Source organism: Desulfogranum mediterraneum DSM 13871 (genome assembly GCF_000429965.1).
Classification (GTDB): Bacteria; Desulfobacterota; Desulfobulbia; order Desulfobulbales; family Desulfobulbaceae; genus Desulfogranum; species Desulfogranum mediterraneum.
Window position 1 is genome coordinate 57,672 of record NZ_KE387007.1, and the last position, 56,492, is coordinate 114,163.

Below are 56,492 nucleotides of genomic sequence, written 5' to 3' on the forward strand. Positions count from 1 at the left end.
CCATGAATCTGCATTTACCCAGCTCTTCCAGCTGTAAACGGAGGGGCAGGGTGTTGAAATAGTTGTTGGCCATGGTTCAATCTCCTTGTGGTTACGGATAAAATCAAGCTGCTGTCGATGGTGTCACTATAGCAGTTTTTTTTGTTGCGAAAAGTGAATTGATTGCAATTATGTGTTGCAAATAGTGCAACAGTTGCTCAGGGGGAGAGATGATGTTTGTGGGGCATGTGAACAGGAGGAGACCATGGATATCCGGATGATCAAGATCTTTAACCATCTTGCCGCCAGCCTCCACTTCGGCAAGACCAGTCGGGCCTTCAACATGACGCCCTCCACCCTGAGTCGGACGATTCAGCGCTTGGAGCGCGATGTGGGCAGACCCCTGTTTGACCGGGATAACCGTTCGGTCTCCCTGACCAGGGCCGGAGTGATCTTTCGGGACTATGCCGAAGATGCCGAGCTGCGCTGGCACAGCCTGCAGCAGCAGTTGAGTGTGGGGGAGCAGCTCTCCGGTCACCTCTCCCTCTACTGTTCCGTGACCGCGGCCCACAGCATCCTGCCCGACATCCTGAGCACCTTCAGGGGGGAATACCCCGGGATTCAACTCCATCTCCAGACCGGAGATGCGGCCATGGCCCTGGCCAAGTTGCAGAACCGTGAGGCCGATATCACCGTCGCCGCCCTGCCGGAAACCCTGCCCCTTTGGATCGAGTCCATTGCCGTCACCCGGACCCCCCTGGTCTTTATCGCTCCGGCCGCTCATCAGGAAATCATGGTCGCTACCCCGGAGGGGAGCATCGACTGGCAGGCCACCCCGATTATCCTGCCGGAACAGGGGCTCAGTCGAGACCGGCTGGATGCCTGGTTTAAAGCCCACCACATTCAGGCCAACGTCTATGCCCAGGTGGCCGGCAATGAGGCCCTGCTGACCATGGTGAGCCTGGGGTGCGGCATCGGGGTGGTGCCCCAGCTGGTGCTGGAGAAGAGCCTCATCCGTCACGAGGTGGTTGCCCTGGAGAACGTCCCAGAGCTGACCCCCTTCACCATCGGGGTCTGTACCGCCCAAAAACATCTGGAGAATCCCCTGATCCAGGCCTTCTGGAAGATTGTGCGGAGGCGTGCGCCGGCTGCAGCCTGAAAGAGGGGAGGGGCAGGGAGCGCTGCCTCTTTACCAGGGTGTCTGGGCTGTAACTCGCCATAATCCATTGACTTAAGTGATGTCGTTTTGTATGAGTTGAAGGAGGAGGTCGATGCCTGCCAGGAGCAGCAGGTTTGCTCTGAGAGCACCCTGGAGGGCTGATGGCTCTTGCCGCCGCCCTGTTGACCTCTACCCAACAATGTTTGCCTCCGGAGAGCGCCTATGAATACCTGGTTTCGATTATTGTCCCTACCTGCAACCCTTGTCTGGCTGTCCTCTCCGGCCCTGGCGCGTCAGAACACGGTGATTGGCGAGGTCTCCCTTGGCTATGATTTTCAGGAACGGCAGTACGATGAGGGTGATGTCAACGAAGGGGAGCAGGAGGAGGTTGTTGCCGAAGAGACCGCCACGACCCCGGAGGTGATCGTCATCGAGGATCGACGCGGGGATCGACGCCGCTGGTTTGTCAGCCCCAGGGTGCGCTTTGGCTCCCAGGGGCTCCAGGACCTGTTTGAGTTTACCTATGCCCCCTTGCTCAGTTATGATGATCTCTACGATGAGAACGAGGTGGATCACAGCCTTAATCTCTTGTTTCAAAAAGATTTCAGCCGTAACTGGTCGATCAAGACCAGCAACAGCTTCTACTACGGAGAGGATCCGGTCCTGGACAAGGCCCTGCGCACCGAGACCATCATCCCGGGTCAGGAAGCGGTGGAGGAAACTCCGGTCGTGGGCTCGGAGCCCGAGGAAGAGAGCGATCAGGAGTTGAGCGAGACCTTTGGTCGCCGCCGTTTCTGGCGTAACGACCTCTCCCTCTCCACCGACTATACCTATGGTCAGGATTCCTTTGCCGGCCTGGGCTACAACTTTGGCCTGTTGCGCAACATCGATGGTAATCCGGGCGGCTACTCCGACTATGACCGCCACGAGGGCAGCCTCCGCTTCGGCCATCGCTTTTCCAAGCAATGGCAAACCGAGATCACCGCCAGGTATGTCAAGGGGATCTATGATGAACAGCAGGTTGTTGTGGTACGTCCCGGCGAAGAAACGGGCAGTGATGCAAGCGCTGCTGAAGGAGATGGCGAATCAGCGGCTGTCGCCGAGCCGACGCCGGAGAGGGAACGGCTGGATGATCTGGATGAAGATCTCCAGGAGTACCACGGGGTGTTGCGGCTCAACTATGACTGGCAGGCCAGTGACCAGTTTTTCGGCAAGTACCGCTACAGCAGCACCGACTATGAGGCGCTCCTGCGCGAAGACAGTACCATCCATGAGTTCTCCCTGGGCTGGAACCATGATTTTAGCCGCCAACTCCGGATGACCCTCTCCGGCGGTCCCTCCCTGGTGAGCTACAGTAATAGTGATCGTGCCAATGAGACCGATGTTAACGGCCTGGCATCCCTGACCTGGGAGACCCTGCATGGGGCGTTGAATCTTTCTGCCGAAGGGGGACTGGACTACGAGAATTTTGACGGCCGGCGCAGCGGCCTTACCCAGTTCTGGCGTAGCGGGGCCAGCTATTCCTACCAGTTTACTCCTGCCCTGAGCACGGTCCTCTCAGCCGGCTATCGCAACAACCGGCGTAATCAGTCGCCCTCCACAGGCACCGTGGAGATCGTCGATGACGGTACCCTGCCGGAGCCTGGTTCTGCTGAGGCGGCCGAGTTGGAAGAAAAGGCCAGGCAGGCCCTTGACCGGGAGTATACCGAAGATATCTACGATGCCGGCATCACCCTCAGCTACACCTTCATGCGCTGGTACACCCTCTCCAGTTCCTATCGCTACTACAACAACCGTTCCGGTGGGGCCCAGGACTATGACGAGCACCGGGTGTTGATCACCCTCTCCGCCTCCAAGGATCTGTTCCGCTGGTAAACTCCCAGGTTCCTGTTTCCTCTCCTTGCTCCGGGATGGTTTTTCGGAGCAAGGGGTGCACTGCAGCGCTTTGGGCCCGGGGAGCGGCCTCTCTTCCGCTTCAGCCCAGCTGCTGTTCCGTCCGCTTGATGATCTCTTCCTGATGGTCGGCGTCCAGGTCGACAAAGTAATCACTGTAGCCGGCAACCCGGACCAGGAGGTTACGGTAGTCGTCCGGGCTCTGCTGGGCCAGTCGCAGAGTGGCGGTGTCCACCACGTTGAACTGGATATGGTGGCCGCCCAGGCGGAAGTAGGTGCGGACCAGGGCGCAGAGCTTGTCCAGATCCTGTTCTGTCTTCAGTACGCTGGGCAGGAAGCGCTGGTTGAGCAGGGTGCCTCCGGACTTGGACTGGTCCATCTTGCTCAGGGATTTGATCACCGCCGTGGGCCCCTGGCGATCCGCACCATGGGAGGGTGAGGTTCCGTCCGAGGCCGGTTGCCAGGCCAGGCGGCCGTTGGGGGTGGCGCCCAGTTTCTTGCCAAAGTAGACATGACAGGTGGTGGAGAGCATGTTGAGGTGATAGACCGTGCCCTTGGTGTTGGCGCGGCCGTCAATGGCGGCAAAGAGGCTCTCGTAGACCAGCTGCATGATGGTGTCGGCCCGGTCATCGTCGTTGCCGAAGAAGGGGGTCTTGTTCCACAACTTCAGGCGCAGGGCTTCGTGGCCCTGAAAGTTGTCGGCCAGTGCCTGGAGCAGTTCATCCCAGGAAACGGTCTTCTGTTCAAAGAGGTGGGTCTGGATGGCCGAGAGACTGTCGGTGATGGTGCCGATGCCGCAGCACTGGATGTAGTTGGTGTTGTAGCGGGGGCCACCGTCATAATAGTCCCGACCCTTTTCAATACAGTCGCTGATGACCACCGAGAGCAGCGGAGCCGGCGAGTACTTGGCGTACATCCGTTCGATATAGTTGTTGACCCTTATCTTCAGGTCGATGATATGGGTCAGCTGGCGGCTGAAGGCGGTGTAGAGGGCCTCAAAGGAGTTGAATCCCCTGGGGTCTCCGGTTTCCAGGCCGACCTGTTTGCCGCTTAAGGGGTCATGGCCGTTGTTGAGGGTGATCTCCAGGATCTTGGGCACGTTGAGGTAGCCGGTCAGGATATAGGCCTCCTTGCCAAAGGCTCCGGTCTCGATACAGCCGCTGGTCCCGCCTTCCCGGGCATCTTCCACCGTCTTCCCCACCCGAACCTGTTCCATGACCACGGCATCGCTGTTAAAGACCGCAGGGTAGCCGTAGCCCTTGCGGATCACCCGGCTGGCTGCCTTGAGCAGGCGGTCCGGGCTCTTGGCGCTGATATGCACCGAAGGCTGGGGTTGGAGCAGGTGGAGCTCATCCGCTACCTCCAGGGCCAGGTAGGAGATCTCGTTGGCCCCGTCCTGACCGTCACAGAGCAGCCCGCCCAGGTTGATCTGGGTGAAATCGTTATAGGTGCCGCTCTCCAGGGCCGTGACCCCGACCTTGGGAGGGGCCGGGTGGTTGTTGATCTTGATCCAGAGACAGGAGAGGAGCTCCTTGGCCTGCTCGCGGCTCAGGCTGCCCCGGGCCTGTTCCCGCCGGTAAAAGGGAGAGAGATGCTGGTCCAGGTGGCCCGGGGACATGGCATCCCAGCCATTGAGCTCGGTGATGGTGCCCAGGTGGACGAACCAGTACATCTGCAGGGCCTCGTGAAAGGTTCGGGGGGCATGTTCCGGCACCCGCCGGCAGACCCTGGCGATGAGCTCCAGCTCCTGCCTGCGCGTACCATCAGCCTCCTCTGTTGCCAACTCCTCGGCCAGGTCCGCGTGGCGATGGGCAAAGAGGATCATGGCATCACAGGCAATGGCCATGGCACTGAGCTGTTCGTAGCGGTCCGAGGCCAGGGGGTCATGGTGGTAATCGAGCCTGCTGATCCGCTCATCGATCCGCTCCTTGAAATCCCGCATCCCCTGACGATAGATAGTGTTGTCCAGGGCGGTGTGACCCGGGGCACGTTGCTCCATAAACTCGGTGAACAGGCCGCACTCATAGGCATCCTGCCACTCCGGAGGTACCTCGTTGAAGATACGGTCACGCATGGAGCGGCCCTGCCAGTAGGGAATGACCTCCTGCTGGTAGCGCTCAATATCCTCCTCGCTGATCCGGTAACGGGTCATGGCCCGGCTGTTGAGCACCTGCAGATCGGCAACAGAGTGACAGGTCAGCTCGGGAAAGGTGGGCACCACCTTGGGGGCCGGACCCCGTTCTCCCACCAGCAGCTCCTTGGCGCCGATGTGGATGGTCTTCTCTACACAGAGGTAATGGAAGAGCCTGGCACGGAGCACGGGTTGGGAGTATTTACCGTTATGTTCCCGGTAAAACTCGGTTTCCAGCAGGGCCCGTTCGATGGAGATGGCGGGCTCTGCCTCAAAACTTTCCTGTCGTAACTGGCTGATACGGGTATTCATCTTAACCACCTATGCGAACTGAGAGATCGAACTGCCGGAGCCGTTCAACAAGAGCGTCAATCCGGGTATCATCAGGCCGCAGCTGCTCCTGGGGATACGGGATGTTGAGTTTCCGGTACTTGGCCGTTGCCGAGTGATGATACGGCAAGAGGTCGATGGCGTCAACTCCCGGGAGTGCGGCCACCAGCTCCCCCAGGCGACGGATATGGTCCGGATCATCGTTGATCCCCGGGATCAGGGGTACCCGGATCCGCAGCGGGTAGCGGTGGCTGGCCAGAAAGTGCAGGTTCTCCAGGATCCCACCGTTGTCCACCCCGGTGTGACGGCGGTGGGCTGCCGGGTCCAGGTGCTTGAGGTCAAAGAGAAAGAGGTCGGTATGGGGGGCGATTCGTGCCAGGACCTCCCGGGGGGCATAGCCCGAGGTGTCCACCACCCGGTGAATCTCCTCTTCACCTGCGGCCTCGAGCAGGGCCAGGAGAAAGCGGGGCTGCAGCAGGGGTTCCCCCCCGGAAAAGGTAACCCCGCCCCCGGACTGGTCAAAGAAGGGGCGATCCTTTTCCACCTCTGCCATGACCTCCTCCACCGTGCTCTGCCAGCCGGCCATCTCATGGGCCCGGGCCGGGCAGATGCGGGCACACTCTCCGCAGCCATCACATTGGTCCGGATCGCGCCGGATGCTCCCTGCCTGGAACTGCAGGGCCTGCCTGGGGCAGGCCCTGATACAGCTGTGGCAGCCGAGACAACGATCGCCGGACCAGAGGGGGTGAGGCTGGGGGGCAAGACCTTCCGGGTTATGGCACCAGCTGCAGGCGAGGGGGCAGCCCTTGAGAAAGACCGTGGTGCGAATGTTGGGGCCATCATGGAGGGCGTAGCGTTTAATGGCAAAGATGGTTCCGCGGATCATTGGCTGCTGGCTGTTGATAGTAATACCTGTTCCTGTTAAGGTGGCTCGATACTACCCTGTCAGGGCAGCTGTGTAAACGGGAACAGCCCCCAGTGAGGAAAAAAGAAGGGCCGGATCTGGTTCCCGTGATTCAGGCCCCTGGGGGGGCCACCGGAGCCTGCGGCCCCTGGCTCTGCTTGAGGGTGGACATGGCGGTGGCCACCATGGAGGCAACATCGGTGAGGTTGCCGGGCAGGATCATGGTGTTGTTTTCCTTGGCAAGTTTCCCGAATTCATCCAGATATTTCTTGGCTACCTCCAGGTTGGCGGCCTCATGGCCACCGGGCATGCTCAAGGCCTCGGCCACCCGGCTCAGTCCCTCGGCCGTGGCCTCGGCAACCTTGAGGATCTCCTGGGCCCGTCCTTCGGCCTCGTTGATCCGGCGCATCTTTTCCCCCTCAGACAGGGCAATGGCCTCGGCCCGTTCCCCTTCGGAACGGTTGATCAGGGCCTGACGCGCCCCTTCGGAGCGGGCAATCTCGGCCCGTTTTTCCCGTTCCGCCTTCATCTGTTTTTCCATGGCCTCCAGTACCGACCTGGGGGGCTGGATATCCTTGATCTCATAGCGCAGGACCTTGACCCCCCAGTTCTGGGCGGCCTCGTCCAGGGCGTCCACCACCTGCTGATTGAGGACCTCTCTGGCCTCAAAGGTGTTGTCCAGGTTGATCTTGCCGATGGCTGAACGCAGGCTGGTCTGGGCCAGCTGGGCTGCGGCAAAGTGGTAGTTTTCGATCCCGTAGGCGGACTGACGGCTGTTGACCACCTGGAGATAGAGGACTCCGTCCACCTCCATGGTGACGTTATCCGAGGTGATGCAGGTCTGGGCCGGGATATCGATGGGCTCCTCCTTGAGGTTGCGCTTATAGGCGACCTTGTCCAGGAAGGGGACCAGGATATGGAAGCCGGCGTCCAGGGAGACCCGATACTTGCCCAGTCGTTCCACCACGTATTCGCTGCGCTGGGGAACCACCACCGCGGTCTTGACCAGGACGACAATGACAAAGGCGACCAGGGCGCCAACACCGATGAGCATTTCCATTACTGTTCTCCTTGTGTTTTCAGGGGGCGGACCCGGACGAGCAGGTCCTGTTGATCGACGATTTCCACGGTGGTGCCGGGGCTGATCTCCTCATCTGCCGCGGCCCGCCAGAAGGAACCGGCATACTTGATCTTGCCCTCTGCCGGCGGTCTGATGGCCTCGGTGACCGTGCCGGTGGCAGGGGCTGGGTCCAGGGTGACGGAGTCGCTCTCCTCCTTGCTTCTGCCCATGAAGACGGTGCGCAGGCTGGAGCGGAGGCTGAACAGGGCGACCAGGCTGGCCAGGAGGAAGCAACTGAGCTGAGCGGAGAGTGAGAGCTCAAAGAGGGCCAGGGCCAGGGCGGTGCACCAGGCTCCGATCCCGAAGAAGAAGACCACAAAGGCCGGCAGGGCCAGCTCCAGGAGATAGAAGAGGATGCCGAGAATGAACCAGGCAAGGATCGGTGAGAAGGGCAGGTCAATCATCAGAGAGGTGCTCCAAGGTCGTTGATTTTCTCCAGGATACCATAGATGTCGGCTGGAGAGCAAAGTCCAATTCCATCCGGCTGGAGATAACAGCCGGTCCGGGCTGAGCCCTCTCGGGTTGCCTGGAACCCTGTAAGGGAGAGGTTGCTTGAAAAGCGGTGCTGTGGGTCAGAGGGCACCTTATCCTGACAATGGCTGTGCCGCCCGAAACAGGCCCCCTTGCAGAGCCTGGTCGGCAGGTATTCCCTCTAGAGTATCCAGCGAGTATCCAGCGAGTACCCGGCGATGGGCACAGACGCTACAGGGCCCTGTCCGTCTAGTCCGGACAGGGCCCTGGTGGTTGTCAGGTGGGGTGAGGGGGGCCGTTATCGACAGGGACGATAGCCCCGGGGGCGATATCGGGCAGCTTGATAGTGTTTATGGTTGTGATGGCGACGCCAGTGGTGTCGATGGTGATGGTTGCCCCTGCGGAACTGATGGTTGCCTCGTCTATAGGCCCGTTTATGGGTGTTTGTTGAGGGCGACAGATAAGGGTGTCCCTGTCTGTATCGTTGATGGTGGAGCCGGCCAGGGCCTCGCTCCGGCCGAGAACCCTGCCAGCCGTTGCTGCTCACCAGGATGCCGATATTCCACTGGGGTATACGGACCTGGAGATGCTCCCCATGGCCGGCTGAGGCGGTCTGTGCATTCATTATCCAGCAGCCGAGCAGCAGGGTGGCGACGGTCAGCATCCTCTTGAAGCTCTTGTTCATGATCGTACCTGCCTTCCCAGGTCCGATGGACCAGGGGGATGAGCGGGGATTAGCAGCCTTCAATGGCCTTTTTCGCAGCGGTTTTGACCTTGACCTTGGTCCCGGGCACCAGGTCTTTGAGTTTGCTGCACTCCAGGGTGACCCGATCTCCTTCCACCTCAACCACTACGCAGGAAGAGCTTTTCGCCAGGGCCATGCCGGTTCCCAGGGTGAGTGCCAGGCCGAGAATAAGGGCAGTGAGTGTCTTTTGCATGGAGTACCTCCTGTAGGATGATTGCTTGATTGCCGCTTTCCATGCCTACACCATAAGTGAGCCCCGCTCTCCTGTCAGTCGACATAGCCGGACATCCGCCCCCACATCGGGCGATGTCGAGTCGACATCGCGATAATTCCAAGACGTATTTACCGGGAAATGGTATGTTGAACCACTGGGAAGAGGAGTCTTCCCGGGCGGTCCGGTCGAGCTCTCCTCTCTCTGAGCCAGGGGGGCTCTGTTTGTAGCGCTAAACCAGTGATCTATGCTTGAGGTCGGATGAGCAACCACCATGAGTAGTGTGCATATCAACGGCAACGCCATTCGTGCCCTCCGTGAGCGCAGGGAGTTGACCCAACTTTACCTTGCCACCGTGGTTGGGGTGACCACCGATACCATCTCCCGTTGGGAGAATAACAAGTACCCCTCCATCAAGTTGGAGAACGCCGAGAAGCTGGCCCAGGCCCTGGAAGTCTCTCTGGAGGAACTCTTGGAGCCCCCTCTTGGAGAGGGGGAGGGAGAGGCGCCAGGGGCACCGGAACCTGCAGCAGCTGCTATAGGTTCGGCAGAGCGGCGACGGGCCGTTGGATGGCAGGGATGGAGGCTTCCCCTGCTGGGGGCCATTCTGATCGTTTTCCTGGCTGCTGCCGCCTATCTCTGGTGGAAGAGTACTGGCCAGCCGACCATCAGTGCGGTGCGGACCCTGCCCCGACACAGTGCGCCGGGGCACTCTTTTCCGGTGTTGATCAGGCTGCAGGCCGATAGCCCGGTGAATGTACCGATTATTCTTCGGGAGAGGATTGCAGCCAGGGTAACGGCCAGCGGAGTGGGACGGGAAGGGGGCAGCCATGATTTTGGCGATCACCCCCGCTGGATCGGTCGCCTGGTTGAGGGGGAAGCCGTGTTTCTCTACCTGGTGCAGCCCCACGACTCGGTGAGAGTGGGCCAGGAGATACACTTTAGCGGTGACTGTGTTTCCGGTTCGATCAAGAAGCGGGATACTGTCACGGGCGGGGCGCAGAGCGTCACCATAGCCCCGTACCACTGGGCTGATCAGGATCAGGACCTGCAGATAACGGACAGCGAAATCCTGGATGCCTATGAGCGTTTCTCTTCGCCGGGCAAAGAGAATATTGATTTTAGTGAAATCGAGCAGCTCTGGTTGGCCGGGGGCTATCGCTGGGACAGCGAGCTGCAAGGCTTCTTTGCTGTCCAACCCCAGCAATCCCAATGAGGAGAGGACCTATGAACCGACAGCTCCTTATCATCATCACCCTCTGGCTGAGCCTGCTGGTACCGGGGTGGGCAGTTGCCGAAACCGATGTGAGCGGCGTCTATCAGGCGGTGGGGGGCGATCAGGTTCGGATCAGGATCCAGGTATCCGAGCCGGCACCCATGGCCTTCATCGTTCGTCAATATTTACCCCCGGGGGTACAGCTGCTCTCGGCAAGTCCAAAACCCATGGCCTATAAAAAAGGCAAGGGGATGGTCAAGTGGTTGTTCACCCATGCCCGTGCAGGAGGATTGACCCTGAGCATGCGCCTGTCGCAACCCGTACCGACCAAACGACTCAGGGGGGAAATAAGTTTTCGCCACCCCGCCAGCGGAGCTATGATAACCAAACACATTCGCTGAGCCCTGGGCAGCCGTCAGGGCCCCCAGGCTGAAGGTGAGCTGGGAAAAGTGCTTTTTCAGCTCAGCTGAAGTCAAGGTGATGGCGGTGCCCTCTGATTACTCTGGAACCATTAACGACCTGAACAGCATGGAGGAGAAATGTATATTGGCAGAATAATGCACAGCGAACTGGTGACCGTGGCCCCGACCACCACCCTGGTGGAGGCGCGGGACCTGATCGCGGACAAGGGCATTGACCACCTGCTGGTGGTGGATAAAGAGGGGCAGTTGGTCGGTTTACTCTCGGATCGGGACCTGAAACAGAACTGGGCCTCTCCGGCCACCACCCTCTCCACCCATGAGTTGACCTACCTGCTCCAGAAGGTGGAGGTGGGGCAGATCATGGTCAAGACCGTGATCACGGTCGAGCCTGATACCACCATCGAACGGGCCGCCTACATCATGCAGACCAACAACATCAGCTCCCTGCCGGTGATGGAGTCCGGAGCGCTGGTGGGAATTATCACCTCCACCGATGTCATGGCTGTCCTGCTCCAGGCCATCGGCATGGGAGAGGACAGTGTCCGTCTGGGGGTCTTTGTGGATGACTCCATCGGCAAGTTGGCCGATGTGGCCATGGTTCTGAAGCAGGAACAGATCAATATCCAGAGCCTGTTCTGCTGGCCCACCAAAGATTATCCCGGCATCACCCACCTGGTGATGCGAATCGGCGGTGATGAGGGCGCCAAGGCCGTCCTGGCCCTGGAGGCAGCCGGTTTCAGGGTCCTGACCAACTATGAAAAGGATCTGAGCCCCTATCTGCCGTCCTCTGCAGGCTGATAGGGCCATGACCGTTTTCCGGCCACAGCCGAGGGCCGCAGCTGGGCCGGTACCCTTCGTTTGCCGCTCAGGCGGGAGGAATCGATGAGCCGTAACTGGGATAGAGCCGAGCTGTTGCGTACCTCCAGTGCCTACTGGCGGGGTTGCACCCTCCAGGCCGGGGTTCGCCTGGATATCTTTACCCTGCTGGGCAGAGCCGTACGCTCCCTGGAGGAGATCGCCCAGACGGCCGGCAGCGAGCGGCGGGGGACGGAGTATCTCCTCAACGGGCTCGCAGCCATGGGCTTGCTGGAGAAGAAGGATGATGGCTACGCCAATACCGCCAGTTCCCTGCGGCTGTTGAGCAGGGACTCCCCCGACTATATGGGCCAGATCATCCTCCATCACCATCACCTGCTGGATGGCTGGGCCCAGCTCGATCAGGCCGTGCTCACCGGCAAACCCGTGGAGATGCGTTCCTACGGGGATGCTCGTGAGCGGGAGAGCTTTTTGATGGGGATGTTCAACCTGGCCATGACCACTGCTCCCCGGATCGCCGAAGCTGTCGATCTGGGGGGACGAGCTTCGCTCTTGGATCTGGGCGGCGGCCCAGGTACCTATGCCGTTCACTTCTGTCTGGCCAATCCCAAGCTCAGGGCTGCGGTCTTCGATCTCCCCACCAGCCGGCCCTTTGCCGAGCAGACCATCCGCCGCTTTGGTCTGGAAAGTCGGGTCTCCTTTCATGGAGGCGACTTTCACCAGGATCCCCTGCCCCCTGGGCCCTATGGGGTGGTCTGGCTTTCCCATATCCTCCACAGCTACGGGCCTGAGGCCTGCCAACAGTTGATCGCCAAGGCGGTCCAGGCCCTGGAACCAGGGGGCCTGCTGCTGATCCATGACTTCTTTCTCAACGAGGCCAAGGATGGTCCCGAGTTTCCGGCCCTGTTTGCCCTGAACATGCTGATCAACAATCCAACAGGACGCAGCTATGCCGAGTCCGAGGTCCGGGCCATGCTCCAGGCTGCAGGTTGCAGCGGCATCGAGCGCCTGGACTTTCTCGGCCCCAACGACGCCTCGATCCTTGCCGCCGTGGCATGAACACCCTCTTTACCTCTTGGGCGCTGGTTGCCCTCCTGGTGGCGCTCTACACTCTGGTGCTGACCATGGTAGCCCGGGTCCGGCTCCGCACCCTTGAAAGCGTTCCGCCCATGGCCGGTGATGTCCTTCCCCTGGTTTCGGTGATCATCCCGGCCTGCAACGAGGCCCAGGGGCTCGGCCAGACCGTCAGCGCCCTGCTGGCCCAGGAGTATCCCTGCCTGGAAATCATCCTGGTCAACGATCGTTCCACCGATGGTACCGGGGCCCTGGTCGACGCCCTGGTGCGCTCCTCTCCGCAGGTCAGGGGGGTGCATCTCCAGGCTCTGCCCCAGGGATGGCTGGGCAAGAACCATGCCCTCCAGGTCGGCGCCGACCTGGCCGCAGGCGAGTATCTGCTCTTCAGCGATGCCGATGTCCTGCTGGAGCCAAGCACGATCTCCCGGGCCATGCGCTGGCTGGCGGCGGAGCGGCTGGACCACCTGACCCTCCTGTTTCGCAACATTGCCCCCGGCGGCCTGCTCAACGCCACCATTGTCGAGGCCATGATCGGCCTGCTGGTCCTGTTGCAGCCCTGGAAGGTCAGGCGGGCGGAGTCCAAATACTTCATCGGCATCGGTGCCTTTAACCTGGTCAGCGCCGCTGCCTATGCCCGTATCGGCAGCCATCGGGCCATTGCCATGCACCCCATAGATGACCTCATCCTGGGAAAGCGGATCCACCGGGCGGGCCTGGCCCAGGACTGTCTGCGGGGGGAAGGCTTTGTGCGGGTGGCCTGGTATGAGAGTGTGGCAGCGATGAGTGAGGGCTTGCTGAAGAATGTCTTTGCCTTCTACAACTTTCACCTGCCCACGGCCTCTGCAGCCGGAGCGGTCATCTTTGCCTGCAGCATCGCCCCGCTGGTTGGCCTGTTCCTGCTGGAGGGGGCACCCCGCTGGCTCTGCCTGGCCACCCTGTTCTGCAAGGCCGGGGCCTTTACCATCAACGCTGCGGCCATGAAGGTGCCGCTCCGCACCGTGCTCTGGTTGCCCCTGGCTCCCTGGGTGCTGCTCTTTATCTCCATCAAGGCCGTGGTCGTGGTCAGCAGAAACCAGGGAATCCCCTGGCGGGGCACCTGGTATCCGCTCTCCCAGCTCAAGGATATCGAGCCCCTGGTGACCCTGAAGTGGCTGCTGCGTCGCTGAGGCCGCTTCAGTCGCTCCTCCTGCGCAACCCCTTGGTCAACTCCTGCAGCTCCTCTTCCATCAGGGTCTCTTTTGTCAACAGCGCCCGGGCACAGCGTTCCAGGATATCCTGATTTTCCTCCAGGATCTTGAGGGTGGAGGCAAAGGTGTCGTCCAGGATGGTCCGGACAGCCCGATCGATCTGTTCTGCCGTGGTATTACTGTAGTTTGCCGTAGCGGGCGGCATCCCGGGCTGGTTGAGAAAGGTCGGCGGCGGTTCCTCATGCACCACGTGGCCGATGGTCTCATCCATGCCGTAGCGGGTGACCATGTTGCGGGCGATATCCGTCACCCGCTGGAGGTCATCGGCTGCACCGGTGGAGAGGTGATTGAAGATCAACTTCTCCGCTGCCCGGCCGCCCAGGAGGACCGCAATCTTGCGTTTCAGCTCTTCCCTGGTCATCAGGAAGCGGTCCTCGGTGGGCCGTTGCAGGGTGTAGCCCAGGGCGCCGATGCCCCTGGGAATGATGGAGATCTTGTGGACCGGATCGGTCCCGGGCAGGGCCAGGGCGGTCAGGGCGTGACCCACCTCATGGTAGGCGACGATTTCCCGTTCCCTGGGGTTGAGCAGCCGGTTTTTCTTTTCCAGGCCGGCCACGATCCGTTCGATGGCCTGGGTGAAATCGGCCATGGTGACCTGCTCGGCCTTAGCCCGGGTGGCCAGCAGGGCCGCCTCGTTGACCAGGTTGGCCAGGTCTGCCCCGGAAAAGCCGGTGGTGAGATCTGCCACCTGGGCAGGGTCCACATCCTCCCCCTGCTCGATTTTTTGGAGGTGGATCTGGAGGATGGCGATCCGGCCCAGCTTGTCCGGCCGGTCCACCAGTACCTGGCGATCAAAGCGGCCGGCCCTGAGCAGTGCCTGGTCCAGGATCTCGGGGCGGTTGGTGGCCGCCAGCAGGACCACGCCGCCGCTGGGGTCAAAGCCGTCCAACTCGACCAGGAGTTGATTCAAGGTCTGCTCCCGCTCATCGTTGCCGCTCAGGCCTGGGGCGCTCCGGGATCGCCCCAGGGCGTCCAGCTCGTCGATGAAGATGATGGCCGGGGCCGATTTCCTGGCCTGTTCAAAGAGGTCGCGCACCCTTGCCGCGCCTACACCCACAAACATCTCCACAAATTCGGAGCCGCTGATGGAAAAAAAGGGCACACTGGCCTCACCGGCAACGGCCCGGGCCATCAGGGTCTTACCGGTTCCCGGCGGCCCCACCAGGAGGATCCCCTTGGGCATTCTGGCCCCCAGCTTGCCGTAATCCTTGGGGGCCTTGAGGAAGTTAATGATCTCTTCCAGCTCGGCCTTGCTCTCATCCACCCCGGCCACATCATCAAAGGTCACCCCGGTTTCATGTTCCACATAGATCTTGGCCTTGGATTTGCCGATGTTCATGAAGCCGCCGCCCATGCCTCCCTGTTTTTCGACAAACTTGCGGATGATCAACATCCAGATGCCCAGGAAGACCAGGGCCGGCACCACCCAGGAGAGCAGGGTGATCAGGAATTTACTCTCATGGACCTGGGTAAAGGGGACCTGGAAGCGGGAGAGCTGTTCCGCCAGCCGCGGCTCCACCCGATTGGCTACAACGATTTTTTTGCCATGCTCGTCGGGCGTATTGAGCTCACCGCTGATGTAGCGCTCGTGGATGGTGAGTTGAGCTATCTTTCCCTGTTCCAGCAGGGTCTCCAGCTGGCTGTAGGGGATGGGTTGAATGACCTGCTGCTGGGTCCAGATTTCATGGAGGAGCATGATGCTGAAGACCGCAATGATAGTATAAACAAGGTTGATTTTATTGGTATTGTTCATGGCGGGAGTCTCCTGGATAAGAAAGGGGAGTAACCGCGCTCTCCCTGTACAGTCCCTGGCTTGGAGGGAAGGAGGATGGGAGCACCGGAAAATCGCACGTCATCACTGGGGTTCTATCTCTATGGTAGCACATCTCTGTGAGCCGGCAAAAAGATGTTCGCTTCACCTGCTCGGAGGCTGTGCATCCTCTGGCTGAGTTGGCTCATCCTCATCCCGATCGCTGCTTGTTTCAACCTTGCAAGGAGATGGCAAGGGCTCGTGGGAAGGGGGGTGACTCTTTACGAAAAAGAGGTGCGTTCCAGCAATATATTGGATATAGGAGAGCTGTCTGTCACGTCGCCGCTCTTTGTCGAGAGAGTTCTTTTCACTGTACTTTCAAGGAACCCTGTATGGATCAGTTTACCCTGTTCATGGAAAATATAAACAGATACATTGAAAATCCCTTTGGCTTACTGGCGGTCTGCACCGCGCCCATCATTGGCTACTATCTGTTCAAGATCTACATCAGACCCCTATGGGAGAAGAAGGAGGATCAGCAAGGTGAGCAGCAGGCAGAGAGCAGCAGGGAAAAGCGGAGGCAGGGCAAAAAGAAGCGCTGAGGGCAGGTGGGGGAACTCAGGGCGAGCTGGGAGAACCTGGGGGCAGTATGGGCCTGACCGTCGAGGATGGCTCCGGCCTTCTGTCGAGGGCTGCTGCCATGCCCATGGGCACGGCAGCCGTCTCGGGATAGAGAGCCCCTCACAGGGCTGGTTCTCTGCCGGGGCCCGGTTGCGGCAAGCCCCCTGACAGGGATTCGAAAAAAGGATCCGAAAAGGAATCCTGGAGGGCGTGCCTAAAGGGAAGTGTTACCGTGGAGGCGCTGGCCCGGCCGGGGGCGAGCACCAGTCAGCTGTTGCGGTGGGTCTCGTCCAGCTCCCGGTACAGGGCCAGGATGCCGGAGCGGGTGAGCTTTTTTATCCCCAGGGGGCGGAGGATGTCGATCATGGCGTTCACCTTTTTTTCCGTTCCCGTCACCTCGATGATGTAGGAGTCGGTGACTGCGCTGACCACCTTGGCATTGAAGATATCAACGGTCTGGATCAGTTCGCTCCTGTTTTCCGGGGTCACCTCCACGCTGATCAGGGCCATCTCGCGTTTGACCGCCTCGTCGTGGGTCATGTCACGCAGCTTGATGACATCGATCAGCCGGTTGAGTTGCTTGACGATTTCATCCAGCTGCTTGGGGGTGGCATGGGTCTTGAGGGTGATCCTGGAGAGTTCCGGATCATGGGTGGGGGCGCCACAGATGGATTGGATGTTGTAGCCTCTTCCTGAGAAGAGACCAGTGATGCGGGCGGTCACCGAAGGCTTGTTGGCCACCAGCATGGTCAGGATATATGATTGTTCTTCCATAACAACCTCGTCTGCCGTTCAAGATGATAAGGGGAGCCTGCCGACCTCTCCGGTCGGGCCCTGCTCTGTTGTTTCTGCCGCGGAGTCCTGGTTGCGCCTCGGGCTGTGCCCGGCTGAGACCACGACCGGGACTCCGGGGGTGGGGGCTGTCCCGCTCTGGAACAGCCCGACCGTTCTACTGTTCTTCCTGCTTCTCCATATAGGGCCCCAGGACCATATTCTGGTAGCCCTTGCCGGCCGGGATCCGCGGATAGAGGATCTCCTGGCGGTCGCAGACGATCTCCAGAAATGAGGGGCCGTCGGCGGCCATGAACGCGGCCAGGCCGCTCTGCAGCTGGCTGCGTTCCTCCACCCTGCGGTGAAAGGGAAATCCAAGTTCTTTGGCCACGTTGGCAAAGTTGACCCGGGAGTCCTTCTTGGTGGCCACATGGTCACCCTGGTAGAGGAAATCCTGGATATTGCGGACCATGCCGTCCCCATGGTTGTTGAGGAGCAGCACCTTGATGGGGAGCTGGTAGCGGCCGATGGAAAAGAGTTCGCCCAGGTTCATCAACAGGGAACCGTCACCATCGATGGAGATGATGGTGGCATCAGGGGCAGCATGGTAGGCGCCGATGGCCGCCGGCAGGGCATAGCCCATGGGGCCGAAGCCGCCGGCGGTGAGAAAGGACTTGGGCTTGAACATGGTCAGGTGCTGGGCGGCCAGCATCTGATGGTTCCCCACCCCGGTGGTGACCTTGGTGTTGGCGGTGATCAGGCCGGCCAGCTGCTCCATCACCTCGGCCTGCTGAATTTCTTCAGCTTTACGGTTGTAGTCGAGGGGGTGGCCCTGTTTGAGTTGCTTGGCCTGTGCCTGCCAGGCGCCGATATCCAGCTGGATATCATGCTTTTCGGCATAGTTGAGCAGATCGTCCAGGGCGGTCTCGGCCTTGCCGATAAAGGAGAATTTTGGGTCCCGGGTAAAGCGGACCTCCTGAACCTTCAGCGGGTTGATGTCAAAGTAGGCGATATCCGCGGCTAGGCTGGAGTCACCCACCTTCTCGCTGACCCGGTCGTCCCAGCGCACCCCGAAGGCCACAAAGAGATCGGTCTCCTGAATGGCCTTGTTGGCGGCCGGTACCCCGAACATCCCCAGCATGCCCATGGCCCAGACAGCGGTCTCATCCAGGACGCCCTTGCCCATCAGGCTGTTGATGGAGGGGACCGCAAAACGGCGGTTAAAAGCCCGGATCTTTTCACTTCCTGCCCGGGAGTTGAGGCCGCCGCCGATATAGAGCAGAGGTTTCTTGGCGTTTTGGAGGAGCTCAAAAAACTGCTGGCACTGATTCTCCCCCAGGTGACGCTCCTCGTCATACTTGCGCCGGAACTTGTCGATGCTGATACCCTGGTACTCACCCTCGGCCATCTGGATGTCATAGGGAAAGTCGATGACCACAGGGCCTGGTTTGCCGGACTTGGCATAGAAGTAGGCATCCTTGACCACCTCTTCGATCCGCTGCATCTCGTTGACCAGGACCACCTTCTTGGCGGCATCGGCAAAGACGCTCTTCACATTGATGTGCTGGAACTCGTCGGTATCCATCTTGGTCTGGGCCACCTGACCGGCAAAAACCAACATCGGGACAGAGTCTGCATGGGCATCGGCCACGGCGGTCAGGGTGTTGGTGATGGCCGGGCCCGAGGTGACCACGGTGATGCCGATTTTTTCTGCGGCCCTGGAGTAACCAGAGGCGGCAAAGGCACAGGCCTGCTCATTTGCACAGACTGTGAGTTCGATCTCGGTGGCACCGAGGGCATGAAAGACCGGCAGGATGGTTGCACCGGAGAAACCGAAGATGCGGTCAACGCCGAGGTCAAGGAGGCTTTTGGCCAGAATTTCTGCATTGTTCATAAATCTATCCTCTGGTGATGGGAGCGTGTTTCTTGAGGAAACTCTGAAAAGTATATGGTCTTTCCCGCCAGCCTTGCAACTGAAGGCTCAGGTGCGTAGAGCGGAGTCTGGGGAAGTCCTTGATCTGTGGTAGCGGTGCGGTCGACTGGGGTGGCACCGCCACTAATTCATCAGCAAGAGAGCATCGTGCCATGGGCAGCAACTCCACAGGGGAAAAGGGCGGCAGCTGGTGCCGGTTGTTCCCGGAAACAGAGCCAACGGCAATGCTGGTTACAGATAACATGTTCTGCGCTCATTGGCCAGCCTGGAACGCACAGGGGGCTATTTGAAGGGGTTTTCTCCCTGCTGCCACTGCAGCGGCTTGCCAAAGACATAGACCTGGCCGGACTGCTGGAGGGTGGTCAGGATAAAGACCTGTTCACGGGCCACCGGCGTATGCTCGGCAAAGGAGTCGGCAATGGCGGCCATGGTCTCCTGGATGGCGGATTCCGCAAAGAAACCGGCCAGGAACAGCTCGACCACCACCGGGTGGCTGCGGTTGTCATAGTGGTCGGCAAGTTTGCCGCCGGTGATCATCTGCTGGGCAGGGATCACGTTCCAGATAACGGTGATGCCGGACTCCGGCACCCCGGAGGCAGCGGAGATGTCCCTGCTCAAGAGGGGCAGGAACTGCTGGGGCTTGATGGTTGAAGGCAGGATGGAGACCCGGACCAGGGGGTCCCGGTAGCCTTCGCCGGCCTGGACTGCGGTGGTGGTCAGGAGGAGCGGGCAGAGCAAACAGCAGAGGGCAAGAAAGCGGATCATGTGGTTTTCCTGGTTGAGGTGAGGGCTTGCGAAGCAGCCTGGAGCTAGAGAACGACCTTGGCTGCCGGCGCTGTCAGCAGTTTATCGGTCAGTGCCCGCAGGAGCAGGCCGTAGAGGGGCAGGAAGAGCACGATGCTGACCAGGAGTTTGAACCCATAGTCCACAGCGCCGATCTCCGGCCAATGACTCGCCATAAAGGCATCGGATGAGGCCCAGAAGGCCACGGAAAAGAAGATGGCCGTATCCAGGAGGTTGCCGAGTACGGTGGAGGCGGCCGGGGCGACCCACCAGCTGGGATGTCGGCGCAGCCGGGCAAAGACCTTGACATCGGCCAGCTGCCCCACGGTATAGGCGGCAAAGCTGGCAAAGGCAATCCGGAAGACAAAGGTGTTGAAGCCGGCCAGACTGGTCACGCCCTGGTATCTGCCTTCAAAAAAGAGGACCGAGATCAGGTAGGAGAAGAGCAGGGCGGGCAGCATCACCCGAAAGATGATCCTGCGGGCCTCTGCTCCCCCAAAAATGCGCACGGTCAGGTCGGTGGCCAGATAGACAAAGGGGAAGCTGAAGGTGCCCCAGGTGGTATGGATGCCGAAGAGTTGAAAGGGTATCTGGACCAGGTAGTTGCTGGCGGCGAGGATCAGGATGTGCAGGGCGGCGAGGATGGAGATGGCGCGGTTTCTCTGCGCCTGGGTGAGTGCAAGCATACTGTTTCCTTTTTGCTGTTCGGGGTGAGGGAACCCGAGTGGATTGATGGCAGCGGCTCCAAAGAGCGGCTGTTGGCCACCTTGAAAAAAGTTTTCCTTCCAATCTCGGCGTTGCGCTCAAAATTTTATCCTCGGAATATCAAATATATGCCTGCGGTAAAATGTATCGTGCGCCTTGACCTTGATCGAAAAATTGAATTTTTCAAGGTACCCTGTTGTCCTGGGCGGCCTGCAGCGGGACAGCCAGGGGGGATACCTGATCTGTGCTTGATGACAACACCTTGCCGAGGGATCGTAACAAAAACCGATCTCCAGCCAGCCTGCTGCTGGGTGTTGCTGAAGAGCGCAGGGGGACGATTTATCGGGAGTTCTTCTCCACCGAGAGGAGCACACCATAGTTTTTGGTTTCCCGCTCAACGATCTCGCCGCCGTTGAGCCGCACGATCCGGTCCATCTTTTCCGCCATCTTGGGGATGCAGAGGAAGCTGAACCGCTCGCCGTCGCTCATCCTGTCGAGACGTGCCCGCACGTCTTTAAAGCCCCATCAACAGTCTGTGCGGTAGTCGATCTCTATCCTGACACGTTTTCTCATCACTGCTTCTCATCAATGATTCTCGGGGAGCAGCCCTCTGGTCTGAGCCAGGGGGGGAGGCTGCCCCTGGTTGAAGCGGACTCTCGCTAAACAATTCTTTGCAGATTCTATCTATATCCTATACAACAGATGAAATCTTCCTTTTTTTTCCTCGTCTTCCTCAGGGCATACGCTAAAGATGGTACCTCCTATATCGACCTCTGTCTTTGATATCTTTAAGATCGGTCCAGGCCCCTCAAGCTCCCATACCATAGGTCCCATGAAGGCGGCCAGCTGCTTTCTCGATAAGCTCCAGGACCTACCTGCGGAGCAGCAGGCGCAGCTCAGCAGTCTTCACGTCCACCTCTATGGCTCCTTGAGCGCTACCGGTATCGGCCATGGTACCCATAAGGCGGTTTTGGCCGGCCTGCTCGGCTGGCTGCCGGAGAGCTGTGATAGCGACGAGTTGCTTGGGCTGATGAGCCGGGAGGGTGAGGGCTACCAGATTCAGGCCGGCGACCAGGCCATAGAATTTTCCCGGGAGGATATCCACTTTGACGGAGATCGTCCTGGGGCGGAGTTCGCCAACACCCTGGTCTTTACGGCCCGTGGTCCGGGGGGCGTGGTGCTGGAGGCTGAGTACTACTCCATCGGCGGCGGCTTTATCCGCAGCCGGGGAGAGGAGGAGCCTGTTCGTCCTTTGCCGGTCCATGCCTTCAGCAACATGACCGAGCTGCGCCGCCTGGTGAACCAGCGGCAGCAAGCCCTCCCTGAACTGATCTTGGAGAATGAAGAGCAGCTCAGCGGAAAAAGTCGTGAGGAGATCGAAGCCGGCCTGGACCGGATCCTTGGCGCCATGCAGGCGGCCGTGGACAGCGGTCTGGCCGCCGACGGCGTCCTGCCCGGGCCCATCGGCCTGCAGCGCAAGGCCCGGGTCCTGGACCAGCACAGCCGGGGCCTGAAGAACAGCCATGATCGTTTCCTGGCAGCGCTCAACGCTTACAGCCTGGCCGCCTCAGAAGAAAATGGGGCTGGCCGCAAGGTGGTCACCGCGCCCACCTCGGGCTCGGCCGGAGTGATTCCCGGGGTGGTGGCCGTGGCCCGGGAGTTTCTCCACTACTCGCCCCGCCAACTGCGCCAGGGGTTGGTCGCTGCCGCAGCCATCGCCTTTGTGGCCCGTCACAATGCCTCCATTGCCGGGGCTGAGGTGGGCTGCCAGGGGGAGGTTGGGGTGGCGGCTGCCATGGCAGCCGCCTTTCTGGCCCAGGGCGCAGGTGCAACCATTCACCAGTTGGAGAACGCAGCCGAGATCGCCCTGGAGCATCACCTGGGGATGACCTGTGATCCTGTCGGCGGTTATGTTCAGATCCCCTGCATCGAGCGCAACGCCATGGGCGCGGTCTCGGCCTATAACGCCTATCTCCTGGCAAGCGTGGGTGAGGAGGAGCGGCAGAAGATTTCGCTGGACCAGGTGATCGAGGCCATGCGCCTGACCGGGGCCGAGATGTCGACCAAGTATAAAGAGACGGCCCAGGGTGGCCTGGCGGTCTGCTCAGTGCACTGTTAGGGGGATGGTATGGAGAGCAAGAAAAAAGGTGTTGGCGTGATTGCCCTGCTGGTGACCGGCAACCTGATCGGGGCCGGGATCCTGGCCCTGCCCATGCAGACCGGTGGCGCCGGCCTGTTCTACTCCTTTCTGGCCATGGTGGTCTTTGCCGGGGCAATGTATTTCTCTGCCATGGTCCTGGCCAGGGAGGCGGTGGCTCGAAAGGAGGATAACTTCAACTATCCCAGCCTCTACGGCAGCTACCTGGGGGCCGGCGGCAAGTGGCTGGCCACTGCTGCCAACCTGCTGATCCTCTACGGCCTGCTTACCGCCTACCTCGGCGGCGGCACCGCCATCATCGTGTCCGCCCTGGCCGACAGCCTGGGCACGGGAACAGCCACGACCATGGGGGTCACCCTGGGCCTGTTTCTGGTCCTGTCCGCCTTTACCGCCATGGGCAGCGGCTTTGTGGCCCGTTATAACCAGTGGCTGATGCTTTTCCTGGGGATCTCCTTTGTCGCCATGGTGGTCATGGGGGCCGGCAAGGTGGAACTGGCCAAGATGGCGTTCCACGACCTCCGTTTTTTGCCCGTGGCCATCCCGGTGATCCTGACCTCCTTTCACTTTCACAACATCATCCCCACCATTTGCAGGGATATGGAGTGGGACCTGGCTGCGATCTCCAGGGCCATGCTCATGGGCATGGTCATCGGTTTTGTGGTCAATACCCTCTGGGTCGGGGTGGGGATCGGCACCCTGCCGCTCACCGTGGGCAGTGACTCCATCCTCAGCGGTTTCCGCCAGGGCCTGCCTGCCACCGTGCCCCTGGGCCATATCCTGGAGAACCCCCTCTTCAACGGGGTGGCCGTGGCCTTTTCCCTGACCGCCATCTGTACCTCCTATGCCGCCACCGGCATCGGCCTGATGGCCTTTAACCGTGACCTCCTCGGCAACGGCCGCCGCCTGGGTGTGGTGGCCGCTACCTTTGTGCCGCCCCTGCTGATCGCCATCTTCTTTCCGGCGATCTTTCTCAAGGCCATCGGCGTGGTCGGTGGGGTCGGGATTGCCCTGCTCTTCGGGGTCTTGCCGGTGATGATCTATCTCCTCAACAACAAGACCCTGGGGGCCAGGATCTTGGCCCTGCTGATGGGGACGCTCTTTGTCGGAGCCCTGCTGGTGGATCTCGCAAATGATATCGGCTGGATCAACACCGAGGCGATCCTGAAGGATTTTCAGGAAAAGGCGGTCCGGCAAGAGCTGCGGCAGTGAGCGGGCCTCTGTTTCCTGCTCCTGCGCCTCCAGGCAGAGGGCAGCCTGTTTGAGCTTATAAGAGCCGGTGTTCCCGCAGGTCTTGGATGAACCGTTTCTCCAGTTGTTCGTCGTCCCTGCGGACAAACCTGTCCAGGTTGACACTTCTTGCGCGGGCCGACCAGATCCGCTGACCGCTGTGCACCTCAAACAGAGAGGCCTCCATGGCGTCAACGGTTCTGTCCACCTCTGTGCCCCCCCAGACTTCGCTATAGATGACCGAGTAGTAGCCATAGCCACTGTCCCAGCTTATGCCGCCGCCAAGGGCGTAGTGCTTTTCCGGGAACTGGTACTCGCTGCTCTTCTCGGCAAGGAGATGGGTAATCAGGAGAACGCTTGCCCCTGAGCGGTTGAGGGCCTGTTGCAGTGCCTCCCTGGTCGGCTGGCCCGCAGCCAAGTCGTAGCGATAGCTGGGCATGGCCCTGAGTCCTGCCTCTTCGAGTTCAGCCACAAAACTGTCTTCATAGATTTTGTGGGCAACGGGATCCTTGAACACCCCGAGCACAAAAACCGGCCCCTTAATTGGTCCCTGATAGCCGCTGTTGATCCAGGAAGAGGTCAGGGTGGTACTGGCACAGGCCTGGCAGCAGAGAGCGATAATGAGCAGCAGAATAGCCTGTCCGGGTCCTGGTTGTCTCTTTGAGTGTTCCATTTTCTTCCCCCTTGCAATGGTATCGTGGCTCCAGGCTGGGCGTCTCCTTCTTCCGGCTCGATGGTCTCCCCTCCCGGCGCCCTGTCTCCACTGATAGTACTCTCTTTTTTTCCAGCTTGGCAAGGTCGGTCTCTGTCAGGGGCGGCAGGGGGAGGTGAAGCGAACCGGCCCTTGGTCCAGTTGGATCGTTCCTTTGCTCTTGGCAAGGTTACGGACTGGTTGTTCTGGGACGGCTTCTGTTCTGGGGGGGCGGGCAAACAGAGGGCAAAAAAAAAGCTTGCTCCCCGGGGGAAGCAAGCCTATCTGAGAAAAGCTGCAATATTCTGCGTTGCGCTTTTGTATACAAGTGGTGGCGATGCAGGGACTTGAACCCCGGACACCACGGATATGAGCCGTGCGCTCTAACCAGCTGAGCTACATCGCCACTAAAGGTAGAACCGTTCGTTTTTGAACCGTGCCAATATTCAAAATTTAGCCGCGTTTGTCAATAGGAAAGAACACCTTTAGTCAAGAAAATTACCTGTTCCCCGAGGCAGCCAAAAAAAAAGCGTTGTCTGCCCCGGCCAATCGGCCAAAGAAGACAACGCTTATTTACAGCAAGCCTGGAAAGGCAGGGGACATTACATCATGCCGCCCATGCCGCCCATGCCGCCCATGCCGCCAGGAGGCATACCGCCCATGGCGCCGGCACCGGCATCTTCCTGAGGCTCTTCGGCGATCATGCACTCGGTGGTCAGGAGCAGACCGGAAACAGAGGCTGCGTTCTGCAGGGCAGAACGGGTCACCTTGGCGGGATCGATGACACCAGCCGCGATCAGGTCTTCGTACTCTTCGCTGGCAGCGTTGAAGCCGTTGGCGCCTTCCAGGTTCTTGACGTGCTCGACGATCACGGAACCTTCGCGGCCGGCGTTGGCAGCGATCTGACGAACAGGCTCTTCCAGGGCACGGCGGATGATGTTCTTACCCAGGGCCTGCTCACCTTCCAGCTGGAGGCTGTCCAGGACCTTGAGGCAGCGGAGGTAGGCAACGCCGCCACCGGGAACAACACCCTCTTCAACCGCAGCGCGGGTGGCGTTGAGGGCATCTTCAACCCGAGCCTTCTTCTCTTTCATCTCGATCTCGGTGGCAGCACCGACATTGATCACGGCAACACCGCCGATCAGCTTGGCAAGACGTTCCTGCAGCTTCTCCCGGTCGTAATCAGAGGTGGAGTCTTCGGCCTGGGTGCGGATCTGCTTGACACGGGCAGCCAGCTGCTCTTTGTCGCCGGCACCATCAACGATGGTGGTGTTGTCCTTGTCCACGACGATGCGCTTGGCAGTACCCAGATCGTTGACCGTGATGTTCTCCAGCTTGATGCCGAGATCTTCGGTGATGACCTGACCGCCGGTGAGGATGGCGATATCTTCGAGCATGGCCTTGCGACGATCACCAAAGCCAGGAGCCTTGACCGCAGCGATGTTCAGGGTGCCGCGCAGCTTGTTGACCACCAGGGTGGCCAGGGCCTCGCCGTCCACATCTTCGGCGATGATGAACAGGGGTTTGCCCATCTTGGCAACAGACTCGAGGATAGGCAGGAGGTCTTTCATGTTGGAGATCTTCTTCTCGTTGATGAGAATCAGCGGATCTTCCATGTTGACTTCCATGCGATCAGGGTCGGTTACAAAGTAGGGAGAGAGGTAGCCGCGATCAAACTGCATACCCTCAACCACGTCCAGGGAGGTCTCCATGGCCTTGGCTTCTTCAACGGTGATAACGCCTTCCTTACCAACTTTATCCATGGCCTCGGCAATGATGTTACCGATGGTCTTGTCGTTGTTGGCGGAGATGGTTCCAACCTGAGCGATCTCTTTCTGCTCTTTGGTGGGGTTGGCGATGGAGCCCAACTCAGCAACTACGGCGTCAACACTGGCATCGATACCACGCTTGATCTCCATGGGGTTGGAACCGGCAGCAACCAGCTTGGCACCTTCACGGTAAATGGCCTGAGCAAGAACAGTGGCGGTGGTGGTTCCGTCACCGGCAACATCAGAGGTCTTGGAGGCAACTTCCTTGACCATCTGGGCGCCCATGTTTTCGAACTTGTCTGTTACTTCGATCTCTTTGGCAACGGTTACACCGTCTTTGGTGATAACCGGGGCACCGAAGGACTTCTCGATCAGGACATTCCGGCCCTTGGGACCAAGGGTTACCTTTACCGCATCGGCAAGGGTGTTAACGCCGGCCAGCATCTTTTCACGGGCCTTGGTACCATATTTCAACTCTTTTGCAGACATGTATATCTCCTAATTAATAACTTGAACCGATAATGTTTTTCTTACGCTTCTACTACACCGAGGATGTCATCTTCACGCATGATCAGAAAATCCTCTCCGTCCAGTTTTACATCGGTTCCACCGTACTTGGAAAAGAGGATACGATCGCCGATGGCTACATCCATGGCTACCCGCTCACCAGCGTCGCTCAGTTTACCGGGACCAACGGCCACGATCTCGCCTTCAGCCGGCTTCTCTTTGGCAGAATCGGGAATGATGATGCCACCTGCTGTTTTCTCTTCTTCTTCCAGGCGCTTGACCAGGATACGGTCATTCAGTGGACGAATTTTCATGGATACTCCTCCTGTTGTTACGTAAGTGTGTTGTAATAAAAACTGTAAAATCTAAGCCTATATAAGTTCAGCCCCGAGCTGCTCGGCGCAGCCTCCTCTGTGTGGGGGCTAAAGCGAAGCTTCTGCTTTCAAACTCCGCAAAACAATAGTGACAGTTTTTGAAAAATCAAGGGCAGGTGGGCGGAAAAAAAATTCCGCCCAATATGCTGAAATTAAATGGTAAAATTTTCGAGGTGCAGCGATGAAGTGTTTTTTTTAGCGCACCGGGACGACCCATTCGTGGTGGTCCGCACGGCTGCCGAACTGGATTCCCTGGAGCTCTTCGTAGAGCCGCTTGGCCAGGGGGCCGGTGGTGCCCTGGTTGATCTGGATGGAGGACTCCTTGTAACATAATTCGCCCACCGGAGCGATGACCGCGGCCGTACCGGTGCCGAAACTCTCCTGCAGGGTTCCGTTTTCACTGGCCGTGATGATCTCATCGATGCTGATCGGCCGCTCCTCGACCCGGATCTCCCAGTCCCGGGCCAACTGCAGCACCGAGTCCCGGGTGATGCCCGGCAGGATGGAGCCCTCCAGGGGCGGAGTGAGCAGGACGTCGTTGATCATGAAGAAGATGTTGGAGGTACCCACCTCCTCTATATACTTATGTTCCCTGGCATCCAGCCAGAGGACCTGGGTATAGCCCTTTTTCTGGGCAGCGATCTGGGCCTTGAGGCTGGCGGCATAGTTGCCGGCGGTCTTGGCGTCTCCCACCCCGCCGGGAACGGCCCGGACGTACTGGTCTTCCACATAGATCGTGGTGGGGTTGAACCCCTCGGCGTAGTAGGCGCCCACAGGACAGGCGATGATGAAGAACTGGTACTCCTCGGCTGCCCGCAGCCCCAGCATGGGTTCGGTGGCAATCATGGTGGGGCGGATGTAGAGGCTGGCCCCTTCGCTCCGGGGGACCCACTCCCGGTCCAGGTAGATCAGGGATCGCAGGGCCTGGAGGACCCGCTCCTCGGGAAAGCGGGGCATGCACATCCGCACTGCCGAGAGGTTCATCCGGGCAAAGTTATCCTGGGGACGGAAGAGCAGGATCCGGCCATCCTCGGCCCGGTAGGCCTTCATCCCTTCGAAGATGGCCTGACCGTAATGGAGCACCATGGCTGCAGGATCGAGGTCGAGTTGCCGGTAGGGCTGGATGGCGGCCTGGTGCCAGCCCTGCTTCCGGTTCCACTTCATGGAGAACATGTGATCGCTAAAAAACTGACCAAAGCCTAACTTGTCCTGAGCGGGTTTGCTTTTTAGTTGATCCTGCGGTACTTTTTCTACAGCTATCTCAAACTCCTGGTTCAGCATGTTGTCCTCTTGTTGTCAGCACTCTTGCTGCTGCTAAATTGTAGGCCAAGACGAGATCCGCTAGCATTAATAACAGCCATGTCGTATGATCTCAGCTTATGTCACATTTGAAATCTGAAAAAAAGAGTTCAGGCCTTGACCCTGCTCAGCCAGATCACAGCCAGGGGCCAGCCAGAATCGTTACTTCGGTTCAGATACGGTTCTTTGTGGTGGTCTTTTTACTCTCAACTCTGATGCTGGGTTGGGTGCTCTGGCCCTTTGGCCAGTTTCTGATCCTCGCCTTTCTCCTGGCCGGCATCTTTCGGCCCATCTATAGCTGGCTGGGGAGATGGGTCTCTGTCTGGGTGGCCTCGGGCTTGACCTGTGGGCTGATCATCCTGATCGTCTTTATCCCCCTGACCTTCTGCATCGGGGCGCTCTCCTCAGAGGCCCTGAATCTCTACCATCTGGGTAAGGACAGTGATGTCCTCCTGAAACTGCCCCAAGTCATTCATAATAACTCATTGATTCAACAGGCACAAGAGGTACTGGCCGGCTTTGGGGTGAATTTTAGCCCACCCGATGTCAACGAGATCATCTCCAATGTCAGTAAAACTGCGGGTATGTTTATCTACACCCAGGCCTCTGCCTGGGCCGCCAACGTGATGAGTTTTGCCTGGCAGTTTTGCGTGCTGATTCTGGTGATTTTTTTCCTGCTGATCGAGATGGATGAACTCATCGAATTTTTTGCCAAGCTCTCTCCCCTGCCCGATGATCAGGACCGGCTGCTGATGCATAAGTTCATGGAGATCTCGGGGGTGATCCTGGTGGGCAACGGCCTGAGCGGCGTCTTTCAAGGCACCGTGGGCGGGATATTCTTCGCCCTCTTGGGGCTGAAGTCTCCGGTACTCTGGGGGGCGGTGATGGCGGTGCTGGCCTTTCTGCCCATCTTCGGCATCGGCCTGGTCTTGCTGCCCACGGCGGTTATCCTCCTGCTCGGCGGATCCATTGCCAAGGCCGTGGTCACCGCTGTCTTCTATCTGCTCCTCTCCTTTTCAGTGGAGTACCTGCTCAAACCCAAGTTTGTCGGCAGCCAGGTGAAGATGCATACCCTCTTGGTCTTTCTTGCCATTATCGGCGGGATGAGCCTGTTCGGAGTGCTGGGTATTATCTACGGGCCCCTGATCGTGACCGCCTTTTTGACCTTATCGGATATGTATCTGGGCGAGTACCGTCTGCACTTAAACGCTGATCTCACTTGCAATGGTTGGGGGACGCCAGGGGATGTCGATGGCGATGGCGATGGGAGCGGGGATGCGCCGGCCTTGCCGCCGCTGGTTGAGCCTCACCGGGAGGGTGCTGCAGAAGAGCTGGACTAAGGGGGGCTGGCAGCCAGTGTCTTACTGGGCGGCTGTGGTGAGTGGTACGGCTGGGTGCTGATGGCCGAGGGTGATGGGAGTTTCGCTGAATTTGAGCTGGATTCCTTCACGGTTGACGGTTTGTTCCAGAAATGCCTGCTTGCAGTCAGCCCCGCTGTAGAGCACGTTGATAGGGGTGCTGAGTTGTTCTTCCCTGTTGGCCGTGTTGAGGAGATGGATGAGTTTGTAGATTTTGAAAAGGGAGCAGTCGTCCAGCAAGCGGGTAGCCCGCAGGTCGATGACCAGCAGGCGGCAGGAAGCGCTGTAGAGCTCTCCCAGGCCGGCTTGAAAAATTGCCTCAGCCTGATCCTGATTAATCCGGCTGGTGACGATAATCTGTACCGTGCCGTTGTTCATTCGTTTTATCTGCGCATATTCTTGGTGCATCCTCGATCCCTCCCTGCTGCTCATCACGCTGCCCATCCTAATCTTTTTTGACTTTTTAGCTTGTGGTATCTCGCCTCCTCTTTGCGTATAGTGTAACCAGTCTGTCTCAGGAGCCCAGTAAAGGTCTGGTAAGCTTTTCTCTGTCCGTAAGTGTGGGGCAAGACAGGGGCCTGGCCGGGACCCTGGAGAGGCTGCTGTGGCCCTGGCTGAGCAGAGCTTATCTCTTTACTCTTTCTGACGCGGCTTATACAGTGTAAGGGAAGTAAAGAAAACAAAGAGACAGGGGGATAGCTCAGACCATGGCCAGGCTATGGTCCGCGCAGGAGGGGGGTATAAATTATCTTTAAGGGAGCACATTAGGAGTTGTTGAAAGCGAAAAATTGAGTACATTGGTCATACCAATAATTGGTCTGTTTTTTTTGAAGGGGAACCCATGGCTCTCCCTGAGCCATCCGGGCTGGTGAATCAATCCACAGGATCCTCCGGGGATAATAAGCCCCACTTGGTCCCTTGTGTTAACTGTTTGAGAAGATGAAAAGAGGCTCTTATGTCGAATAATTTGTATGTTACTGCTGCCGAAGAGAGGAGTGGCAAGTCTGCCATCGTCCTCGGTGTGATGCAGATGATCCTGAAGGAGGTCGGCCGGATCGCCTTTTTCAGGCCCATTATCAATGACCATGTCTTTGGCCGGGTTGATCATGACCTGAACCTGATCCTGAAATATTTTGATCTCCAGGTTCCCTATGAACATACCCATGCCTGCACCCTCAGTCAGGCCAGGCAGCTGATCACCTCGGGTCAGGAGGAGCTGCTCTTTGAAAAGATCCTCAATAAGTATAAGGAGCTGGAACGAGAGTATGACTTTGTCCTCTGTGAGGGCACCGATTTCCGGGGCAAGGATGTCAACTTCGAGTTTGACCTCAACGCCGATATTGCCGTCAACCTGGGGGCACCGGTGCTGGCCGTCGCCTCGGGGCGCAACAAGACCACCGACGAGATCTGTGCCTATACCGCCATCACCATAGACACCCTGGAGGAGAAGGGGGTGGACCTGGCCGGCTGTATCATCAACCGGGCGCCCAAGGGATTCCTGGAGGAGACCGCAGGCAATATCAAGTGCATGGCCCAGTTCGATCGTTCCCTGCCCCTCTATGTCATCCCCGAACACAAGGCCCTGGGCAACCCTTCGGTGGATGATGTCAAACGCTGGATGGGGGCCGAAGTCCTCTACGGCGAGTCCAACATGCTCACCCTGGTGGACAGCTACCTGGTGGCCGCCATGCAGATCGGCAACTTTCTGGAATATATCAAGCCGGAGAGCCTGATCATCACCCCGGGCGATCGCTCGGATATCATCATCGCCAGCCTGGCCTCCCGGATCTCCAGCGCCTACCCAAATATTGCCGGGATCATGATTACCGGCGGCATCGATCTGAGGCCAAGTGTGCGCAAGCTGATCCAGGGCTGGACCGGCATCCCGGTGCCGGTCCTCTTCGTCGAGTCCCATACCTATGATACCATCCAGAGCGTCAACGAACTCTATGGCCGGATCGAGGCCACCGATGACAAACGGATCGCCACGGCCCTGGGCTGGTTCAACAAGCATGTCAATATCAAGGAGCTCCGGGAGCGGGTGGTTTCCCGGCGTTCCAACAAGATCACCCCCAGGATGTTCGAGTACTCCCTGGTGGAGAAGGCCTCCAGCGACCGCCAGCATATCGTCCTGCCCGAGGGGCTGGGGCAGCGGATGCTCCAGGCCGCAGATATCATCCTTCGCCGAGGCATCGCCGACCTGACCCTGTTGGGGCGGAAAGATGAGATCGCCACCAAGGCCGCCAAGTTGGGGATCAACATCGAGGGTGCCACGGTCATCGACCCGGTGGAGTCGAACAGGTACGAGGAGTTTGTCGAGACCTACTTCGAGATTCGTAAGCACAAGGGCATTGTTCGCGATGTTGCCCGCGACCGGATGTCCGATCCCACCTACTTCGGGACCATGATGGTCCACAAGGGCTTGGCCGACGGCATGGTTTCCGGTTCGGTGACCACCACGGCCCAGACCATTCGGCCGGCCTTTGAGTTTGTGAAGACCAAACCCCATGTTTCGGTGGTCTCCTCGATCTTTATTATGTGTTTTCAGTCCAGAGTACTTGCTTTTGGGGACTGTGCTGTGGTACCAAACCCCGATGCCCGCCAGCTGGCCGAGATCGCCCTCTCCTCGGCCGAGACAGCCCGGATCTTCAACATCGAGCCCAGGGTGGCGATGTTGAGTTATTCCACCGGGATCTCCGGCTCGGGTCAGGATGTGGAAAAGGTGGTGGAGGCCACGGCCATAGCCAGACAGCTGATGGAGGAGCGCGGCCTGGACTTTCCGCTGGAGGGGCCGCTGCAGTACGATGCGGCCTTTGATCTGGAGGTGGCCAAGGTGAAGTCTCCTGAATCGGTGGTTGCCGGCCGAGCCACGGTCTTTGTCTTTCCGGATCTGAACACCGGCAATAACACCTATAAGGCCGTACAGCGGGCGGCCAATGCCGTGGCCATGGGGCCGGTGCTCCAGGGTCTGAATAAGCCGGTGAATGACCTCTCCCGCGGTTGTACGGTCCTTGACATTGTTGATACCGTCGCCCTGACGGCCCTCCAGGCCCAGGAAGCGAAGAAAAATAAATAATAACTTTAGTAGATTGGAGTTGAAGCAGGTATGAAGATTTTGGTGATTAACTCAGGGAGTTCTTCCATTAAATTCCAGCTGTTGGATATGGAGGAGGAGCGTGTCCTGGCCTCAGGCTTGGTGGAACGCATCGGTGAGGCCAGCGGGCTCTTGGCAACGAAATTTAACCCTGACACCGAACAGCAGCAGGTGGTCAAGCTGGAGCAGCAGATTGCCGATCATCGCCAGGGGATGTTGGCCGCCATCGCCCTCCTGACCGATGCCGACCAGGGGATTATCAAGGATGCCTCGGAGATAGGGGCCATCGGCCACCGGGTGGTCCACGGGGGTGAGGACTTCCATCAGCCCACGGTGATCAGCAAAGAGGTGCTTGAGGCCATCACCGCCAACATCCCCCTGGCACCGCTGCATAATCCGGCCAACCTGGACGGTATTACCGTGGCCATGGATCTCTTCCCCGCGGTGCCCCAGGTGGCGGTCTTTGACACGGCCTTTCACCAGAGCATGCCCCCCCATGCCTATATGTATGCCCTGCCCCATGCCTACTACACCGAGGACCGGGTCCGGCGCTATGGCTTCCACGGCACCTCCCACAAGTTTGTGGCCACCGAGACCGCCAAGATGCTGGGCAAGCCCCTGGGCGAGTGTAACCTGATTACCATCCACCTGGGCAACGGCTGTTCCATGACCGCCGTGGAGAACGGCGTCAGCGTGGACACCTCGTTGGGTATGACCCCTCTCGAGGGGCTGGTGATGGGGACTCGCTCCGGTGATGTGGATCCGGCCATCCATACCTTTCTCCACCGCAACAAGGGGATGAGCCTGGATGATATCGACGAGGTTCTCAACAAGGAGTCCGGCCTCAAGGGCCTGTGCGGGATGAACGACATGCGCGATATCCATGACGCCATTGCCCAGGGCGATGAGCGGGCCAAGCTGGCCCTGGAGGTGCAGACCTACCGCAATAAGAAGTATATCGGTGCCTACATGGCCGTCCTGGGACGGGTGGATGGACTGGTCTTCACCGCCGGTATCGGTGAGAATGATCCCGATGTGCGGGCCCTCTCCCTCAAGGGTCTGGAGGCCTTTGGGGTGAAGATCGACGCCCGGCTCAACGATCAGCGGGTCAAGGAGCCCCTGCAGATCTCCAGCGCAGACTCCACCATTCCGGTCCTGGTCATTCCAACCAACGAGGAACTGGCCATTGCCCGGGAAACCCTGGCCATCGTCCAGGGATAAGGGTGAACAGGGACGGCGGTCGCGATCTGACCGACCGTTCCTGCACCTTTCTCAGTCTTCAGGGGGCGTCTCCCGCCCCCTTCTTTTTTTCGGTAGGATCCCTTTCCAGGGAAAGAGCATGGGCACCCGTCGGCAGTAGTCTCGGTAGGGTGTGCCCAGTTCCTGTTTCAGCCGTCGTTCTTCCAGCAGCGTTCCCACCAGCAGATAGCCGCTCAAGAGCAGCCTGACCGGCAGGGTGAGATCGGTCACCGGCTCCATCCCCCAGAGCAGGGCGATCCCCCCGCTATACCAGGGATGGCGTATGGAGCCGAGTATGCCGTTTTCCTGAAATCTGCGTTCCAGAGGCTCTCCCTGTCGATGGGCCCGCCACTGGCGCAGTCCCAGAAAAAATGCAAGATCATAGGCCCGGGCACCGGCCACAAACATCCAGAGCCCATAGCTCAGTAGCAAGACCTGGGGGAGGCGCCATAGCCCGCTAAAGGAGAAGATCTGCCGCTGGGGCAGCTGTTGCTGGTACCAGAGCAGCGGCAGTAGGCTGATCAGGGCAAAGCAGATATAGCCCAAGCGGTAGCCGGCCTGGAGGCGGGGATGATCACCGCAGATCCGCTGTTGCGCCGTCGGCGTGATCAGGAGGCTGTGGAGGGTGCACCAGAGGGCCCAGCCGAGAAGAAGCTTCACCATGGGTGCGGGATCCAGCTGTCCCTGCCCGGCGATGGCCCCCTGGATCTTCCCGCCGGCCAGGTTGTGCTGTTACTGATTACGGAACTCCCGCAGCATGTTGGGGTGATGCATCTCATCCTCCATTGCCACGGTATGGCAGAGGGCGCAGTTTAGCTCAGAGCCCAGGGGCAGGGTGTTGCCCTGGTACTGCAGGGGCTGGAGGTTATGGACGAGCTGGCCATAGTCGTTCGCGGCCGGATACTCCCCATGGGCAGCGGCGTGACAGGCCTGGCAGAACAGGGCGGAGCTCTCGTCGCTGCGGTTGCGGTAGAGTTGGTCCTCGGCCGCGGTCCACTGGTTGAAGCTGGTGTCGGTCTCCGGCTGTTCAAACTCCTGGTGGCAGTTGAGGCAGTCCGGCTGGTTGACCCAGGGCTGTCTGGCAACGATCTCGTCCGGGTTCTCCACGGTCTGGGGTGCAAGTCCCTTGGCCAGGGCGGCGGCCCGGGCCTTTCCTTCGAGGGCCTCTGCCTTGAGCAGGCCCAGGGCATGGTCCTCCAGCTGACCGTGGCAACTGGTACAGTCCAGACCGATGGCGTCATGGACCCCCCGGAAGGACTGGCTGGCGCCGTCAGGGGAGGAGGGGTGGCAGAGGCCGCAGGCCCCGGCGCCCCGTTCCCGGAGGAAGTGGGCATGGAAGCCGTGGATGGAGGCCGAGAGGCTGAGGAGTTGACCGTCGCCGCCGTCGGAGTCCAGCCTGGCGGGATGACAGCTCCGGCAGCTGCGGGGCGCCCCCTGTTCAGCCGCGGCCAGCAGCTCGGTCTGACTCAGCCGATCATGGATGGCCAGGACGTTGGCGGCGGTCTCGGCGCTGAGGCCGGCCCGTTTGTCCACCCGCCATTGGCCGCCGTGACACTGGTAGCAGCCCATCTCGGTGGAGACCGGTGCCGCCACCCGGGTGGTGGCCAGCACCCGGCCGGCCGGATCCCTGGCCTCGATGGTGACCATGGGGTAGGGATCAAAGCCGCCCCCATCGGGGTAGGGCAGGATGGGCAGCTGTTCGGCCGTAAACGAGCCCTCCTCCGGACTCATCATTCCCTGGAGCGGGCTGCCGCTGAGGCCGATATTGTCGGCAGGGCTGGCTGCAAAGAGTGACTGGGCGTTCTCCCAGAAGCTGCTCCTGGCCGCCGGATCCAGAAAGGCTGGTTCCAGGCGGTAAAGCAGGTTCACCTCCTCGCTGACCAACTCTGGGGTCTCCCCCCGCCGGATCAGCTGGGCCCGGATGGTGCTGGCCGGCGGCTGCAGGGCCCAGAAGTCGAAGCCGTCGCTGAGGCTGTGCATGCCTGTCGTGCTCCAGGCCAGCAGCACATAATCATCCTGCTCCTGGTCAAAGGGAGGCAGCTCCACCTCCTTGGCCTGGATAGGGGTGGTCTTGGCAGGGTCCTGATTGCCGTGGAGTCCGTAGGCCAGGTACGTGGCCAGGGCAAAACGCTCCTGGGCGGTTCCCGCGTAGGGCGGCATGGTAGGATGGATCGTAGCCATGCCGCTGAGCATGGCATCCAGTCCCGAGGGGGTGAAGTTTGCTGTCAGGGGGCGGATGTTGTGCATGGGTCCGTCCACGGCATGACAGGAGAGGCAGAGGATGTTGTAGAGTTCCCGGCCGGCAGCCAGACGGTTATCCGGGGTGATGGTCTTGTGTCTGCTCCACTTGGCCCGGCTCAGCACCCCCTCCTGGTTGATCTGCTCCAGATCCCTGGTAAAGATGGAGTTGGAGTACATGTAGTTGGAGATGATATAGGGGCGGCGACCGCCCTCCCTGATAAATTCAAAGCAGCCCATATAGATCAGGCCGATCACCAGCATGAGGACGGCCATGGGCCGGGTGATGCTGGCTGGCATGCGGATGGCCAGCAACAGGCCGCCCAGGACCAGGACAGGGGAGAGCAGCAGAAAACCGTTGAGGTAATAACTGATCATCGGCATCCGCTGGAAGACCAACTCCCGGAGCTCAGCCGGCAGGGCGGTCATATACCAGTAGCCCGAGGCGATGAAGAGGGCAAAGGGCAGCAGCAGCCAGAGGGCGGCATAGCGGGTCATGGTGAGGCGCAGTCGGGCATCCTTGCTCCAGGTGGCGGTGACAAAGCCGAACAGCCCGGCGATCAGGAGGGCGAAAAAACTGCGAAAGGCCAGGGCCGGCCAGAAGGTGGGGTTGAAAAAACCGCTCCAGAAGTTCTGGTCCTGGGGCCAGCTGCCCGGGGTGAGCATGAAGTCGATGATGCCGTTGATGATGAACAGCGACATCCAGGCGGCCCCGAAGTAGATCCAGCCGATCAGGAGGTGGTGTTTCCGGCTGAGCCGGCCAAAGGTGTAGTAGTAGAGAAACAGGGCCACGATCTCGATCACAAAGAAGACCCACTCCGCTGCCCAGGCAAAGACAAAGGTGTGGATCAGCACCGAGGTGGCGGCCGGGTTAAGGAGGGCGATGGTGAACCATATCCCCACCCCGGTGATGCCGCCGGCCACCATGGTGACCAGCAGGAAGAAACGGGCGTGCCTGCGCACGTACTCCATTATGGCCGGGTTGCCCTCACGGTGTGCTTTACGTTCGGCCAGCACCAGAAAGAGGCCGCCGCCCACGGCAAAGTGGGAGATATAGACGTGGAAGACGGCAATCGCCGCAATCAGCAGGCCGCCGCCGAAAAAATCAAGTTGCCAGACCGGATAGTTCATGACGACACCTCCTCACTGTCCAGGTTCTTCCAGGTAAGCCGGAGCATCCAGACGATCAGGGCGATCCCGAAGACAAAGAAGAGCAGAAAGATGATCAGGGGCGAGTAGGAGGCCTGGACCGTCAACTCGTCTGGAGCAAACCAGGGCTGGAGGTAGGCGCTGCGCAGCCGGTCCCGAACCAGGACCATCAGGGCCAGGGTCCCCAGCAGGGCGGAGCAGGCAGGCAGCACCTGTTCTCTCAGGGCCAGGACCACCGCAAAGACCGCGGTGATGATCGCGCTGATGAGGAAGATCAGGAGGAAGACACCGTTGGCCGAGTCCATGGTGATCAGGCCCCTGGGCAGGGAGCCGGCAAACCAGGCGCCGATCCAGAAGTTGGCAAAGGTGGCGTAGCCAAACCAGCTGCAGCCGTAACGGATCCAGGGCTGGAGTCCGGACTCTCCTTTATGTCGCTTATAGCTGAAGAACAGGGCGATAGCCATGCCGCCAACGGCCACGGCCGAGCACATGAAGTGGAGGTAGCGGGGCCAGAGGCTGGGGTCAGCCAGGTTGAGCAGCAGGCCGTTGGGACGCTCCAGGTAGCGGGCCCAGGTCTCGGGTTGGAGCATCATCGTGATGTTGTTGCTGAAGAGAAAGCCCACCAGCAGCAGCAGCAGAGTGATCAGGCCGGTGAGGATGGCCCGGCCCTTGTTCAGCTGGAGATACTTGTACTTATAGATATAGGCCAGGTAGTAGGCGGCGATGACCATGGCGATGATCCACAGCCAGAAGACCGCCATCAAAATCGAGCTGGTATAGATAAAGTGGCCATAGAGGACCTGGAGAAAGAGGAGCGGGGCGACCCCGAAGTTGACCGCAAAGGCGATGGCAAAGGGCAGCTTTTCGCTGATGGCTGTGGTGGCTGGTGAGCTGCCGCCGTCACGATAAAAGTGGCTGACTGCGGCGATAAAGGCTGTGCCGACCATCACGTTCATCAGCAGGATGTGCATGAAGAAGGTAACCAGGAGCAGGAGCTGAAACCAGCCCCAGTGCACCGGGATCACATCCGGGGTGGGAATAAGGGTCGCGGGATCCATGCAAGCCTCCTGTGGTGGATCACGGCTTACGTCGTGCCGGCGCAAGCCGTCCAGGGTAAGGTCAGAGTAGCGCCTTGTGGAAAGTTTGAGGAGAGGTTGATCGCCCCCTGGAAGCCGGGGGAAGAACAGCCTGGTGCTTAGTCGAGTATCTCAATACATTTTTCCGGACAAAAGGCCGCAGCCTGGCGAATGGCTGCGGTGACCTCCTGGTCCGGGTCGATCAACTCCGCCTTGCCGGTCAGCTCACTCAACTCAAAGACATCGGGACACATCTCGATGCAGGTCTGGCAGGCGTTGCAGAGATAGCTGTCAATGATGATGGTACTCATGCGGCCTCCTGAGGGAGTTGCTTATCCGTGGTGTGTGGTCACCGGCAGCCATCGCAGCCTTCAGGGCCACCGCTTTCCTCTCCATGGGGGGAAACCGCAGAGCAGCAGGAAAGCGGTCATTCACAGCAGGGTGAATCTGGAGCACCTTTGCGGGTGTACCCCTCTGTTTATAGCATAAAAAGCTCTGCCTTCAAAAAAAAAACCTGAAGAGCTGCCGCCCGGATACCAGGATCAGCAACAACCGGAGAGGGCCTCCTTGTTGAAGTTCTTATCCGGAAGGATGGGATAGTCACCGGTGAAACAGGCCAGGCAGAAATGCTCCTTGTCCAGGCCGGTGGCCTCTACCAGGCCGTCCACGCTCAGATAGGTGAGAGAATCCAGTCCAAGGTATTCCCGGACCTTTTCAACGGAGTTATCGGCGGCGATGAGCTGGTCGCTGGAGGGGAAATCGATCCCATAGTAACAGGCGTGGCGGGTGGGTGGGCAACTGACCACCATGTGGACCTCTTTGGCCCCAACCTGTCTCAGGCTCTGGACTCGGCTCCGGCCGGTGGTTCCCCGGATGATGGAGTCCTCGACGATGATGACCCGTTTGCCCCGCAGGAGGCAACGCACCGGGTTGAGCTTGACCCGGACGGAAAAGTCACGCATGGATTGGGTGGGCTGGATAAAGGTCCGGCCCACGTAGTGGTTGCGGATCATGCCCATCTCCATGGGGATGCCCGAGGCATTGGAGTAGCCGATGGCCGCATAGTTGCCGGAGTCGGGAAAGGGCATCACAAAGTCGGCATCGATCTTGGCCTCCCTGGCCAGGATCTCACCCATCCGTTTACGGGCGCGGTAGACGTTGAAGCCAAAGACATCGGAGTCGGGCCGGGCAAAGTAGACGTGTTCAAAGATGCAGAAACTGTCCTTGCAGGGTTCCCAGGGAAAGAGGGTCTTGAGGCCATCCTTGGTGATGATCAGGGCCTCGCCGGGTTCCACCTCGCGGATATATTCCGCTTCGATCAGGTCCAGGGCGCAGGTCTCCGAGGCCACCACATGGGCGCCGTTGTCCAGCACGCCCAGACAGAGCGGCCGGAAACCATGGGGATCGCGTACCGCGATCATGGTATCCTTGGTCATCAGCAAGAGGGAGTAGGCGCCCTTGATCCGGGCAAAGGTCTTGGTGATGGCCTCCTCCAGGCCCAGTTCCAGGTTTTGGGCCATCAGGTGGACCACAATCTCGCTGTCCATGGAGGTCTGGAAGATGGAGCCTTTGGCCTCTAGCTCCTCCCGGAGGGTGATGGAGTTGACCAGGTTGCCGTTATGGGCCACGCTCAGGGGCAGGCCCTTGTGGTGGACCAGGAAGGGCTGGGTGTTGATCACGTTGGATTCGCCGGTGGTGGAGTAGCGGACGTGCCCCACAGCCATGTCCCCCTGGAGGCGCTGGAGGATTCGCTCGGTGAAGACCTCTGGGACCAGTCCCATGTCTTTATGGAGTGCAACCTTGTCGCCATCGGAGGAGACGATGCCGGCGCTCTCCTGGCCACGGTGCTGGAGGGCGTAGAGACCGAAGTAGGCGAGCTTGGCAGCATCCTGGTGGCCGAAAATACCACAGATGCCGCACTCGTGTTTGGGTTTGTCAGGGTGTTGCTGGACAGAGGGCTGGTTATCTTGTGTACGCATGGTGTGCAATAGGCTGGTGCTGGGAGGCAGGAGCTGCAAAAGTGAAAGGCACAAGGAACGATTCCTTGTGCCTGTAAGTCTATGCAAATTTTTGGTCAACTGCCTCAAAGCATTATTTACAACCAGATTACGGGTTTTTTTTCAAGGAAATATGAGGTATTTTGATCAAAATAATAACATTTGCAAAAAAAAACGACCTTGCCATGGATACCAAAAAAAAAGACCAGGCCCAGATCCGACTGACCCAGAGCGTACAGGCAGCCGGTTGAGCTGCTAAGCTTGGCCCAGGGGACCTGGGCCGGATACTCTGCGGACTTGATCTGCCCCAGGATGCAAACCTGATCGTTGGCTCAGAGAGCTGCGAAGACGCCGGGGTCTATCGTCTCAACCAGGATACCGCCCTGATCCAGACCCTGGATTTCTTTACCCCCATCGTGGATGACCCCTTCAGCTTCGGTCAGATCGCGGCCGCCAATGCCCTCTCCGATGTCTATGCCATGGGCGGCACTCCGCTGTTATGCATGAATATCCTGGCCTGCCCGGTCCGAACCATGGCCGACGAGGTCTTCCGCCAGGTCATTGAGGGGGGGCTGTCCAAGGTCAAGGAGGCGGGCGCCCTGTTGGTTGGGGGGCACTCCATAGAGGATCAGGAGTTGAAGTACGGGCTCTCGGTCACAGGTACGGTGCACCCGGACAGGGTTCTGCTCAACAGCGGGGCCCGGGCCGGAGATCGGTTGGTCCTGACCAAGCCCCTGGGAACCGGGATCCTCTCCACCGCCATCAAAGGCGGTCTGGGCTCTGCAGCCCTGGAGGAGCTGGTGGTTTCGACCATGGCCCTCTTGAATCGGGCCCCCATGGAGTGGCTGAACAGTGGCTCGGCAGCCCGACGCAGCGGCGTGCATGCAGCCACGGATATCACCGGCTTCGGCCTGCTGGGCCATCTCCACGAGGTGGCCCAGGCCTCCCAGGTGGCCATAACCGTGCATGCCGACAGGCTGCCCCTGCTGGCGGAGGTCCGGGAATTTGCCGATATGGGCATTATTCCAGAGGGTGCCTATACCAACCGGAAGTTCTACAGCCAGTGGGTGGACTCCAGCTTGGGCGAGCTGGATTCGCTGGAGTTGATCGGCTATGATCCCCAGACCTCGGGGGGGCTGCTGCTGGCCATGGAAGAGAGCTTGGTGGCACCGCTTTTGGCCTGGCTGGAGGAGCAGGGCTATCCGCTGGAGTGCGCAGTCATCGGTCAGGTGGAACAGGGGGGCGTGCCCGGTCGCATCCGGCTGCTCTGATCAGCCGGTCCCGCCGGAGAACGCCCCTCCACCGAGGGAGCTTAGCAGCTGGTCTCGGTGGCCAGGGCCAGGAGCAGCCGGGTCAGGTTGACCATATCATCCAGCTCCACCTGTTCCTCGGTGGAGTGAACGTTGGTCATGCCGGTGGCAATGATGGCCGTGGGCAGGCCGTGACCGGTGAAGATGTTGGCATCGCTGCCGCCTCCGGCCTTCTCGTAACTCATCTCCAGGTCCACAGCCGTTGCCGCCTGGTCCACCCGCCTGAGCAGGTCGCTCTCCCTATCCAAGGCCATCAGCGGGAAGTCCTGGTAGACCTCCATCTCCACCCCGGGGCAGCCTTTGGCACTTCCTGTCGGGTCCTGCCACTGAGCAATCACGGTCTCAAAGGTGGTCCTGATCTCCTGGGTGACCTCCTCCAACCTGGTCGCGCTGTGGCTGCGGACCTCTCCCTCGATCACCACCTTTTCCGGGACAATGTTGGCGGCAACCCCGCCCCTGATGGTGCCGAAGTTGACCGTGGTCTCCTCGTCCAGTCGGCCGCAGGGACACTGGGCCAGGGCCCGGGCCGCGACGGTGATGGCATTGATCCCCCACTCGGGGTGGAGGCCGGCATGGGAGGCTACGCCGCCCACGGTGATGGTCAGCCGGTTGAGGGCCGGTGCATGGGTGATGACCTTGGCAAAGCCGGAGGAGTCCAGGGCATAGCCCTCCCTGGCCTGAATCAGTTGGGGGTCCAGGGCCTTGGCGCCCACCAGGCCGATCTCTTCGCAGGTGGTGATCACCAGCTCCAGAGGCCGATGGGGCCGGTCGTTCTCCCGGAGCACCCGCATCATCTCGATACAGGCTGCCAGGCCGGATTTATCGTCGCTGCCCAGGATGGTCTCCCCGGCGCTGGTGAAGAGGTCGCCGCTGCGCTTGACCTTGACCCCGCGGGCCGGTTCCACCGTGTCCATGTGACAGGAAAAAAAGATCGGCTCCTGGTCCAGGCTGCCGTCAAAACGAAAGATCAGGTTGCCGCAGTCGGCACCGGTGACGGCTGCCGAGTCGTCCTCCACCACCTCTGCCGGGCCCAGCCGGGTCAAGATTCCCTTAAGCAGTTCCGCCACCCGTCCCTCATGGCGCGAGGGGCTGTCGGTTTCACAGAGTTGGGTAAAGATATCGGCCAGTCGTTCTCGTTTAACCTGCATTGCTGTACCTCATCAGGACTACGGCATGGCAGGCGATGCCTTCACCCCTGCCGGTATAGCCCATCTGTTCAGTTGTGGTCGCCTTGATGTTGACGTCCTGGGGGGCGACACCGCAGGATGCGGCCAGATGTTCCTGCATGGCCTTGAGGTGCGGTGCCAGTTTTGGTTGCTGGCAGAGGATGGTGATGTCAGCGTTGCTCAGCTCCAGCCCGGCCTGTCTGGCCTGGGCCATGACCCGGTCGAGGAGGAGGATGCTGGAAATATTCCGGTACTGTTCGTCGTTGTCCGGGAAGTGTCGGCCTATGTCACCTGCCCCCATGGCGCCGAGGACGGCGTCGGTCAGGGCGTGGCAGACCACATCGGCATCGGAGTGGCCGGCCAGGCCGAGCTGGTAGTCAATGGTGACGCCGCCCAGGATCAGGCGGCGGTCGGCAACCAGGCGATGGGCATCAAAGCCGTGACCTATCTTCATGGCAGCTCTCTGGCTAAGGAGGTGTTGGGCCAGCTGGAGGTCGCCGGGCCTGGTGATCTTCAGGTTCTGTTCGTTGCCCTCCACCAGGCGGACGGCAAGCCCGTGGTGTTCCAGCAGCGAGGCCTCGTCGGTCCCCTGGAAACCGCTGCGGGCGGCATGGTCCATGGCCTCCTGGAGCAGGGCGCGCCTGGCAGCCTGGGGGGTCTGGGCCTGCCAGAGATGGCTGCGATCAACGGTGGCCTGGATGATCTGGTCCGGGGCCGCCTGTTTGAGGGTGTCTTTCACCGGGATTGCGGCGATTACGGCGCCATGCTCTGCGGCACCCTGGATGGTGCGGAGGATGGTCTCCCTGTCAATCAGAGGGCGGGCCGCGTCGTGGACCAGGATCAGCTCGATCTCCGGATCAAGGGCTGTCAGCCCGGCCTGGACCGAGTCCTGGCGGCTGGCGCCGCCTGGGGTGAAACGGATGCGGGGGTGGTGTTCCCGGGACAGATTGGGGAGCAGCAGTTCCCTGGTGGTGGCGGCATGATCGGGATGTACCGCGATCACCAGTTGCTCGATGGCAGGGATGGCCAGGAAGGCGGCGCAGGTATGGGCCAGGACCGGCTTGCCAGCAAGCAGGAGCAGCTGTTTCGGGGTTGGGCCGCCCATTCGGGTGCCGCTGCCGGCGGCCGGGATGATGACCCCGGTCCGGAGAGTGGTCGGTGTGGTTCTCTTCACAGGAGTAGAAAAAAAAAAGAGGGGTGAGCTGTAAGCCGAATTCTGTTTCCATCCAGGATGGACCATGATCATTTAGCTGGGACCCCGGTCGCCCGGAGCCTCGTGCAACCTACCCGGAAGTTTCGGACGGGTCGCCCTCAAACACTTCCCTATTTGGTCTTGCACCCGGTGGGGTTTACCCTGCCTCTGCTGTCGCCAGCAGAGCGGTGAGCTCTTACCTCGCCATTTCAACCTTACCTGTGAATGTCAGACATTCCATCGGCGGTGTATTTTCTGTGGCACTTTCCTTCAGTTACCTGAAGTTCGCGTTACGAACCACCGTACCCTGCAGTGTTCGGACTTTCCTCTCCACCAGTATTCTGGCGGAGCGATCATGCGCTCACCCCTCAAGCTTGTTTGGGGTTGATTGCTCTGTTCTGCTTTTGTTTATCCCTGTTGGTCGATTCCCAGGTTGGCCAGTTCATCGGCCCGTTTGTTGCGTGCCCGGGGCACATGGGCCACACTCCAGTTGTCCAGCCCCTTGAGTTGAGCGAGCACCCGGGCGTAGAGCGGCTTCAGGGTCTCGTTCTTTACCCGATACCGACCCTGGATCTGGTAGACGATCAGCTGGGAGTCCAAAAAGATCTCCAACTGACGACAGCCGGCAGCCAGGGCCTGTTCCAGGCCGATGATCAGGGCCTGGTACTCGGCCACATTGTTGGTGCAGGTGCCCAGATACTTCGCGTAGCTCAGTAACTCCTCTCCCTGCTGGTCAAAGAGGACGATCCCGGCTCCTGCCTGGCCCGGGTTACCCCGCGAGGCCCCATCGGTGAACAGGCGGCAGCGTTCCTTGGCCATCGCAGTCCGTTTTTCCTGCTGCACCGGGGGGGGCGGAGGCGTGGGCTCCGTTCCGCTAGCTTCAGCCGGCGCCCTGCCCGAGACCAGGGCCCGAATGGCGGCCGGGGGGCTGGAGGGGAAGAGTTCGGCCAGGAGGGCGTCATCCAGGCGGCTGGCCAGGGTGTCGAGTACCTCTTCCCTGCTGGGTGGACTATTTCTCAACCGCTTCCACCTCTTCCGGGGCTTGTTTCTCTTTGAAGTAGAGCATCCGCTGGCAGTTGGGACAGAGGTTGAGTTTGTTGCCCTTGCGGACCTCGTTGAACTGCTGGGGCGGAATGGTCATGAAGCAGCCCTGACAGACACTCTCAATCACCGGCACCACGGCCAGGTTGTCCCGTTTCTTGAGCAGCATGTTATAGCGTTTCATGTGGGCCTGGCTGAGTTCCTCGGCCAGGACGCCGTGTTTCGTGGTCACCTTCTTGCGGGTGCTGTCAATCTTCTTGATCTCTTTTTCGACCTGAGCCATCTCTTCTTTGAGCAGCTCCTTCTCGCCCTTACAGAGATTCTCCAGCTCGGCGGTCTCGGCCGCGAGTTGCTCAAGCTGCTCCATGATCTGGAGCGTTTTTTCTTCGGTTTCCTTGAGCAGCTTCTTGTTTTCCTCGATCTCCTTGAGCAGGGCCTGGTGTTCGCGACTGGTTTGGACCTGCATCATCTTGTTCTGGCGGTCCTTGATCCTGGCAGCGGCGTCCTCGTTCTCCAGGGCGGTATCGCGTTGCAGTTGTTGCAGGGCTTCATCTTTCCGCTGGCAGCCTGCAATGGCCTCCTCTTTTTCGAGAATCGACTGCTCACGGTCTGTTATGGTTTTCTGCTTGCGGGCAATTGCGCTGTTAAAACCGGCAATTTCAGTGTCGATTTCCTGGAGGTTGATGAGCTTAATTATTTCTTCTTTCAATGGCTTACTCCTTGATCGCCTTACAGAGATTCTTGTCCTGGGGCATGGGCTGGGAGCCGTGTGGTCAGGTCACGGCAGACGCATCCGTTGGCTCAGGGGGGGTTGTTGTTTTTTCAATGAGACGCAGCGGTGGCTGCAGGGCGGCAGTGGTCACCTTCACCGTCCATCCTGCCCTGCTCAGCTGCTGCTCAAGTCGTTGTTTCAGGATCACCATGGCGGGGTTTTCCGTGGCAAAATGGCCGCCGTCAATAATCCAGAAACCTGCATCCTCTGCCCATCGGGCAGTGGCGTGTTTAATCTCCGCAGTGACAAAGACCTCGGCGCCCAGATCCATGGCCAGCTGGGCGTAGTCCCCGCATGAGCCGCCGCAGACGGCAACGGTCCGTACCTGCTGCGGTCTGGGGCCGGCCTCCAAGAGCCAGGGCGGCTTGCAGCTGCTGCGCAGTCGGGCGATGAATTCCAGCGGTGACAGTGGGGCAGCATAGCTCCCTATCCGGCCCAGGCCACAGGCCCTCTCCTCGTTGCAGGGGTGGTCGGCGTTTACCAGGGCCCCGGAGACGGTGAGCCCCAGGCCTGCGGCCAGCACATCGCTGACCCCGCCGGGGGTGGCGTCCAGATTGGTATGGCAACCAATGACGGCTATGTTATGTTGCAGGGCAAGGGCAATGAGGCGACCGATGGGCTGGTCGGTGCGGATGGCTTTTAGGGGGTGGAAGATGGCAGGGTGGTGGGTGATGATCAGGTCGCACCCTCGGGCGACAGCGTCGTTAATCAGGGTCGGCGAGGGGTCCAGGGCAAGGAGGATGCTGCCTATCTCCTGGGAAGGATTGCCGATAAGCAGGCCGACATTGTCCCAGGGCTCAGCCAGAGGTTCGGGGGCAATATCCTGGAGCAGACTGATTAATTCTTGAACCGTTGGCGCCATGTATTACTCTTAGACATAAAGAAAAAGAGGTACATCCCTTGAGGGGTGTACCTCTTTACAGACAATGGAGACCGTGCCTTGCAGGAAGGAGCAGCTACTATTTTTCGCAAGCCGTTGATTGTGTTCAAATGCCTGATCTTTCATTCAGGAAATTTTTGCCGGCAAGGTTCCGGTAAAATGGTGGGCCTACCTGGACTCGAACCAGGGACCGACCGGTTATGAGCCGGTGGCTCTAGCCAACTGAGCTATAGGCCCGAAAAATTCGGTAAACTTAAAATAATAACAAAAAAAAAACTTCGGTCAAGCTTTTTCTCTCTTTAACTGCAAAAAGCCATCGATTTTCCATGGGGTCCTATGTTGTATAACAATCTTATTTATTTTCTGGTGGTGATCTTTGTCTTCTCCACCAAGGACGCGACCGCCACCCCGTGGCTCCCTCCTTTCGCCACCCTGGGCTGTCTGGTCGGGCTGCTGAGCTTGTTTTCCTGGCTGGCACGACGGATCTATTCCCGGAGAAGAGCAGGGCGCTCTCTGGATTATTTTGCCGCCGAGCGGACCCTGACCATCCTTGGGGTGGCCCTGTTCACGGTCATGGTCTATGGCCTGGACCTGAAGTATTATCTCCACGGCCTTTCCTGGGGTGATCGTTTGCCGGTTCTGGAAAACCTGGCCGGCTTGTCTCTGTTCTTTCTGCTCCTCTCCCTGGCCTGGATTCAGGCCAGGGAGAGCTATCAGCAGCTCTTTCATCGCCACTACACACCCTCTGGTTTTGTCCTTACCAATATCAGGACCAATCTGCCCATCGTTCTGCCCTGGGTGGTGCTTTCCCTGGTTTTTGACCTCTTGACCCTGCTGCCGGTGAGCGCGATCCAGGAGGTGCTGCTCTCGCCCTGGGGTGATCTGCTCCTCTTTGCGGTCTTTGTCACCTTTCTGATGATCTTTTTTCCTCCCCTGGTTCGGCGTCTCTGGAACTGTCGTCCCATGCCCCAGGGACCGGTACTCAGCCGGATTCAGGATTTTTGCCGGCAACAGGATTTCCACGCCGAAGTCCTCTATTGGCCCCTGTTTGAGGGGCAGGTCCTCACCGCCGGGGTCATGGGGATCATCCCCAGGTTGCGCTACCTGCTGATCACCCCAGCCCTGCTGGAGGCCCTGGATGAGGCGGAACTGGACAGTGTTCTGGCCCACGAGATCGGTCATGTCAAGAAGAAGCACATGATCCTCTATGTGCTGCTCTTTCTGGGCTTTAGTCTGCTGGCAGGCTCCCTGGCGACCCCGGTGCCCCATCTGATTCTGGCCAGTGACAGCTACTACCGGATCCTGGCCTGGGCCGATATGAGTCCGGAATCTCTGCTGGCCTTGCTGGGGGCCATTCCCCTGCTGGTGCTGCTGCTGGTCTATTTCCGCTTTATCTTCGGCTACTTTATCAGAAATTTTGAGCGACAGGCCGATGCCTTTGTCTTCTCCGCCCAGGAGAGTGGGCGACCCCTGATCAGCTCCTTTGAAAAGATCGCCCGCCTCAGCGGGACCAGGCGCCAGGAGAAAAACTGGCATCACTTCGGGATCGGTGAGCGGATTGAATTTCTGGAACGCTGTGAGCTGGACAGGGGGGAGATCCGTCGCCAGGACCGCAAGGTCTACTGCTCCCTGGCTTGCTATTTCCTTGCCATCCTGGCCCTGGTGTTCACGGTGCAGAGGGTCGACCTCCAGGCACTCTCCCACGGCTATGAGCTGCGCTACGCCGAGGCCGTACTGTTGCAAAAGGCCCGCCAGGAGCCGGGAAACAGTGTCTGGCCCATGCTGCTTGCGGACCTGATGCAGAGCAAAAAGATGGAGAAGGAGGCCATTGCCGCCTATGAACAGGTCCTGGCAATCAAACCCTCCAGCGCCGAGGTGAACAATAATCTGGCCTGGCTCCTGCTCACGGCCAGTGATGTGGCTGTCCGTGATCCCCAGCGGGCCCTCACCCTGGCGCGCACCGCTGCCCTTGTCCGCAGGGAGGGCTTTATCTTTGATACCCTGGCCACCGCCTTCTGGGCCAACGGCCTGGTAGAGGAGGCGCTGCTCCACGAGGCCAAGGCCATCAAGGTGGATCCTGATAATCGACGCTACTATCTCCAGCAGATGGAACGGTTCAAGACCCGGGTCTGGGGGAAGGAGCCGGGACCGGAGAGCGAGCAACAGGGCTAAGGAGGAATGACGCTGCAAGGCCGTGCCCTCTGCTCGAGTTCATGGTGATTGCCGAACCGTTGGCTGGCTCCGGGGAGGAGGGGCAGAGGCTCGGAGGCTTCGCCTGCCTGGGGGTGGGGGAGAAAACTCCCAGGTGAAGTGGACCTGGGGGCTGTTGGCCTGGTCTTGGAGGGCGGCCTAGAAGAGCATCTCCGGGATGGACATCTCGCCCCGGTCATAGAGGGTGGTGAAGGCCTCGATCACCCTGGGTGAGAAGGGCTGTTCCTGGTTCGGTTCCTCACTGTTGGCAACAATCAGGTCCCGTGCCTCCTGGCTGGCGTTTTTTCGGCGCTGGAGGCGGTTGCTTACCAGGGTGTCGTAGTGATCGGCAAGGGCCAGGATTTCGGCACCAAGGGCCCTGGGGTCGTTCTTGTCGTGGCCCTGGCTGTCCCCGCTCTGCTGGTGGGGGGCGACGAGCATGGGGAGAATTCGTTCCAGGGGACTGCCTGTGGTCTCGCTCGGGCGGCGGGGAGAGCTCTCCGGCCCCGGGTCAGGGAGGGGGCTCTCAAGCAGTGAGGTGGCTTTGTGGAGGATGTCCCGGTTGAGGGGGAACTTGCCGATGTCGTGGAGCAGGGCTGCCGAGCGGATGTCTTCGATGGCCTCTTCACTCAGCTCAAACCAGCCGGCTAGCTTGACCGCATAGATCGAGACCCGAAAACAGTGATTCTCGGTCGCCTCGTCCTGGGAGATAAAGTGTCTGAGGATGAAGAGGATGCCCTGGTAGGTCTGGCGGAGTTCCTGGATCTTGCCCTGGAGCTTTTCGTGGAGGGTGCCCATGGCATAGGCGATGACCAGGAGAATCGATCCCCAGGAAACCAGGTGGTACCACTGGCTGCTGCCGCCCAGCCCCATGAGTTCCGGGGAGTGGAAGAGGTCGGGGTTGACGGCACAGATGAAGCCGACCAGCAGGATGCTGGCCAGGGCGGTGAGCAGGGCCTTGCGTCGGCCGAAATAGTAGGCCGACATTACCGTGGGCAGGCTGTAGAGGCCCAGGAGCAGATAGCGGGAGGTAACGGCGTAGTTCAGCATCCCGGAGATTACCACCATGGCGAGAATGATACCGCTTTCCCGGTTGGCGCGGATGCGTTTGGTCCAGCGGTGCCGGTGTTGACTGGCGGTGTGGCGGGTGCTCTCCTGCTCGTTCCGGGTGCTCTCTCCAGAGGGGCGGTGGTGCTCTGCCGGGATAAAGCTTGCCTCTGCCCGGAGGTTGCGCAGCTCTGCCATCACCTTGAGGGCGGTGAGGTGGGGGACGTTTCTGGCCAGCACTACGGGCAGCTTGTCCAGGAGCAGGGGGATCTTGTCCTTGGGGATATTCTTGGCATGTTGCTGGAGATAGGCAACAACCGCTTGCTGTCCATCGTCGGTAGGGGCGGTTTTAAGGATGATAGAGCCTCTGTTCTGCTGCATTGCTCCTGGGAAAAGCGGTGTTGAGGTGAGCGGTTATCTCAGGTATGGTGGGACCTGAAGATGTTGAGGGGTGGGACAGGCCTGTCGGTGCAGCTGTAAGCCTGTTATGCCCGGGTGTCGTTGTGGATCAGGAAGTGGGGGAGATGAGATCTCCCCTGCTTCCCTTGAAGTATAAGAGAAGGTCCGGTCGGCTTGCAAGCACGATCTGTTTTTTTGCAGAGCCAGCAGCAGCTGATGCGGCTGAAGCGGCCGGCAGCTGAGCCGGCAGAGGGAGAGCTATGAAAGGAGAGGCAGGGAGGGGCTGGCTGGTGTGGCTGCAGGGACTGTTGTTGGCGGTGATCGCAGGGGGACTTGTTGGCTTGCGGTTCGGTCTCTTTCCCTGGCGTGCCGTCCTGCTGAGCCTGGCCCTGGCCTGTCTGGGGATGGCCATTGTCGGTTTTCTGAGCCTGCTGCTGCTCTATCTTGACCTCAAGAGGGGGCGGCAGCAGAGGCTGAAGTCGTCTCTGCTGGCCGTGGCCTTGTCGGCGCTGCCCGTGGCTGCGGTCCTGGTTATGGGCGTGCGGGGGAGCGATCTCCCCCCCATCCATGACATCAGCACCGATATGGAGAACCCGCCTGCCTTGCTTGCCGCCCGGCAGCTGCGGCGGCCAGGGGATAACCCCCTGGGCTATGGCGGAGCCGAAGTTGCCCGCCAGCAGGCCGCAGCCTACGGGGAGGTGCAGCCGCTGTTCTCTGTCCTCCCCCAGGCCACCGTCTATCACAGCTGCAGAGAGCTTGTCCGGGAGTTCGGTTGGCAGCTTGTGAGCGAGGATGCCGCCCAGGGGCGTCTGGAGGCCGTGGCAACGACCCCCCTGCTGGGTTTCAAGGATGACGTCGTGATCCTGGTGCAGGCGACGGGGCAGGGGAGTCGGGTGGATCTCCGTTCCGCCTCCCGGGTGGGGGTGAGTGACTTTGGGGCCAACGCCGCTCGGATCGCTGCCTTTTTGAATCGTTTGCAAGAGTTGGAGCCTTGAGCCATGGGAAAAACACGTATTCTGGTCACCAATGATGACGGGGTCTCTGCTCCGGGACTGCGGGCCCTGCGGGAGGCGGTCGATTCCCTGGGAGAGGTGGTGGTGGTCGCTCCGGAGCGGGATAATTCGGCGGTGAGCCATTCTCTGACCATGAATCGGCCGCTCAGGGTGATTGAACTGGAGGCAGGGATCTATATGATGGACGGGACCCCCACCGACTGTGTCACCATTGCCCTGAATAAGATTCTTGAGCGCAAGCCGGATCTGATTGTTTCCGGGATCAATCCAGGCGCCAACCTTGGTGATGACATCAGCTACTCGGGAACGGTCTCTGCCGCCATCGAAGGGACCATGTACGGGATTCCTTCGATAGCCTTTTCTCTGGGCGGCGGTCCGCCCTATGATTTTGAGGTGGCGGCCGGGGTCGCCTGGAAGCTGGCCTCCATGGCCCTGGCCTTTCAGCTGCCTCCGGGCAGTCTGCTCAACGTCAACGTGCCGTCCCTGCCGGCAAAGGAGATCCGCGGGATTCGTTTTACCTGCCAGGGGCGGCGGGTCTACCGGGATGCCATTCAGGAGACCTATGATCCCTGGGGCCGAAAACATTACTGGATCGGCGGCGGTACCGCCCACTGGTCCGGCGGAGAGGAAACCGATGAGCAGGCCCTGCGTGATGGCTGCATCTCGGTGACCCCTATCCAGCTGGATGTGACCAACCATGGTGGGCTCAGTTATCTTGAGCGTCACTGGAAGATGTAGGAGTTGATGTGGCTATCCTGGGAGCACATGAGTCGGTGGCCGGAGGGCTGCAGCTGGCCTTTGAGCGGATCAAGGGGGTGGGGGGCGAGGCCCTCCAGATCTTTACCCGCAACCAGCGGCAGTGGCAGGCGGCAGCGATCAGCGATGAGGAGGTCCTCCTCTTTCAGGAGGCCCGGGCCCGGGCCGGGATGATGCCGGTTGCCTCCCATGCTTCCTACCTGATCAATCTCGCTACCCCTGACCCAGTCAAGGCGGCCCGTTCATGCCGGGCCCTGGCCGATGAGCTGGAGCGCTGCCGTCGCCTGGGGATAGAATCGGTGGTGCTCCACCCCGGCAGCCATGGAGGTGCAGGGGTCGAGGCCGGGCTGGAGCAGGTAGCGGTCAACCTGGATGGCGCCCTGGAGTTGGCCGGGGCAGCGACTGGCGAGGTGCGACTCCTCCTGGAGACCACCGCCGGTCAGGGTACCGGCTTGGGGAGCAGCTTTGCAGAGCTGGGCTGGCTGCTGGCCAACAGCCGCTACCGCGATCGGCTGGGGATCTGTGTGGACACCTGTCATATCTTTGCCGCCGGCTACGATCTTCGCGATAAGTGCAGCTATGAACAGACCTTTGCCGCCCTGGACGAGCAGGTCGGACTGGAGCAGGTCTGTTTCTTTCATCTCAACGATTCCAAGAAAGCGTGCGCCAGCCGGGTGGACCGCCATGAACATATCGGCAAGGGCTGTATCGGCCTGGAGGGATTCCGCCTCCTGGTCAATGACTCCAGGTTCCGTCGCCACCCCATGACCCTGGAGACGCCCAAGGGCAAGGATCTGGAGGAGGATCGGCAGAATCTGGCTGTGCTTCGTTCCCTCCAGGCTTCAGCTCTCTGAGGACCAGGGCGAGCGAGGGCGCGTCGCTTCCTGGTTCTTCACTCCGGCCGCTCCTGGGGTTTGGTCGTTCCCTCCAGCCGAATGGAGGCGGTGGTTGAATGGTCACTCCTCAAGCCGTCCCGGTCCACGGCCATGACCTGAAAGCGATACTCTTTGCCTTGCTCGAGCTGCTTTTTGAGCAGCAGGGTGTTGGTCGCTGTCTGCCCCACCTCCTGATTGAGAAATCCCACCGAGATAACCAGGTAGCGGGCTATGTCCTCTTCCCGGTTGTGCTGCCACTGCAGCCGGAGCCCCTGTTCCAGTTGCTCCACCTCCAGGCCAACGGGCGGAGCCGGGCGCGGTTTGGTGGTGGCCCGCACAGCCGGGGAAAATTTTCCCTTGAGCCCGTCGTGATCAATGGCCCGAACCGCATACCAGTAACTTTGGCCATCCCCCAGGGAACCATCCTTGAAACGGTGTTGGCCGGCTGCAACGGTGCCTACCCTCTGGTCGAGGTTGTCGGCCAACTCGCCGCGGTAGATCTCGTAGGCCCTGATATCCTTCTCCTGGTTGGCCTGCCAGCTCAGCTCTACCTTCTTGACCAGTTGACGGCTGGGGACAACCCCCGCCACTGCCGCCGGTACAGGCTTGGTGAGCCCGGAGGTGATCTGGGAGTCAGGGGAGGAGACATCCACCACGTTGATGGCCTGGAGTCGGTAGTAGTAGCGGCTGTTGTCGGCCAGCGGGCGGTTAAAGCTGCCGCTGTCCACATACCCCTGGGTGAGGCGGCCGTCGATGGAGGCGATCAGGGTAAAGGGCCCCTCGTGCCGGCTTGCCCTGAACAGGGCGTAGCCCTTGATATGGGGATCGTTGCCGGCACGCCAGGAGAGAGAGACCCTGCGGGCCTGGTTATCCTGGGCCTTGAGCCGGGTCGGCGCTGATGGCCCCCCCTTGGTCAGGGCCGAGGTGACGGGGGAATCAGGGCTCTCCAGCTCCACCCTGTTGCGGCTGCGGATGGTGTAGTAGTAGGTGGTGTTGTCGCGTAGTTTGCCGTAGCGTTCATAGGAGTGGGCCTGACCCCGGTCGACATAGCTCTGTTGATCACTGTCATCGAGTTCAACAATCTTGGTAAATGGCCCTGCCGCCTGGGTGGCTCGGTAGATGGCATAGCCGGTGACGTTGGGGTCTGAGGCGAGCTCCCAGGAGAGGGGGATCTGGCGCAGACCGCTTCCTGTGGCCTTGAATTTGCGCACCGGCAGGGGGGCGCCGGTGGTGGTGATGGTGAAGGGGCGCTGGGGGATGTTGGCCAGGCCGTTCTGGTCCAGGCCGATCACGGTGTAGTAGTAGCTGGTGGCGTCTTTCAGCTTTCTGTCTTCCAGGATCAGGGGGCCGGAGTCATTGGCAACGGCCTCGTCCACGGGGTGGAAGACCGCCGTGGCCGAGTCGGCGCGGAGGAGCTGGTAACTGCTGTGGATATAGCTGGGGCTGGGGTGAAGCACCACGCGCGCCCCCCGGATGCGCCCCTCTTTGGAGAGGACGGTGGGGGGCTGGATCCTGGGAGAGAAGACGGCACCCCGCTGGATCAGCTCTTCGAGCAGGAGCTTGCAGCCTTTAACGATGCCTGTCTGGAGGGTTTTCTGGTCCGTGGCCTCCTCCGGGGCGGTGATGGTGATGGTCCAGGCCGCTTGCGTCGTGGCTATGTCCAGCAGTCGGATCCGCAGCTGGCTGGAGGCCTTGGGGCTGAGCGCGCCAACAGCCGATGGTTTGCGGCTCAGCTGACTGCTGACGACTCCCCTGGCCTTGAGTCGTTTGCCCATGGCCACGGCTGCGCTCCCGACATCGTCGGCCTCTCCCCCTGGGGACGCTTCCCGGTCCAGGGCCTCGTCAGCCGCTATCAACAGGTACTTGTTGGTCCGGTCCAGCTCCTGGTAGAGGAGGCTGCTCAGTTCGCTCAGTTCGTTCAGTAGGGCGGGGCTGGGCGCCTCTCCCGGGGCGGTCTCGTCAGCCCGGACAGGCAGCACCGCGACCCGGTGATAGATGCGGTTCTTGGCAGCGGCCTGCAACTCGACCTTGATCTTTGGCTGTGAGCTCGCTCCGGTTTGAGCAGGGCTTGTACCCGGCAGGCAGAGCAGCAGGGCCAGGAGCAGGGGCAGGAGGACGGCAAGAGCCGGCCCGGTCGGACGGCCATGACGGGGCAGCACAGGGGCGGGCAAGGGGGGGGGCGTTTTCATGGGGGACTCCTCAACTCCGGTTGGGCGACCTGACCGCTCAGCCGGAGGACGTGGGCTTTGGTTTCTTCCAGATCGATGCTCAGGATCTGGCGCTCTTCCACCACCAGGCGGCCATGGACGATCACCGAGCGGACAGCATGACCGCTGCCGCTGTAGACCAGGGTGTTGGGGCTGTAGAACGGTTGCATCCTGGGTTGGTGGAGATCGATGAGCAGGATGTCGGCCAGCTTTCCCGGATGAAGGGCGCCGAGGTCGTCGGCCAGGCCCAGGGCAGCAGCTCCGCCCCGGGCGGCGGCGTGGAGGATCTGCTCCGCCGGTACGGCCACCGGGTCCAGGCTGGGGATCTTGTGAATCTTGGCGGCCAGGCCCATCTCCTTGAACAGGTCCAGGCTGTTGTTGGAGGCCGCGCCGTCCGTGCCCAGGCCGACCCGGATCCCCCGCTCCAGCATCCGGGGCAGGGGGGCAATGCCTGAGGCCAGCTTGAGGTTGCTCTGGGGGCAGAGGATCACCCCGCACTCCCTGTCAGCCAGGATGTCCAGGTCCTGGTCATCGACCCAGACGCAGTGGACACAGATGGTGTCCCTGTCCAGGATGCCCAGGGCATCCAGGTGCCGGGTCGGCGTAGCCCCCTGGGGGGAGGAGATCAGGCTGTGCTCCTGGGAGGTCTCTGCCAGGTGAAGAAACAGCGGTACCCGGCGTCCTCTGGCCAGCTCTTTGGCCCGGATCAGGGTCTCGGCTGAGCAGGTATAGGGGGCATGGGCAAAGAGGGCCGGGCTGATCAGGGGATCCTGGTCCTGCCAGGCGTCAAGGAAGGAGGCTGCCCTGGTCAGTCTCTCCCCTGGGTCAGGGACCCCGGGAGCCGGGAAGTCGATGATCGCCTGGCTGGGGATGGCCCGGAGCCCTGCCTCGGCAAAGGCCCGGGCCACCTCCTCTTCAAAAAAATAGCCGTCGGCCACGGTGGTGGTGCCGCTTAAGAGCATCTCGGCGGCAGCCAGCTTGCTGCACCAGTAGGCCATCTCCGCGCTGACATGGCGGGCCTCTGCAGGGAAGATATGCTCGTTCAGCCAGGAGGAGAGGGCCAGGTCGTCGGCCATGCCCCGGAACAGGGTCATGGGGGCGTGGCAGTGGCCGTTGATCAGGCCGGGCATGGCCAGGTCTCCCTGGCCGTCTATGACCGTCCCGCCGGTGGAGGAGGGGCACTCTTC

General features: G+C 60.2%; 49 protein-coding genes, 2 tRNA genes and 1 other RNA gene (2 of these 52 cut by a window edge). 18 read left to right on the forward strand and 34 right to left on the reverse strand.

What is annotated here, in order from left to right; translation table 11 throughout:
- Window positions 1–73, reverse strand: the 5' end (the start) of a protein-coding gene (gene ilvC / locus G494_RS0119665) for a ketol-acid reductoisomerase (RefSeq protein ID WP_028585882.1). Its footprint begins 1,400 nt before the window's first position; 73 of the gene's 1,473 nt are visible here — the first part of the coding sequence; it begins with the start codon at window positions 71–73; its stop codon lies beyond the left edge, outside the window.
- 171 nt (window positions 74–244) lie between these two features.
- Between ilvC and ilvY the strand changes: the two genes are divergently transcribed.
- Window positions 245–1,138, forward strand: coding sequence for an HTH-type transcriptional activator IlvY (gene ilvY / locus G494_RS0119670; protein WP_028585883.1), 894 nt, complete (start codon window positions 245–247; stop codon window positions 1,136–1,138).
- Between the two features lie 222 nt (window positions 1,139–1,360).
- Entirely contained in the window at window positions 1,361–3,013 is a 1,653-nt protein-coding gene (locus G494_RS0119675; RefSeq protein ID WP_028585884.1) for a porin family protein, read from the forward strand.
- A gap of 100 nt (window positions 3,014–3,113) precedes the next feature.
- Here the strand turns inward: G494_RS0119675 and hypD are convergent, their stop codons facing one another.
- From hypD to G494_RS0119705, 6 genes are all read right to left on the reverse strand, one after another.
- Complete coding sequence (gene hypD, locus G494_RS0119680; RefSeq protein WP_028585885.1) at window positions 3,114–5,474, reverse strand: trans-4-hydroxy-L-proline dehydratase; 2,361 nt, start codon at window positions 5,472–5,474, stop codon at window positions 3,114–3,116.
- Window position 5,475: 1 nt separating this feature from the next.
- On the reverse strand, window positions 5,476–6,378 hold the full coding sequence (locus G494_RS0119685) for a glycyl-radical enzyme activating protein (RefSeq protein ID WP_028585886.1): 903 nt from the start codon (window positions 6,376–6,378) through the stop codon (window positions 5,476–5,478).
- A gap of 130 nt (window positions 6,379–6,508) precedes the next feature.
- Window positions 6,509–7,456, reverse strand: a complete 948-nt coding sequence (locus G494_RS0119690; RefSeq protein WP_028585887.1) for an SPFH domain-containing protein — start codon at window positions 7,454–7,456, stop codon at window positions 6,509–6,511.
- Window positions 7,456–7,920 carry an NfeD family protein gene (locus G494_RS0119695; RefSeq protein ID WP_028585888.1) on the reverse strand — a complete coding sequence of 155 codons (465 nt, stop codon included), beginning with the start codon at window positions 7,918–7,920 and terminating at the stop codon, window positions 7,456–7,458. The genes G494_RS0119690 and G494_RS0119695 overlap by 1 nt, the downstream gene beginning before the upstream one ends.
- Before the next feature lie 365 nt (window positions 7,921–8,285).
- On the reverse strand, window positions 8,286–8,672 hold the full coding sequence (locus tag G494_RS0119700; RefSeq protein ID WP_028585889.1) for a hypothetical protein: 387 nt from the start codon (window positions 8,670–8,672) through the stop codon (window positions 8,286–8,288).
- 49 nt (window positions 8,673–8,721) lie between these two features.
- Window positions 8,722–8,925 (reverse strand): hypothetical protein, encoded by a 204-nt coding sequence (locus G494_RS0119705; protein ID WP_028585890.1) that lies wholly within the window; start codon window positions 8,923–8,925, stop codon window positions 8,722–8,724.
- Window positions 8,926–9,217: 292 nt separating this feature from the next.
- On the opposite strand from G494_RS0119705, the gene G494_RS25865 reads away from it, so the two are divergent.
- From G494_RS25865 to G494_RS24650, 5 genes are all read left to right on the forward strand, one after another.
- On the forward strand, window positions 9,218–10,159 hold the full coding sequence (locus G494_RS25865) for a helix-turn-helix transcriptional regulator (protein ID WP_084457127.1): 942 nt from the start codon (window positions 9,218–9,220) through the stop codon (window positions 10,157–10,159).
- A gap of 11 nt (window positions 10,160–10,170) precedes the next feature.
- Window positions 10,171–10,560 (forward strand): hypothetical protein, encoded by a 390-nt coding sequence (locus G494_RS0119715; RefSeq protein WP_028585892.1) that lies wholly within the window; start codon window positions 10,171–10,173, stop codon window positions 10,558–10,560.
- Between the two features lie 138 nt (window positions 10,561–10,698).
- On the forward strand, window positions 10,699–11,379 hold the full coding sequence (locus G494_RS0119720) for a CBS and ACT domain-containing protein (protein WP_028585893.1): 681 nt from the start codon (window positions 10,699–10,701) through the stop codon (window positions 11,377–11,379).
- Window positions 11,380–11,463: 84 nt separating this feature from the next.
- Window positions 11,464–12,456, forward strand: coding sequence for a methyltransferase (locus tag G494_RS0119725; RefSeq protein WP_028585894.1), 993 nt, complete (start codon window positions 11,464–11,466; stop codon window positions 12,454–12,456).
- Entirely contained in the window at window positions 12,453–13,637 is a 1,185-nt protein-coding gene (locus tag G494_RS24650; protein WP_051305907.1) for a glycosyltransferase, read from the forward strand. Before G494_RS0119725 ends, G494_RS24650 begins: the two co-directional genes overlap by 4 nt.
- A 7-nt stretch (window positions 13,638–13,644) precedes the next feature.
- On the opposite strand, the gene ftsH is transcribed toward G494_RS24650, so the two are convergent.
- On the reverse strand, window positions 13,645–15,471 hold the full coding sequence (gene ftsH / locus G494_RS0119735; RefSeq protein WP_028585895.1) for an ATP-dependent zinc metalloprotease FtsH: 1,827 nt from the start codon (window positions 15,469–15,471) through the stop codon (window positions 13,645–13,647).
- 389 nt (window positions 15,472–15,860) lie between these two features.
- Here ftsH and G494_RS0119740 point away from each other — a divergent pair, with 389 nt between their 5' ends.
- Window positions 15,861–16,070, forward strand: coding sequence for a hypothetical protein (locus G494_RS0119740; protein ID WP_028585896.1), 210 nt, complete (start codon window positions 15,861–15,863; stop codon window positions 16,068–16,070).
- 286 nt (window positions 16,071–16,356) lie between these two features.
- Here G494_RS0119740 and ilvN read toward each other — a convergent pair whose 3' ends face one another.
- The 5 genes from ilvN to G494_RS27065 all read right to left on the reverse strand — a co-directional run bounded on the left by ilvN (window position 16,357) and on the right by G494_RS27065 (window position 20,791).
- Complete coding sequence (gene ilvN / locus G494_RS0119745) at window positions 16,357–16,863, reverse strand: acetolactate synthase small subunit (RefSeq protein WP_028585897.1); 507 nt, start codon at window positions 16,861–16,863, stop codon at window positions 16,357–16,359.
- 175 nt (window positions 16,864–17,038) lie between these two features.
- On the reverse strand, window positions 17,039–18,754 hold the full coding sequence (locus tag G494_RS0119750) for a thiamine pyrophosphate-binding protein (protein WP_035247710.1): 1,716 nt from the start codon (window positions 18,752–18,754) through the stop codon (window positions 17,039–17,041).
- Between the two features lie 321 nt (window positions 18,755–19,075).
- A complete protein-coding gene (locus tag G494_RS0119755; protein ID WP_028585899.1) occupies window positions 19,076–19,558 on the reverse strand; it encodes a hypothetical protein in 483 nt (160 codons plus the stop codon).
- 44 nt (window positions 19,559–19,602) lie between these two features.
- On the reverse strand, window positions 19,603–20,262 hold the full coding sequence (locus G494_RS0119760; RefSeq protein WP_028585900.1) for a 7-cyano-7-deazaguanine/7-aminomethyl-7-deazaguanine transporter: 660 nt from the start codon (window positions 20,260–20,262) through the stop codon (window positions 19,603–19,605).
- Between the two features lie 358 nt (window positions 20,263–20,620).
- Window positions 20,621–20,791: a hypothetical protein gene (locus G494_RS27065; protein ID WP_153305967.1), complete on the reverse strand. Its 171-nt coding sequence runs from the start codon at window positions 20,789–20,791 to the stop codon at window positions 20,621–20,623.
- Between the two features lie 241 nt (window positions 20,792–21,032).
- On the opposite strand from G494_RS27065, the gene G494_RS0119770 reads away from it, so the two are divergent.
- Both G494_RS0119770 and G494_RS0119775 read left to right on the forward strand, forming a co-directional pair.
- Entirely contained in the window at window positions 21,033–22,400 is a 1,368-nt protein-coding gene (locus G494_RS0119770) for an L-serine ammonia-lyase (RefSeq protein ID WP_028585901.1), read from the forward strand.
- A 9-nt stretch (window positions 22,401–22,409) separates the two neighbouring features.
- Window positions 22,410–23,648 carry an aromatic amino acid transport family protein gene (locus G494_RS0119775; RefSeq protein WP_028585902.1) on the forward strand — a complete coding sequence of 413 codons (1,239 nt, stop codon included), beginning with the start codon at window positions 22,410–22,412 and terminating at the stop codon, window positions 23,646–23,648.
- A 55-nt stretch (window positions 23,649–23,703) separates the two neighbouring features.
- Here the strand turns inward: G494_RS0119775 and G494_RS0119780 are convergent, their stop codons facing one another.
- The 5 genes from G494_RS0119780 to G494_RS0119800 all read right to left on the reverse strand — a co-directional run bounded on the left by G494_RS0119780 (window position 23,704) and on the right by G494_RS0119800 (window position 28,288).
- Entirely contained in the window at window positions 23,704–24,339 is a 636-nt protein-coding gene (locus G494_RS0119780; protein WP_028585903.1) for a hypothetical protein, read from the reverse strand.
- Window positions 24,340–24,686: 347 nt separating this feature from the next.
- A tRNA-Met gene (locus G494_RS0119785) sits at window positions 24,687–24,763 on the reverse strand.
- Between the two features lie 196 nt (window positions 24,764–24,959).
- Window positions 24,960–26,615, reverse strand: a complete 1,656-nt coding sequence (groL, locus tag G494_RS0119790; protein ID WP_028585904.1) for a chaperonin GroEL — start codon at window positions 26,613–26,615, stop codon at window positions 24,960–24,962.
- Between the two features lie 41 nt (window positions 26,616–26,656).
- Complete coding sequence (groES, locus tag G494_RS0119795) at window positions 26,657–26,947, reverse strand: co-chaperone GroES (RefSeq protein ID WP_028585905.1); 291 nt, start codon at window positions 26,945–26,947, stop codon at window positions 26,657–26,659.
- A gap of 255 nt (window positions 26,948–27,202) precedes the next feature.
- The gene (locus tag G494_RS0119800) at window positions 27,203–28,288 is read right to left on the reverse strand and encodes a branched-chain amino acid aminotransferase (RefSeq protein ID WP_028585906.1); all 1,086 of its coding nucleotides are present in this window, start codon (window positions 28,286–28,288) and stop codon (window positions 27,203–27,205) included.
- Window positions 28,289–28,386: 98 nt separating this feature from the next.
- On the opposite strand from G494_RS0119800, the gene G494_RS24655 reads away from it, so the two are divergent.
- A complete protein-coding gene (locus tag G494_RS24655) occupies window positions 28,387–29,646 on the forward strand; it encodes an AI-2E family transporter (protein ID WP_084457129.1) in 1,260 nt (419 codons plus the stop codon).
- 21 nt (window positions 29,647–29,667) lie between these two features.
- On the opposite strand, the gene G494_RS0119810 is transcribed toward G494_RS24655, so the two are convergent.
- A complete protein-coding gene (locus G494_RS0119810) occupies window positions 29,668–30,072 on the reverse strand; it encodes a hypothetical protein (RefSeq protein ID WP_153305968.1) in 405 nt (134 codons plus the stop codon).
- A gap of 547 nt (window positions 30,073–30,619) precedes the next feature.
- On the opposite strand from G494_RS0119810, the gene pta reads away from it, so the two are divergent.
- Both pta and G494_RS0119820 read left to right on the forward strand, forming a co-directional pair.
- Window positions 30,620–32,740: a phosphate acetyltransferase gene (gene pta / locus G494_RS0119815; RefSeq protein WP_028585908.1), complete on the forward strand. Its 2,121-nt coding sequence runs from the start codon at window positions 30,620–30,622 to the stop codon at window positions 32,738–32,740.
- Between the two features lie 30 nt (window positions 32,741–32,770).
- Window positions 32,771–33,979 carry an acetate kinase gene (locus tag G494_RS0119820; protein WP_028585909.1) on the forward strand — a complete coding sequence of 403 codons (1,209 nt, stop codon included), beginning with the start codon at window positions 32,771–32,773 and terminating at the stop codon, window positions 33,977–33,979.
- 51 nt (window positions 33,980–34,030) lie between these two features.
- On the opposite strand, the gene G494_RS0119825 is transcribed toward G494_RS0119820, so the two are convergent.
- The 5 genes from G494_RS0119825 to purF form a co-directional block, all read right to left on the reverse strand.
- On the reverse strand, window positions 34,031–34,660 hold the full coding sequence (locus tag G494_RS0119825) for a methyltransferase family protein (RefSeq protein WP_028585910.1): 630 nt from the start codon (window positions 34,658–34,660) through the stop codon (window positions 34,031–34,033).
- A gap of 69 nt (window positions 34,661–34,729) precedes the next feature.
- Window positions 34,730–37,366, reverse strand: a complete 2,637-nt coding sequence (locus tag G494_RS0119830; protein ID WP_028585911.1) for a cytochrome ubiquinol oxidase subunit I — start codon at window positions 37,364–37,366, stop codon at window positions 34,730–34,732.
- Window positions 37,363–38,442 carry a hypothetical protein gene (locus G494_RS0119835; RefSeq protein WP_028585912.1) on the reverse strand — a complete coding sequence of 360 codons (1,080 nt, stop codon included), beginning with the start codon at window positions 38,440–38,442 and terminating at the stop codon, window positions 37,363–37,365. The genes G494_RS0119830 and G494_RS0119835 overlap by 4 nt, the downstream gene beginning before the upstream one ends.
- 137 nt (window positions 38,443–38,579) lie before the next feature.
- Window positions 38,580–38,771 carry a ferredoxin gene (locus G494_RS0119840; RefSeq protein WP_028585913.1) on the reverse strand — a complete coding sequence of 64 codons (192 nt, stop codon included), beginning with the start codon at window positions 38,769–38,771 and terminating at the stop codon, window positions 38,580–38,582.
- Window positions 38,772–39,002: 231 nt separating this feature from the next.
- Window positions 39,003–40,439, reverse strand: coding sequence for an amidophosphoribosyltransferase (gene purF / locus G494_RS24660; protein WP_035247782.1), 1,437 nt, complete (start codon window positions 40,437–40,439; stop codon window positions 39,003–39,005).
- A gap of 203 nt (window positions 40,440–40,642) precedes the next feature.
- Here purF and selD point away from each other — a divergent pair, with 203 nt between their 5' ends.
- Window positions 40,643–41,728: a selenide, water dikinase SelD gene (gene selD, locus G494_RS0119855; protein WP_084457173.1), complete on the forward strand. Its 1,086-nt coding sequence runs from the start codon at window positions 40,643–40,645 to the stop codon at window positions 41,726–41,728.
- Between the two features lie 41 nt (window positions 41,729–41,769).
- On the opposite strand, the gene G494_RS0119860 is transcribed toward selD, so the two are convergent.
- The 7 genes from G494_RS0119860 to G494_RS0119885 all read right to left on the reverse strand — a co-directional run bounded on the left by G494_RS0119860 (window position 41,770) and on the right by G494_RS0119885 (window position 47,055).
- Window positions 41,770–42,915: a M20/M25/M40 family metallo-hydrolase gene (locus tag G494_RS0119860; protein ID WP_028585915.1), complete on the reverse strand. Its 1,146-nt coding sequence runs from the start codon at window positions 42,913–42,915 to the stop codon at window positions 41,770–41,772.
- Window positions 42,905–44,107: a 2-C-methyl-D-erythritol 4-phosphate cytidylyltransferase gene (gene ispD, locus G494_RS27995; RefSeq protein ID WP_028585916.1), complete on the reverse strand. Its 1,203-nt coding sequence runs from the start codon at window positions 44,105–44,107 to the stop codon at window positions 42,905–42,907. The genes G494_RS0119860 and ispD overlap by 11 nt, the downstream gene beginning before the upstream one ends.
- A 15-nt stretch (window positions 44,108–44,122) precedes the next feature.
- Window positions 44,123–44,494: RNase P RNA component class A (gene rnpB, locus G494_RS25900), an RNA gene on the reverse strand.
- Between the two features lie 39 nt (window positions 44,495–44,533).
- Entirely contained in the window at window positions 44,534–45,145 is a 612-nt protein-coding gene (locus G494_RS0119870) for a ribonuclease HI family protein (RefSeq protein ID WP_051305908.1), read from the reverse strand.
- Window positions 45,135–45,875, reverse strand: a complete 741-nt coding sequence (locus G494_RS0119875) for a zinc ribbon domain-containing protein (protein WP_028585918.1) — start codon at window positions 45,873–45,875, stop codon at window positions 45,135–45,137. The genes G494_RS0119870 and G494_RS0119875 overlap by 11 nt, the downstream gene beginning before the upstream one ends.
- Before the next feature lie 64 nt (window positions 45,876–45,939).
- Window positions 45,940–46,800 (reverse strand): Nif3-like dinuclear metal center hexameric protein, encoded by an 861-nt coding sequence (locus G494_RS24665; RefSeq protein ID WP_051305909.1) that lies wholly within the window; start codon window positions 46,798–46,800, stop codon window positions 45,940–45,942.
- Between the two features lie 178 nt (window positions 46,801–46,978).
- Window positions 46,979–47,055: transfer RNA gene (locus G494_RS0119885), tRNA-Ile, on the reverse strand.
- Window positions 47,056–47,154: 99 nt separating this feature from the next.
- Here G494_RS0119885 and G494_RS0119890 point away from each other — a divergent pair.
- Window positions 47,155–48,990: a M48 family metallopeptidase gene (locus G494_RS0119890; protein WP_028585919.1), complete on the forward strand. Its 1,836-nt coding sequence runs from the start codon at window positions 47,155–47,157 to the stop codon at window positions 48,988–48,990.
- A gap of 177 nt (window positions 48,991–49,167) precedes the next feature.
- On the opposite strand, the gene G494_RS0119900 is transcribed toward G494_RS0119890, so the two are convergent.
- On the reverse strand, window positions 49,168–50,436 hold the full coding sequence (locus G494_RS0119900; RefSeq protein WP_028585920.1) for an HD-GYP domain-containing protein: 1,269 nt from the start codon (window positions 50,434–50,436) through the stop codon (window positions 49,168–49,170).
- A gap of 278 nt (window positions 50,437–50,714) precedes the next feature.
- Here G494_RS0119900 and G494_RS24670 point away from each other — a divergent pair, with 278 nt between their 5' ends.
- From G494_RS24670 to G494_RS0119915, 3 genes are read left to right on the forward strand one after another with little or no spacing between them, the layout of a single operon-like run.
- Window positions 50,715–51,449: a DUF1499 domain-containing protein gene (locus G494_RS24670; RefSeq protein ID WP_051305910.1), complete on the forward strand. Its 735-nt coding sequence runs from the start codon at window positions 50,715–50,717 to the stop codon at window positions 51,447–51,449.
- A 3-nt stretch (window positions 51,450–51,452) separates the two neighbouring features.
- Window positions 51,453–52,205 (forward strand): 5'/3'-nucleotidase SurE, encoded by a 753-nt coding sequence (gene surE, locus G494_RS0119910; protein WP_028585921.1) that lies wholly within the window; start codon window positions 51,453–51,455, stop codon window positions 52,203–52,205.
- Window positions 52,206–52,213: 8 nt separating this feature from the next.
- Complete coding sequence (locus G494_RS0119915; protein ID WP_028585922.1) at window positions 52,214–53,077, forward strand: deoxyribonuclease IV; 864 nt, start codon at window positions 52,214–52,216, stop codon at window positions 53,075–53,077.
- A gap of 38 nt (window positions 53,078–53,115) precedes the next feature.
- On the opposite strand, the gene G494_RS0119920 is transcribed toward G494_RS0119915, so the two are convergent.
- Both G494_RS0119920 and G494_RS0119925 read right to left on the reverse strand, forming a co-directional pair.
- Window positions 53,116–55,287 carry a fibronectin type III domain-containing protein gene (locus G494_RS0119920; protein ID WP_028585923.1) on the reverse strand — a complete coding sequence of 724 codons (2,172 nt, stop codon included), beginning with the start codon at window positions 55,285–55,287 and terminating at the stop codon, window positions 53,116–53,118.
- Window positions 55,284–56,492, reverse strand: the 3' portion of a protein-coding gene (locus G494_RS0119925) for an amidohydrolase (RefSeq protein ID WP_028585924.1). Its footprint extends 120 nt past the window's final position; only the last 1,209 of its 1,329 coding nucleotides appear in the window; its start codon lies beyond the right edge, outside the window; its stop codon occupies window positions 55,284–55,286. Before G494_RS0119925 ends, G494_RS0119920 begins: the two co-directional genes overlap by 4 nt.

Excerpts from the sequence above, each read along its gene's own strand:
- ilvY (WP_028585883.1), top strand. The coding sequence starts at position 245 with ATGGATATCCGGATGATCAAGATCTTTAACCATCTTGCCGCCAGCCTC.
- G494_RS0119675 (WP_028585884.1), top strand. The coding sequence starts at position 1,361 with ATGAATACCTGGTTTCGATTATTGTCCCTACCTGCAACCCTTGTCTGG.
- hypD (WP_028585885.1), bottom strand. The coding sequence starts at position 5,474 with ATGAATACCCGTATCAGCCAGTTACGACAGGAAAGTTTTGAGGCAGAG.
- G494_RS0119685 (WP_028585886.1), bottom strand. The coding sequence starts at position 6,378 with ATGATCCGCGGAACCATCTTTGCCATTAAACGCTACGCCCTCCATGAT.
- G494_RS0119690 (WP_028585887.1), bottom strand. The coding sequence starts at position 7,456 with ATGGAAATGCTCATCGGTGTTGGCGCCCTGGTCGCCTTTGTCATTGTC.
- G494_RS0119695 (WP_028585888.1), bottom strand. The coding sequence starts at position 7,920 with ATGATTGACCTGCCCTTCTCACCGATCCTTGCCTGGTTCATTCTCGGC.
- G494_RS0119700 (WP_028585889.1), bottom strand. The coding sequence starts at position 8,672 with ATGAACAAGAGCTTCAAGAGGATGCTGACCGTCGCCACCCTGCTGCTC.
- G494_RS0119705 (WP_028585890.1), bottom strand. The coding sequence starts at position 8,925 with ATGCAAAAGACACTCACTGCCCTTATTCTCGGCCTGGCACTCACCCTG.
- G494_RS25865 (WP_084457127.1), top strand. The coding sequence starts at position 9,218 with ATGAGTAGTGTGCATATCAACGGCAACGCCATTCGTGCCCTCCGTGAG.
- G494_RS0119715 (WP_028585892.1), top strand. The coding sequence starts at position 10,171 with ATGAACCGACAGCTCCTTATCATCATCACCCTCTGGCTGAGCCTGCTG.
- G494_RS0119720 (WP_028585893.1), top strand. The coding sequence starts at position 10,699 with ATGTATATTGGCAGAATAATGCACAGCGAACTGGTGACCGTGGCCCCG.
- G494_RS0119725 (WP_028585894.1), top strand. The coding sequence starts at position 11,464 with ATGAGCCGTAACTGGGATAGAGCCGAGCTGTTGCGTACCTCCAGTGCC.
- G494_RS24650 (WP_051305907.1), top strand. The coding sequence starts at position 12,453 with ATGAACACCCTCTTTACCTCTTGGGCGCTGGTTGCCCTCCTGGTGGCG.
- ftsH (WP_028585895.1), bottom strand. The coding sequence starts at position 15,471 with ATGAACAATACCAATAAAATCAACCTTGTTTATACTATCATTGCGGTC.
- G494_RS0119740 (WP_028585896.1), top strand. The coding sequence starts at position 15,861 with ATGGATCAGTTTACCCTGTTCATGGAAAATATAAACAGATACATTGAA.
- ilvN (WP_028585897.1), bottom strand. The coding sequence starts at position 16,863 with ATGGAAGAACAATCATATATCCTGACCATGCTGGTGGCCAACAAGCCT.
- G494_RS0119750 (WP_035247710.1), bottom strand. The coding sequence starts at position 18,754 with ATGAACAATGCAGAAATTCTGGCCAAAAGCCTCCTTGACCTCGGCGTT.
- G494_RS0119755 (WP_028585899.1), bottom strand. The coding sequence starts at position 19,558 with ATGATCCGCTTTCTTGCCCTCTGCTGTTTGCTCTGCCCGCTCCTCCTG.
- G494_RS0119760 (WP_028585900.1), bottom strand. The coding sequence starts at position 20,262 with ATGCTTGCACTCACCCAGGCGCAGAGAAACCGCGCCATCTCCATCCTC.
- G494_RS0119770 (WP_028585901.1), top strand. The coding sequence starts at position 21,033 with ATGGTACCTCCTATATCGACCTCTGTCTTTGATATCTTTAAGATCGGT.
- G494_RS0119775 (WP_028585902.1), top strand. The coding sequence starts at position 22,410 with ATGGAGAGCAAGAAAAAAGGTGTTGGCGTGATTGCCCTGCTGGTGACC.
- G494_RS0119780 (WP_028585903.1), bottom strand. The coding sequence starts at position 24,339 with ATGGAACACTCAAAGAGACAACCAGGACCCGGACAGGCTATTCTGCTG.
- groL (WP_028585904.1), bottom strand. The coding sequence starts at position 26,615 with ATGTCTGCAAAAGAGTTGAAATATGGTACCAAGGCCCGTGAAAAGATG.
- groES (WP_028585905.1), bottom strand. The coding sequence starts at position 26,947 with ATGAAAATTCGTCCACTGAATGACCGTATCCTGGTCAAGCGCCTGGAA.
- G494_RS0119800 (WP_028585906.1), bottom strand. The coding sequence starts at position 28,288 with ATGCTGAACCAGGAGTTTGAGATAGCTGTAGAAAAAGTACCGCAGGAT.
- G494_RS24655 (WP_084457129.1), top strand. The coding sequence starts at position 28,387 with ATGTCACATTTGAAATCTGAAAAAAAGAGTTCAGGCCTTGACCCTGCT.
- G494_RS0119810 (WP_153305968.1), bottom strand. The coding sequence starts at position 30,072 with ATGCACCAAGAATATGCGCAGATAAAACGAATGAACAACGGCACGGTA.
- pta (WP_028585908.1), top strand. The coding sequence starts at position 30,620 with ATGTCGAATAATTTGTATGTTACTGCTGCCGAAGAGAGGAGTGGCAAG.
- G494_RS0119820 (WP_028585909.1), top strand. The coding sequence starts at position 32,771 with ATGAAGATTTTGGTGATTAACTCAGGGAGTTCTTCCATTAAATTCCAG.
- G494_RS0119825 (WP_028585910.1), bottom strand. The coding sequence starts at position 34,660 with ATGGTGAAGCTTCTTCTCGGCTGGGCCCTCTGGTGCACCCTCCACAGC.
- G494_RS0119830 (WP_028585911.1), bottom strand. The coding sequence starts at position 37,366 with ATGAACTATCCGGTCTGGCAACTTGATTTTTTCGGCGGCGGCCTGCTG.
- G494_RS0119835 (WP_028585912.1), bottom strand. The coding sequence starts at position 38,442 with ATGGATCCCGCGACCCTTATTCCCACCCCGGATGTGATCCCGGTGCAC.
- G494_RS0119840 (WP_028585913.1), bottom strand. The coding sequence starts at position 38,771 with ATGAGTACCATCATCATTGACAGCTATCTCTGCAACGCCTGCCAGACC.
- purF (WP_035247782.1), bottom strand. The coding sequence starts at position 40,439 with ATGCGTACACAAGATAACCAGCCCTCTGTCCAGCAACACCCTGACAAA.
- G494_RS0119860 (WP_028585915.1), bottom strand. The coding sequence starts at position 42,915 with ATGCAGGTTAAACGAGAACGACTGGCCGATATCTTTACCCAACTCTGT.
- G494_RS24665 (WP_051305909.1), bottom strand. The coding sequence starts at position 46,800 with ATGGCGCCAACGGTTCAAGAATTAATCAGTCTGCTCCAGGATATTGCC.
- G494_RS0119890 (WP_028585919.1), top strand. The coding sequence starts at position 47,155 with ATGTTGTATAACAATCTTATTTATTTTCTGGTGGTGATCTTTGTCTTC.
- G494_RS0119900 (WP_028585920.1), bottom strand. The coding sequence starts at position 50,436 with ATGCAGCAGAACAGAGGCTCTATCATCCTTAAAACCGCCCCTACCGAC.
- G494_RS24670 (WP_051305910.1), top strand. The coding sequence starts at position 50,715 with ATGAAAGGAGAGGCAGGGAGGGGCTGGCTGGTGTGGCTGCAGGGACTG.
- surE (WP_028585921.1), top strand. The coding sequence starts at position 51,453 with ATGGGAAAAACACGTATTCTGGTCACCAATGATGACGGGGTCTCTGCT.
- G494_RS0119920 (WP_028585923.1), bottom strand. The coding sequence starts at position 55,287 with ATGAAAACGCCCCCCCCCTTGCCCGCCCCTGTGCTGCCCCGTCATGGC.